This window comes from Mesorhizobium sp. LSHC412B00 (assembly GCF_000503035.1).
Taxonomy (GTDB): Bacteria; Pseudomonadota; Alphaproteobacteria; order Rhizobiales; family Rhizobiaceae; genus Mesorhizobium.
Genome location: NZ_AYWB01000001.1, coordinates 288358 through 343711 on the forward strand (window position 1 = coordinate 288358; position 55354 = coordinate 343711).

60 protein-coding genes and 1 pseudogene (1 of these 61 cut by a window edge) are annotated in these 55354 nt (G+C 63.2%); 34 read left to right on the forward strand and 27 right to left on the reverse strand.

Going from position 1 to position 55354, the window contains the following annotated elements; genetic code table 11:
* Window positions 1–162: 162 nt before the first annotated feature.
* Window positions 163–1185: a glycosyltransferase family 1 protein gene (locus X757_RS163130; RefSeq protein ID WP_023724951.1), complete on the forward strand. Its 1023-nt coding sequence runs from the start codon at window positions 163–165 to the stop codon at window positions 1183–1185.
* 10 nt (window positions 1186–1195) lie between these two features.
* Here X757_RS163130 and X757_RS163125 read toward each other — a convergent pair whose 3' ends face one another.
* From X757_RS163125 to X757_RS163115, 3 genes are all read right to left on the reverse strand, one after another.
* Window positions 1196–1555 carry a tRNA-binding protein gene (locus X757_RS163125; RefSeq protein WP_023672028.1) on the reverse strand — a complete coding sequence of 120 codons (360 nt, stop codon included), beginning with the start codon at window positions 1553–1555 and terminating at the stop codon, window positions 1196–1198.
* Between the two features lie 6 nt (window positions 1556–1561).
* Window positions 1562–2062: a YbjN domain-containing protein gene (locus X757_RS163120; RefSeq protein ID WP_006202532.1), complete on the reverse strand. Its 501-nt coding sequence runs from the start codon at window positions 2060–2062 to the stop codon at window positions 1562–1564.
* Between the two features lie 315 nt (window positions 2063–2377).
* The gene (locus tag X757_RS163115; RefSeq protein ID WP_023711152.1) at window positions 2378–2680 is read right to left on the reverse strand and encodes an accessory factor UbiK family protein; all 303 of its coding nucleotides are present in this window, start codon (window positions 2678–2680) and stop codon (window positions 2378–2380) included.
* 155 nt (window positions 2681–2835) lie between these two features.
* On the opposite strand from X757_RS163115, the gene X757_RS1000000167665 reads away from it, so the two are divergent.
* The 10 genes from X757_RS1000000167665 to X757_RS163075 all read left to right on the forward strand — a co-directional run bounded on the left by X757_RS1000000167665 (window position 2836) and on the right by X757_RS163075 (window position 10918).
* Window positions 2836–2994 (forward strand): hypothetical protein, encoded by a 159-nt coding sequence (locus X757_RS1000000167665; RefSeq protein WP_245259839.1) that lies wholly within the window; start codon window positions 2836–2838, stop codon window positions 2992–2994.
* 82 nt (window positions 2995–3076) lie between these two features.
* Window positions 3077–3316 (forward strand): BrnA antitoxin family protein, encoded by a 240-nt coding sequence (locus X757_RS163110; protein WP_023683720.1) that lies wholly within the window; start codon window positions 3077–3079, stop codon window positions 3314–3316.
* Between the two features lie 103 nt (window positions 3317–3419).
* Window positions 3420–4304, forward strand: coding sequence for a prolipoprotein diacylglyceryl transferase (gene lgt, locus X757_RS163105; protein WP_023713942.1), 885 nt, complete (start codon window positions 3420–3422; stop codon window positions 4302–4304).
* Entirely contained in the window at window positions 4301–5365 is a 1065-nt protein-coding gene (locus X757_RS0133055; RefSeq protein ID WP_031237653.1) for a class I SAM-dependent methyltransferase, read from the forward strand. The genes lgt and X757_RS0133055 overlap by 4 nt, the downstream gene beginning before the upstream one ends.
* A gap of 151 nt (window positions 5366–5516) precedes the next feature.
* Window positions 5517–6311: a peptidoglycan editing factor PgeF gene (pgeF, locus tag X757_RS163100; protein ID WP_023705898.1), complete on the forward strand. Its 795-nt coding sequence runs from the start codon at window positions 5517–5519 to the stop codon at window positions 6309–6311.
* Window positions 6311–7462: a Xaa-Pro peptidase family protein gene (locus tag X757_RS163095; protein ID WP_023724952.1), complete on the forward strand. Its 1152-nt coding sequence runs from the start codon at window positions 6311–6313 to the stop codon at window positions 7460–7462. The genes pgeF and X757_RS163095 overlap by 1 nt, the downstream gene beginning before the upstream one ends.
* 55 nt (window positions 7463–7517) lie before the next feature.
* Window positions 7518–8114: a hypothetical protein gene (locus X757_RS163090; protein ID WP_023724953.1), complete on the forward strand. Its 597-nt coding sequence runs from the start codon at window positions 7518–7520 to the stop codon at window positions 8112–8114.
* Window positions 8115–8255: 141 nt separating this feature from the next.
* The gene (locus X757_RS163085; RefSeq protein WP_023686119.1) at window positions 8256–9191 is read left to right on the forward strand and encodes a ribose-phosphate pyrophosphokinase; all 936 of its coding nucleotides are present in this window, start codon (window positions 8256–8258) and stop codon (window positions 9189–9191) included.
* 93 nt (window positions 9192–9284) lie between these two features.
* A complete protein-coding gene (locus tag X757_RS163080; RefSeq protein ID WP_023670049.1) occupies window positions 9285–9800 on the forward strand; it encodes a hypothetical protein in 516 nt (171 codons plus the stop codon).
* Window positions 9801–9946: 146 nt separating this feature from the next.
* Window positions 9947–10918 (forward strand): tripartite tricarboxylate transporter substrate binding protein, encoded by a 972-nt coding sequence (locus X757_RS163075; RefSeq protein ID WP_023691573.1) that lies wholly within the window; start codon window positions 9947–9949, stop codon window positions 10916–10918.
* Between the two features lie 36 nt (window positions 10919–10954).
* Here the strand turns inward: X757_RS163075 and X757_RS163070 are convergent, their stop codons facing one another.
* A complete protein-coding gene (locus X757_RS163070) occupies window positions 10955–11827 on the reverse strand; it encodes a helix-turn-helix domain-containing protein (RefSeq protein WP_023711149.1) in 873 nt (290 codons plus the stop codon).
* A gap of 203 nt (window positions 11828–12030) precedes the next feature.
* Here X757_RS163070 and X757_RS163065 point away from each other — a divergent pair, with 203 nt between their 5' ends.
* Both X757_RS163065 and X757_RS163060 read left to right on the forward strand, forming a co-directional pair.
* Window positions 12031–13275, forward strand: coding sequence for an MFS transporter (locus tag X757_RS163065; RefSeq protein ID WP_023670046.1), 1245 nt, complete (start codon window positions 12031–12033; stop codon window positions 13273–13275).
* A gap of 142 nt (window positions 13276–13417) precedes the next feature.
* Entirely contained in the window at window positions 13418–14332 is a 915-nt protein-coding gene (locus X757_RS163060; protein ID WP_023711148.1) for an alpha/beta fold hydrolase, read from the forward strand.
* Window positions 14333–14430: 98 nt separating this feature from the next.
* Here the strand turns inward: X757_RS163060 and X757_RS163055 are convergent, their stop codons facing one another.
* Complete coding sequence (locus tag X757_RS163055) at window positions 14431–15273, reverse strand: alpha/beta fold hydrolase (protein ID WP_156933371.1); 843 nt, start codon at window positions 15271–15273, stop codon at window positions 14431–14433.
* Between the two features lie 150 nt (window positions 15274–15423).
* On the opposite strand from X757_RS163055, the gene X757_RS163050 reads away from it, so the two are divergent.
* Window positions 15424–15855: a MarR family winged helix-turn-helix transcriptional regulator gene (locus X757_RS163050; protein WP_023670043.1), complete on the forward strand. Its 432-nt coding sequence runs from the start codon at window positions 15424–15426 to the stop codon at window positions 15853–15855.
* A gap of 22 nt (window positions 15856–15877) precedes the next feature.
* Here X757_RS163050 and X757_RS163045 read toward each other — a convergent pair whose 3' ends face one another.
* From X757_RS163045 to X757_RS1000000166105, 4 genes are all read right to left on the reverse strand, one after another.
* Window positions 15878–16639 carry a glutamine amidotransferase gene (locus X757_RS163045; RefSeq protein WP_023701577.1) on the reverse strand — a complete coding sequence of 254 codons (762 nt, stop codon included), beginning with the start codon at window positions 16637–16639 and terminating at the stop codon, window positions 15878–15880.
* A 178-nt stretch (window positions 16640–16817) separates the two neighbouring features.
* Entirely contained in the window at window positions 16818–17819 is a 1002-nt protein-coding gene (locus X757_RS163040) for a rhamnose ABC transporter substrate-binding protein (protein WP_023701576.1), read from the reverse strand.
* A 46-nt stretch (window positions 17820–17865) separates the two neighbouring features.
* Complete coding sequence (locus tag X757_RS163035) at window positions 17866–18855, reverse strand: ABC transporter permease (protein ID WP_023724955.1); 990 nt, start codon at window positions 18853–18855, stop codon at window positions 17866–17868.
* On the reverse strand, window positions 18852–21413 hold the full coding sequence (locus X757_RS1000000166105; RefSeq protein WP_023724956.1) for an ATP-binding cassette domain-containing protein: 2562 nt from the start codon (window positions 21411–21413) through the stop codon (window positions 18852–18854). The genes X757_RS163035 and X757_RS1000000166105 overlap by 4 nt, the downstream gene beginning before the upstream one ends.
* Window positions 21414–21599: 186 nt before the next feature.
* Between X757_RS1000000166105 and X757_RS163030 the strand changes: the two genes are divergently transcribed.
* The 7 genes from X757_RS163030 (at window position 21600) to X757_RS163000 (ending at window position 27931) form a co-directional block, all read left to right on the forward strand.
* On the forward strand, window positions 21600–22886 hold the full coding sequence (locus X757_RS163030; protein WP_023724957.1) for an ROK family transcriptional regulator: 1287 nt from the start codon (window positions 21600–21602) through the stop codon (window positions 22884–22886).
* 263 nt (window positions 22887–23149) lie between these two features.
* Complete coding sequence (locus X757_RS163025) at window positions 23150–23794, forward strand: 50S ribosomal protein L25/general stress protein Ctc (RefSeq protein ID WP_023686131.1); 645 nt, start codon at window positions 23150–23152, stop codon at window positions 23792–23794.
* Window positions 23795–23815: 21 nt separating this feature from the next.
* Window positions 23816–24556: an aminoacyl-tRNA hydrolase gene (gene pth, locus X757_RS163020; RefSeq protein WP_023724958.1), complete on the forward strand. Its 741-nt coding sequence runs from the start codon at window positions 23816–23818 to the stop codon at window positions 24554–24556.
* 95 nt (window positions 24557–24651) lie between these two features.
* Window positions 24652–25755, forward strand: a complete 1104-nt coding sequence (gene ychF / locus X757_RS163015; protein ID WP_023724959.1) for a redox-regulated ATPase YchF — start codon at window positions 24652–24654, stop codon at window positions 25753–25755.
* A 200-nt stretch (window positions 25756–25955) separates the two neighbouring features.
* Window positions 25956–26930: a magnesium/cobalt transporter CorA gene (corA, locus tag X757_RS163010; protein ID WP_023724960.1), complete on the forward strand. Its 975-nt coding sequence runs from the start codon at window positions 25956–25958 to the stop codon at window positions 26928–26930.
* A gap of 78 nt (window positions 26931–27008) precedes the next feature.
* A complete protein-coding gene (locus X757_RS163005) occupies window positions 27009–27470 on the forward strand; it encodes a MaoC family dehydratase (protein ID WP_023670033.1) in 462 nt (153 codons plus the stop codon).
* Window positions 27467–27931, forward strand: coding sequence for a MaoC family dehydratase (locus tag X757_RS163000; protein ID WP_023724961.1), 465 nt, complete (start codon window positions 27467–27469; stop codon window positions 27929–27931). The genes X757_RS163005 and X757_RS163000 overlap by 4 nt, the downstream gene beginning before the upstream one ends.
* A gap of 129 nt (window positions 27932–28060) precedes the next feature.
* On the opposite strand, the gene X757_RS162995 is transcribed toward X757_RS163000, so the two are convergent.
* From X757_RS162995 to petA, 5 genes are all read right to left on the reverse strand, one after another.
* A complete protein-coding gene (locus X757_RS162995) occupies window positions 28061–28606 on the reverse strand; it encodes an adenine phosphoribosyltransferase (protein ID WP_023724962.1) in 546 nt (181 codons plus the stop codon).
* Between the two features lie 9 nt (window positions 28607–28615).
* A complete protein-coding gene (locus X757_RS162990; protein WP_023691587.1) occupies window positions 28616–29761 on the reverse strand; it encodes an alpha-hydroxy acid oxidase in 1146 nt (381 codons plus the stop codon).
* Between the two features lie 186 nt (window positions 29762–29947).
* Window positions 29948–30820: a cytochrome c1 gene (locus tag X757_RS162985; RefSeq protein WP_023670029.1), complete on the reverse strand. Its 873-nt coding sequence runs from the start codon at window positions 30818–30820 to the stop codon at window positions 29948–29950.
* A 23-nt stretch (window positions 30821–30843) separates the two neighbouring features.
* Complete coding sequence (locus X757_RS162980; protein ID WP_023724963.1) at window positions 30844–32187, reverse strand: cytochrome b N-terminal domain-containing protein; 1344 nt, start codon at window positions 32185–32187, stop codon at window positions 30844–30846.
* Between the two features lie 16 nt (window positions 32188–32203).
* Window positions 32204–32764, reverse strand: a complete 561-nt coding sequence (gene petA / locus X757_RS162975; protein ID WP_023670027.1) for a ubiquinol-cytochrome c reductase iron-sulfur subunit — start codon at window positions 32762–32764, stop codon at window positions 32204–32206.
* A gap of 259 nt (window positions 32765–33023) precedes the next feature.
* Between petA and X757_RS162970 the strand changes: the two genes are divergently transcribed.
* The 3 genes from X757_RS162970 to X757_RS162960 are packed head-to-tail and all read left to right on the forward strand — an operon-like array spanning window position 33024 to window position 34071.
* Entirely contained in the window at window positions 33024–33299 is a 276-nt protein-coding gene (locus X757_RS162970; protein WP_023701566.1) for a type II toxin-antitoxin system Phd/YefM family antitoxin, read from the forward strand.
* Window positions 33299–33721 (forward strand): type II toxin-antitoxin system VapC family toxin, encoded by a 423-nt coding sequence (locus X757_RS162965; RefSeq protein WP_023724964.1) that lies wholly within the window; start codon window positions 33299–33301, stop codon window positions 33719–33721. Before X757_RS162970 ends, X757_RS162965 begins: the two co-directional genes overlap by 1 nt.
* A 5-nt stretch (window positions 33722–33726) precedes the next feature.
* Window positions 33727–34071, forward strand: a complete 345-nt coding sequence (locus X757_RS162960; RefSeq protein ID WP_023724965.1) for a cupin domain-containing protein — start codon at window positions 33727–33729, stop codon at window positions 34069–34071.
* A gap of 20 nt (window positions 34072–34091) precedes the next feature.
* On the opposite strand, the gene X757_RS162955 is transcribed toward X757_RS162960, so the two are convergent.
* Genes X757_RS162955 through X757_RS0133065 form a run of 5 tightly spaced genes read right to left on the reverse strand, consistent with a single transcriptional unit; the run spans window position 34092 to window position 39106 of the window.
* Window positions 34092–34400, reverse strand: a complete 309-nt coding sequence (locus X757_RS162955; protein WP_023724966.1) for a DUF6665 family protein — start codon at window positions 34398–34400, stop codon at window positions 34092–34094.
* Between the two features lies 1 nt (window position 34401).
* Window positions 34402–34878 (reverse strand): GNAT family N-acetyltransferase, encoded by a 477-nt coding sequence (locus X757_RS162950; RefSeq protein ID WP_023691590.1) that lies wholly within the window; start codon window positions 34876–34878, stop codon window positions 34402–34404.
* A 3-nt stretch (window positions 34879–34881) separates the two neighbouring features.
* Window positions 34882–36765 (reverse strand): ABC transporter ATP-binding protein, encoded by a 1884-nt coding sequence (locus X757_RS162945; protein ID WP_023705914.1) that lies wholly within the window; start codon window positions 36763–36765, stop codon window positions 34882–34884.
* Window positions 36766–36775: 10 nt separating this feature from the next.
* Entirely contained in the window at window positions 36776–38671 is a 1896-nt protein-coding gene (locus tag X757_RS162940; protein WP_023724967.1) for an ABC transporter ATP-binding protein, read from the reverse strand.
* A 27-nt stretch (window positions 38672–38698) separates the two neighbouring features.
* Complete coding sequence (locus X757_RS0133065; protein WP_023705916.1) at window positions 38699–39106, reverse strand: hypothetical protein; 408 nt, start codon at window positions 39104–39106, stop codon at window positions 38699–38701.
* 445 nt (window positions 39107–39551) lie between these two features.
* Here X757_RS0133065 and X757_RS162935 point away from each other — a divergent pair, with 445 nt between their 5' ends.
* Together X757_RS162935 and soxR are read left to right on the forward strand one after the other, a co-directional pair.
* Window positions 39552–40010 (forward strand): tRNA (cytidine(34)-2'-O)-methyltransferase, encoded by a 459-nt coding sequence (locus tag X757_RS162935; protein WP_023670018.1) that lies wholly within the window; start codon window positions 39552–39554, stop codon window positions 40008–40010.
* Window positions 40011–40156: 146 nt separating this feature from the next.
* Window positions 40157–40603 (forward strand): redox-sensitive transcriptional activator SoxR, encoded by a 447-nt coding sequence (soxR, locus tag X757_RS162930; RefSeq protein ID WP_023691595.1) that lies wholly within the window; start codon window positions 40157–40159, stop codon window positions 40601–40603.
* On the opposite strand, the gene X757_RS162925 is transcribed toward soxR, so the two are convergent.
* Window positions 40600–40857: a hypothetical protein gene (locus X757_RS162925; RefSeq protein ID WP_023724968.1), complete on the reverse strand. Its 258-nt coding sequence runs from the start codon at window positions 40855–40857 to the stop codon at window positions 40600–40602. The genes soxR and X757_RS162925 overlap by 4 nt on opposite strands.
* 275 nt (window positions 40858–41132) lie before the next feature.
* On the opposite strand from X757_RS162925, the gene hemF reads away from it, so the two are divergent.
* The 3 genes from hemF to X757_RS162910 all read left to right on the forward strand — a co-directional run bounded on the left by hemF (window position 41133) and on the right by X757_RS162910 (window position 42962).
* Window positions 41133–42047: an oxygen-dependent coproporphyrinogen oxidase gene (gene hemF, locus X757_RS162920; RefSeq protein WP_023724969.1), complete on the forward strand. Its 915-nt coding sequence runs from the start codon at window positions 41133–41135 to the stop codon at window positions 42045–42047.
* 238 nt (window positions 42048–42285) lie between these two features.
* A complete protein-coding gene (locus tag X757_RS162915) occupies window positions 42286–42546 on the forward strand; it encodes a DUF1344 domain-containing protein (RefSeq protein ID WP_023670014.1) in 261 nt (86 codons plus the stop codon).
* Window positions 42547–42776: 230 nt separating this feature from the next.
* Entirely contained in the window at window positions 42777–42962 is a 186-nt protein-coding gene (locus X757_RS162910) for a DUF1059 domain-containing protein (protein ID WP_023670013.1), read from the forward strand.
* 6 nt (window positions 42963–42968) lie between these two features.
* Here X757_RS162910 and X757_RS162905 read toward each other — a convergent pair whose 3' ends face one another.
* From X757_RS162905 to X757_RS162895, 3 genes are read right to left on the reverse strand one after another with little or no spacing between them, the layout of a single operon-like run.
* The gene (locus tag X757_RS162905; protein WP_031203840.1) at window positions 42969–44240 is read right to left on the reverse strand and encodes a CCA tRNA nucleotidyltransferase; all 1272 of its coding nucleotides are present in this window, start codon (window positions 44238–44240) and stop codon (window positions 42969–42971) included.
* Window positions 44237–44869, reverse strand: coding sequence for a CoA pyrophosphatase (locus X757_RS162900; RefSeq protein WP_023724971.1), 633 nt, complete (start codon window positions 44867–44869; stop codon window positions 44237–44239). Before X757_RS162900 ends, X757_RS162905 begins: the two co-directional genes overlap by 4 nt.
* Complete coding sequence (locus tag X757_RS162895; RefSeq protein ID WP_023670010.1) at window positions 44869–45498, reverse strand: DUF1285 domain-containing protein; 630 nt, start codon at window positions 45496–45498, stop codon at window positions 44869–44871. Before X757_RS162895 ends, X757_RS162900 begins: the two co-directional genes overlap by 1 nt.
* A 144-nt stretch (window positions 45499–45642) precedes the next feature.
* On the opposite strand from X757_RS162895, the gene X757_RS162890 reads away from it, so the two are divergent.
* The 4 genes and pseudogenes from X757_RS162890 to X757_RS01000000164410 all read left to right on the forward strand — a co-directional run bounded on the left by X757_RS162890 (window position 45643) and on the right by X757_RS01000000164410 (window position 52751).
* Entirely contained in the window at window positions 45643–46647 is a 1005-nt protein-coding gene (locus X757_RS162890) for a MoxR family ATPase (protein ID WP_023670009.1), read from the forward strand.
* On the forward strand, window positions 46647–47561 hold the full coding sequence (locus X757_RS162885) for a DUF58 domain-containing protein (RefSeq protein ID WP_023724972.1): 915 nt from the start codon (window positions 46647–46649) through the stop codon (window positions 47559–47561). The genes X757_RS162890 and X757_RS162885 overlap by 1 nt, the downstream gene beginning before the upstream one ends.
* Complete coding sequence (locus tag X757_RS162880; RefSeq protein WP_023724973.1) at window positions 47558–50383, forward strand: DUF4159 domain-containing protein; 2826 nt, start codon at window positions 47558–47560, stop codon at window positions 50381–50383. The genes X757_RS162885 and X757_RS162880 overlap by 4 nt, the downstream gene beginning before the upstream one ends.
* A gap of 207 nt (window positions 50384–50590) precedes the next feature.
* A pseudogene (locus X757_RS01000000164410) lies at window positions 50591–52751 on the forward strand (hypothetical protein).
* 121 nt (window positions 52752–52872) lie between these two features.
* On the opposite strand, the gene clpS reads toward X757_RS01000000164410, so the two are convergent.
* From clpS to X757_RS162860, 4 genes are all read right to left on the reverse strand, one after another.
* On the reverse strand, window positions 52873–53178 hold the full coding sequence (gene clpS, locus X757_RS162875) for an ATP-dependent Clp protease adapter ClpS (RefSeq protein ID WP_023670006.1): 306 nt from the start codon (window positions 53176–53178) through the stop codon (window positions 52873–52875).
* 133 nt (window positions 53179–53311) lie between these two features.
* A complete protein-coding gene (locus X757_RS162870; protein ID WP_023724974.1) occupies window positions 53312–53659 on the reverse strand; it encodes a hypothetical protein in 348 nt (115 codons plus the stop codon).
* Between the two features lie 154 nt (window positions 53660–53813).
* Window positions 53814–54044, reverse strand: coding sequence for a hypothetical protein (locus tag X757_RS162865; protein ID WP_023670004.1), 231 nt, complete (start codon window positions 54042–54044; stop codon window positions 53814–53816).
* Between the two features lie 39 nt (window positions 54045–54083).
* Window positions 54084–54386 (reverse strand): hypothetical protein, encoded by a 303-nt coding sequence (locus X757_RS162860; RefSeq protein WP_023705925.1) that lies wholly within the window; start codon window positions 54384–54386, stop codon window positions 54084–54086.
* A gap of 258 nt (window positions 54387–54644) precedes the next feature.
* Between X757_RS162860 and X757_RS162855 the strand changes: the two genes are divergently transcribed.
* Window positions 54645–55354: the 5' portion of a response regulator gene (locus X757_RS162855; RefSeq protein WP_023670002.1), read on the forward strand. 7 nt of this gene lie beyond the right edge of the window; 710 of the gene's 717 nt are visible here — the first part of the coding sequence; the start codon lies at window positions 54645–54647; the stop codon falls past the right edge of the window.

Here is a 55354-nt window from a genome sequence, read left to right on the forward strand (position 1 = left end):
ACCATGGTCAAGAGCGCGCATGAAGCGCGCGACCTCAGTTGATTCGGCTCAGCCGCCTTACTTCGACCTCGTGCCTGCCCGGGTGCGGTGGAGCGAAGCGAGGGCAGCCGGGCCGTACCGCTATCGCATCAAGGCAACCGTCGACCCGAGCAAAGGACCGCCATGCGCATCCTGATGGTCACCGACGCCTGGCGGCCGCAAGTCAACGGCGTCGTCCACACGCTGGAGCGGCTCACCGAAACGCTGAAAACCTTCGACGTTGCGGTCGACTTCCTGACCCCGAACATCTTTCGCACCTTGCCGTTGCCGACCTACCCCGACATCAGGCTGGCGCTGACCACGCCCGGCCATGTCGCGCGGCTGATCGAGGCTCGCAAGGCCGACCATATCCATATCGTCACCGAAGGCCCGCTCGGCATCATGGCGCGGCGCTATTGCCGCAATGCCGGCCGTCCCTTCACCACCAGCTATCACACCCGCTTTCCCGAATATCTCAGCGCCCGCCTGCCGGTGCCGGAGAGCTGGGCCTATCGCTGGCTGCGTGATTTCCACAATTCCGGACAAGGCACGCTGGTCGCCACCCAGTCGCTGGCGGAGGACCTTGCGTCGCGAGGCTTCACCAAGCTCAGGCCGTGGACGCGGGGCGTCGACACCGATCACTTCCGCCCCGACAAGAAGAAGGACCTCGGCTTCCCTGGCCCGGTATTCCTGTGCGTCGGCCGCGTCGCCATCGAGAAGAACCTGAGCGCCTTCCTCGATCTCGACTTGCCCGGCAGCAAGGTGATCGTCGGCGAAGGACCGGAACTGGCCAGGCTCAGGGCGAAGTACCCGCAGGCGCATTTCCTCGGCCATCGCCCGAACGATGAGCTGGCCGAGATCTACGCCTCGGCTGATGTTTTCGTCTTCCCCAGCCGCACCGACACGTTCGGCAACGTCATCATCGAGGCGCTGGCCAGCGGCACGCCGGTGGCCGCCCATCCGGTCACCGGACCGATCGACATTGTCGGCGACGGCATCGGCGGCGCGGTGTCGACCGATCTGCGCGAGGCCTCGCTCGCCGCGCTCAATGTCGACCGCGCCGAGGCGCGCGAACGCGCCATGCGCTACAGTTGGAAAGCCTGCGCCGAAATGTTCATGGACACGGTCGAAGAGGCGCTGAGCACAAGGCGCAAGCTGGCCGCCTGACGCAATCTTCCTAAAACAACCTGCCGCCGTCCGGCACCTTGCGCTCGATGGCGCCAAGGACCACGGCGCCTTCCTCATCAGGGAAGCCGAGCGTGAGCACTTCCGACATGAACGGACCGATCTGGCGCGGCGGGAAATTCACCACCGCAAACACCTGCCGTCCCACCAGCGTTTCCGGCGCATAGTATTTCGTGATCTGTGCCGAGGATTTCTTCACGCCGATCTCAGGGCCGAAATCGATCTTCAGCTTGAAGGCGGGTTTGCGCGCCTCGGGGAAAGGCTCGGCCTCGACGATCGTGCCGGCACGGATGTCGACACGATCAAAATCGGCAAAGCTGATCTCGGGCTTGCGCGCGCTGCTCGAACTCATGGAAGCTCAAGCGTTGCCATAGGTCTCGAACAGGACACCGGCCAGCGCATCCTTGGCCGAGGTTCCCGACCAGACAACGAACTGGAAGGCCTGGAAATAGCATTCGCAGGCTTCAAGCGCCGACGACAAAAGCACCTCGACCTGCTGGCTCGACGGTTCGACCCCGCCGGCAAGCAGCAGCGACTGGCGAAACATGATCGCGCCCTCCTGCTCCCAGAGATCGAAATGGCCAAACAGCATCTGCTCGTTGATCAGCGACAACAGCCGCATCACTTCCAGCGCGCGGGCTTCCGGCACCTTGATGTCGAAAGCACAGGCCAGATGCAGCGCCTCGAAATCCTCCATCCATGAGAAGGAGACGTGATAGTCGGTCCAGCTGCCGGCAACCGAGATCGAGATTTCGTCATCGCCGGCCCGTTCGAAGGACCAGTCATTGTTATGGGCGACCTGCTCGATGACATCCACCGGATGGATTTCGCGGGAGAATTCGAGTTCGAGAAGTTCCATGGAATGCTTCCTGTGTTCAGGGGAGCGCCACACGCTCCGCGGGGCACACACGACGAACAATTTGTCTTGAACTCGGACGGCCAGGACTTCACGACACAAAGACCCCGGACCGGACCCCACCGCCCGGCCGCATGACCCTGCTCCGAATCATGCAACAAATTCAGTCTATTGATCGGGAGTCGCGTGAACAGCCTAATTTTTCGCACTGCGTCATCAGCATGTGGAAAGGCGCTGTCACAAAGATTCATGCATTGCCGGTAAACGATTCACGGCAAAGCACTTTTTCGGATTGTGCTTTGTGGAAAAGTTTAAATTTTATTTTTTTGCTTTGGGCTTTGCCGCAGCCGCAGGTGCGGCCTGTCCGGTCAATTCGGCAAGCCTGGCCTCGAGCGCGTCGATGCGGGCGGCCAGCCTGGTGTTTTCTTCGCGGGCCTTGGCAGCCATGTCGCGGGCAGCCTCGAACTCCTCGCGCTGCACCACATCCATGGTGTTGAGGATGCGCTCGGCCTGCCCCTTGAAGGCAGTCTCCACCTCGCGGCGCACGCCTTGTGCGGCACCCGCAGCATCGGTCATCAGCTTGGCGAATTCATCGAGAATGCGGTTCGGTCCGGTTGACATGGCAAATCCTCGCTTGCTCGAATTGACGTAGTGGCACTGCCTGCGGAATGCAAGAACGTTGAAGCTGGTGCGGCTTCATGTCGGACGCGATTTGGCTCACGGTCCGGCCGACAGATTGCTATTATCGCAAATGGATTCTTGGAACGACGGTTGCCGTGACGGACAGTGCGGACTTGGAGAAGCGCTTTGCAGCACTCGATGCAGCACTCGCAAAGGGCATTTCGGATGCCGATGCGGGCCGGGTCAAGCCTGGCGACGAGGTGCTGGACAGGCTTGAAGCCAAATACAGGGCAATGGCAGAGAGAACCAAGTGAAGTTACTGGTCTTCGCAGACCAGCGGCCTAGTTTTCCTCACGACTTGCTCAGGCAAGAGTCACTCTCATTCAGGATCAACCAATGGCAACGCCCCCGCGCCGACCGACCAATCCGATGGAAGCCGCTGAAGCGGCCTTCAAGCCGGTCAAGAAACCCGCGCCTCCCATTCGCGAACCCTCCGCCGCACCAAACGTTCGCGAGCTTGTCTCGATCAGGATCGATCGCGCCGTGCTCGACCATTTCCAGGAAGATGGCCCCGGCTGGCAAGACAGGATCAACGATGCGCTCAGGCAATTGGTCGCCGGCAAGCCGCAGGGTTGAGCCCATTATCTCTGACGATCAGGCTGTCGTCACCTTGCCTTGACCCAGCCAAAACCCTGCCGCATGGTCCGCGCCCTAACGCGAGCCCTCCCAGGAGATCCTGTTGAACGACTATTTCCCGCTGCCGATGGCGTCGCTGTCCTTCCCCAACATCGACCCGATCCTGGTTCAGATCGGCCCGCTGGCTGTGCACTGGTACGGCATCGGCTATATCGTCGGCATCCTGTTCGCCTGGTGGTACGCCAAGCGGCTCGTCACCAACACAAGGCTGTGGCCTGATGGCGTCTTGCCGATGAAGCCGATCGACCTCGACGATTTCATCGTCTGGGCCGCCGTCGGCGTCGTGCTCGGCGGACGCACCGGCTATGTGCTTTTCTACGATTTAAAGCGCTATATCGACCACCCGCTCGACATCTTCGCCGTCTGGCAGGGCGGCATGTCGTTCCATGGCGGCCTGCTTGGCGTCATCCTCGCCATGACGCTGTTTTCCCTCAAGCGCGGCATCCGCACCTGGACGCTGTTCGACGTGGTGGCAGCCGGCGTGCCGGTCGGGCTCGGCCTCGTCCGCATCGCGAACTTCGTCAATGCCGAACTCTGGGGTCGCGTGACCGACGTGTCGTGGGGCGTCGTCTTCTGCAACGAGCGTCTCCAGCAGACCGTGGCGGGTTGTGTCGCGGGCCTGGAGCCTCGCCATCCGAGCCAGCTCTACGAAGCGCTGCTCGAGGGCGCGGTGCTGTTCCTGGTCCTGCGCTTCCTCACCCATTCGCGGCTGAAGCTGAAGACGTCGCGCTTTGTCGGCGGCGCCTTCATTTGCGGCTACGGCCTGTCACGCATCTTCGTCGAGTTCTTCCGCGAGCCCGACCAGCAGCTCGGCTACCTCCTCGGCGGCTGGCTCACCATGGGCATGGTGCTGTCGCTGCCGATGGTGCTGGCCGGCATCTGGGCGATGGCCACCGCCAAACCGGCGCCGCAACCACAGCCGGCATGACACGGCTGAAGACCCGCATCGTCGACCTGATCGGCGCGCTCGGGCCCCTCCCCGTCAACGAGTACATGGCGCTCTGCCTTTTCGATCCCAGCGACGGCTACTACACCACGCGCGAGCCGTTCGGCGCCGCCGGCGACTTCGTCACCGCACCCGAGATCAGCCAGATGTTCGGCGAACTCGTCGCCGTCTGGCTCTATCAGGCCTGGCTGGCGATCGGCCGACCGCTGCCGGTCACCATCGCGGAGATCGGGCCTGGCCGCGGCACGCTGATGAAGGACATGCTTCGCACCCTGACGCGGCTCGATCCGGCTATCGCCGCCGGAGCGTCCTTCGCTCTGGTCGAGACCAGCCCGCGGCTAACCGAAATCCAGAAGCAGACGCTTGCCGAAAGTTCGGTTGAGCTCGGCTGGCACGAAACCATCGCCACGCTACCGCAGGCGCCATTGCTGATCGTCGGCAACGAATTGTTCGATGCCGTGCCGATCCGCCAGTTCATCCGCGCCGGCGCCGGCTGGCGCGAACGGGTGATCGGCCTCGATGTCTCAGACGAGTTGAGCTTCTTCGCCGGCGCTGGCTCGGTCGAGGCGACGCTGCTGCCGGAAGACGCCACCGAGGCGCCACAAGGCTCTATTTTCGAAATAGCACCGGCCCGCGCGGCACTGATGGCGACCATTGCCGAACGCATAGCCGACCACGGCGGCGCCGGGCTGTTCCCCGATTACGGCCATCTCCAGCCCGGTTTCGGCGACACATTGCAGGCCGTGCGCAGGCACGCCCCCGAAGATGTGCTGGCCAATCCCGGCGAAGCCGATCTCACCGCCCATGTCGACTTCGCTGCACTGGCCGCCGTCGTGCGGGCGCATGGCCTCGATGTGGAATTGGCGACGCAGGGCGACTTTCTGCTTGGCATGGGATTGCTTGAGCGAGCTGGCCAGTTGGGCAGCCAGGCAAGCCAAGAGGCACGACAAACCATTGCCGATGCCGTCGAGCGCCTGGCCGGACCCGACGGCATGGGCACGCTGTTCAAAATCCTGAAAATCCTGCCGCATCAGCCAGTCTGACCCTCAGAGATCGTTACAAGCCGTCCCGCGACGCCGCCTATGGTCGCATGCCTGCTTTTGGCCAATGCAAAGTCGACGCAGCAGCACTGTCGCAATCACTCGGCCGAACTTCGCCTTGACGAAAACGCCGGCGCGGACAACAAACCCATCCATGCTGAATCAGACCAAACCGGATCCTGTTCGCTCGCCGCTGCTGGAAGCGGCCAAGCCGCGAGGTATCCGCCATGGCTATTTCACCCGTATCGGCGGCGTCTCCGGCGGCATCTATCAGGGACTTAACATCGGCACCGGGTCGGATGACGATCAGATGCTGGTCGCCGAGAACCGCCGCCGCGTCGCTGCCTGGATGGGTGTGCCGGCCAGCCATCTCCTGACCGCGCATCAGGTCCACTCGCCCGATGTCGTTATTGCCAGGGAACCCTTTCCCGGCCCGCGGCCCAAGGCCGACGCCATCGTCACCGACCGGCCGGGCATCGCCATCGGCGCCTCGACGGCCGATTGCGGCCCGGTGCTGTTCGCCGATGCGCAAGCGCGCATCATTGGCGCTGCACACGCCGGCTGGAAGGGCGCTTTCACCGGTGTGCTTGAAAACACCATTGCCGCGATGGAAAGCCTCGGCGCCCGCCGTGAGCGCATCATTGCGGTTCTCGGTCCTTCGATCGGCCCCGACAATTACGAGGTCGGGCCGGAATTCGTCGCCCGTTTCGTCGAAGCCGATGCCGAAAACATCGGCTATTTCGCGCCTTCGGCCAATCCGGCGCATGCAATGTTCGATCTCAACCTCTATACGGTCGACCGGCTGAAGAAGGCTGGCGTGACCGCCGAGGGGCTTGGCCGCTGCACCTATGCCGAGGAGGATCTCTTCTTTTCCTACCGGCGCGCGACGCATCGCAAGGAACCGGACTACGGTCGGCAGGTTTCGGCAATTGTTTTGGAGAACGGATAATGGCGCTGCATTTCGAACGGTCGGAATTTGACGCCCGGCGTGACCGGTTGATGATCGAGATGACGGAAAAGAAGCTCGATGCTGTACTGCTTTTCGCCCAGGAGAGCATGTACTGGCTAACCGGCTACGACACGTTCGGCTTCTGTTTCTTCCAGTGCCTGGTTGTGAAGGCTGACGGCTCGATGGTGCTGCTCACCCGCTCGGCCGATTTGCGCCAGGCGCGCCACACATCGATCATCGACAACATCGTGCTGTGGACCGACCGCGACGGCGCCAACCCGGCGGTCGACCTGCGCAACCTGCTCAACGACCTCAATCTCCTCGGCGCCCGCATCGGCGTCGAATACGACACCCATGGCCTGACCGCCTTCAATGGCCGCCGCGTCGACGAGCAGCTGCAGACCTTCGGCCAGATCGCCGACGCCTCCGGTATTGTCGGCCGTCTGCGCCTGTTCAAGAGCCCGGCTGAAATCGCCAAGGCCGAAAAGGCCGCCAACCTTTCCGACGACGCGCTCGACGCGGCCCTGCCGCTGATCAAGCAGGGCGGCGACGAAGCGCTGATCCTTGCCGCCATGCAGGGCGCGGTGTTTGCCGGCGGCGGCGACTATCCGGCCAATGAATTCATCATCGGCTCGGGCATCGACGCGCTGCTCTGCCGCTACAAGGCCGCGCGCCGCAAGCTGACCAAGAACGATCAGCTGACGCTCGAATGGGCCGGCGTGTTCCATCACTATCACGCGCCGATGATGCGCACCGTGCTGACCGGCAAGGCGTCGAAGCGCCATCAGGAGCTGTTCGACGCCGCCCGCGCGGCTCTTCTGGCGGTCGAGAAGGCGATGACGCCCGGCAACACCTTCGGCGACGTCTTCGACGCGCATGCCCGCACGCTGGAGGCGCACAGCCTGACCAAGCATCGGTTGAACGCCTGCGGCTATTCCGTCGGCGCCCGCTTCACCCCGTCCTGGATGGATATGCCGATGTTCTACCAGGGCAATCCCGAGCCGATCGCGCCCAACATGACATTGTTCGCGCACATGATCATCATGGACTCCGAAACCGAGACGGCGATGACGCTTGGCCGCACCTACCTGACCACCGAATCCCAGCCGAAGCCGCTTTCACGCCATGATCTCGACTTGATCGTACAGTGAATCCATAATGGTTGGTCCACGCGGGGGCGTTCGCGACTAAGGAGTTTTCGGGCAGATGAGACGATCGCATGTGACGACCGTGTCATTGCTCGCAGCGCTTGTGCTGGCCGCTTGCACCAATGCCAAGGACGTCCTTGAGCCGTCCGCCATCACGCCGCCGGCAGCCTCGGCCCAACCGGCTCAGCCCTTGGCTGCCCCGGGCATCGCGCCCGCCGCCACACCAGCGCCGGCCGTCGGCGCCACGATACCCGCCAACCCCGCGCAGAGCGCCGCCGCTTTGTCGAAGACCCGGCTGCAGATCGCGCCGATCGTCGGCGCCTCCGTGGAAGCGGCAACGCCGCTGACGGCCGAACTGCAGACACGCGCCAAGCAGCGCGGCATCACCCTTGCCGGCAGCGCCGACCAGGCCGCCACCCATGTGCTGAAGGGCTACTTCTCGACCATGACGGAAGGCAAGGATACCACCGTTATCTATGTCTGGGACGTCTATGACCCCGCTGGCAACCGGCTACACCGCATCAATGGCCAGCAGAAGGCGCCCTCGGTCAACGCCGCCGAAGGCTGGCCCGCGGTTGCACCCGCTACCATGCAGGCGATCGCCGACCAGACGATCGACCAGTTCGCGGCCTGGCTCGGCGGCAGCGCCGGCTGATCCGCCTGTTACCGGCTTCCGTTCACTATTGACGTTTTTGAGATTAGCCGGCGGATTCCCGTCAACGAGGCTTGCAATACCGGCACGGCTCGCTACAAGCCCGTTTAGGGGGACCTCCCCATCCTTCGCCAGGAACGGTGCATGAAGCTTTTCGCGGGCAATTCCAACCGGGTGCTGGCCGAAGCGGTCGCCCGCTATCTCAATGTCCCGCTGGGCAAGGCCAGCGTCAGACGCTTCGCCGATCAGGAAATCTTCGTCGAAATCCAGGAAAACGTGCGCGGCGAGGATGTCTTCATCCTGCAGTCGACCTCGTTCCCGACCAACGATCATCTGATGGAACTGCTCATCATGATCGATGCCTTCATGCGCTCCTCGGCCAAGCGCATCACCGCGGTCATCCCCTATTTCGGTTACGCCAGGCAGGATCGCCGGGCCTCGGGCCGCACACCGATCTCGGCGAAGCTGGTCGCCAACATGATCACCCGCGCCGGCGTGGACCGCGTCTTGACGCTCGACCTCCATGCCGGCCAGATCCAGGGTTTTTTCGACATTCCGACCGACAATCTGTTCTCGGTGCCGGTGATGGCCCGTGACGTGAAGGCAAAATACAAACAGCTTGCCAATGTCGTCGTCGTCTCGCCCGACATCGGCGGCGTGGTGCGCGCCCGCGCGCTCGCCAAACGCTTCGACGCACAACTGGCCATCGTCGACAAGCGCCGCGAACGTCCCGGTGAATCCGAAGTGATGAACATCATCGGCGCGGTCGCCGGCAAGGATTGCCTGCTGATCGACGACATCGTCGATTCCGGCGGCACGCTGTGCAATGCCGCCGATGCGCTGCTCGCCAACGGCGCTACCAGCGTCACCGCCTATATCACCCACGGCGTGCTGTCGGGCGGTGCGGTCGCCAGGATCAGCGGCTCGAAGCTGCAGGAACTGGTGATCACCGATTCCATCCAGCCGACGCAAGGCGTGCTCGACGCCCCGAATATCCGCGTCATCTCCATCGCCGACCTGATGGGCGAGGCGATTTCGCGCACAGCGACCGAAGAGTCCGTGTCGAGCCTGTTCGATTAATCCATGTTGCCCAAAAGCGTGCCCCCGGGCCTGGCTCGGGGGTAATCTCGTTTTTGGAATCTGCCCCAAACCGTCGTGAAAGGAGCGCAGCTGATGCGCAATCGAATCAAGGCTGCAGGCATCGCAGGAATGCTTCTCGCAATCGGCATCGCCAGCGCGGCCTATGCGCCGACAATCGCTCCGGTTTCGACCGCGCAGGCGCAGACGGAATATCTTCCCACCGAAAAGGATTTCATCGGCAAATGGAGCATCGCAGGGTCGGCAATCCGGCCACCACGTGATCTGAAAGAGCCGGCGAAGCCCGACCAGGAAGCGGCTGCGACCGAATTTCAGCAGACTGTGACCGCCTTTTATGGCGCCTTCGACTATCTGGAGATCACGGCGGACGGCCGCTACAATTTTCACCAACCGGGTGACCCGGCATCGGGGCCTTGCGTCTGGTGCGGGACATGGTCGTTCAAGAACGATTCCGTGTGGCTCGAACTGGACACGGCACCCAGGCTCGACATCTACACCGAGGGCGGCGACATGCAGATGACCTACACGGCCGAGCCTGAAGAGACGTCACGATACAAATGGCTTGTTTTCAGCTGGACCAAGGCTGATTGAACTGAGGGGTGAGGCGTTCTCGCGCACGCCAACCGAAGCATCGGTGTCAAGCCCGATCTCCTGAGGCGGGCAGTCAGTCCATGGTTGCATTGTGCGAGGAGTTCACCATGGCCATACTGCCCCTCCAATCAACGGAGGAGTAGCAGATGCGGCGTAGGACTTTGCTCGGGCTCGCGGTTTCCATCGCAGCCACCCTTTCAGCACCGGCGGCCTGGGCCGCCGATTTTCCGGACCGGACCATCACCATGGTTGTCCCCTTTTCCGCCGGTGGCTCGACGGATCTGGTCGCGCGCCTGGTCGCCAACAAGATGTCCGAAAAGCTGGGCCAGCAGATTGTCGTCGAAAATGTCGGCGGCGCCGGGGGCAGCATCGGCGCTGCCCAGGTCGCCCGAGCCGAACCGGACGGCTACACGATCCTGATGGGCACGGTCGCAACCCACGCGCTCAACCCGCTGATCCTGAAGACAAAGCCCTACGATGCGGAGAAGGATTTTGCGCCGATATCGTTGCTCGTGCTGGTGCCAAACGTCCTGGTCGTAAACCCTGAATTCCCCGCCAAGGACGTCAAGGAACTGATCGAGATGCTGAAGAAGGACCCGGACAAATATGCCTACGCCTCATCAGGCAATGGCACCCCGCTGCATCTCTCCGGCGAGCTTTTCAAGACGATGGCCGGCGTCAGTATGCAGCACATTCCCTACAAGGGCGCCGGACCGGCCTTGAACGACGTTATCGGCAATCAGGTGCCGATGATGTTCGACAACCTCCCCTCTTCATCGGGCCATATCAAGAGCGGGACGCTGAGAGCGCTTGGCGTCACCACCAAGGAGCGCGTTCCCTCCTTCCCCGACATACCGGCCATTGCCGAAACCATTCCCGGCTATGAAACCTACAGCTGGAACGCTCTGTTCGCGCCCGCAGGCACGCCGCCGGAGGTCGTCGCCGTTCTTCAGAAGGCGGCAGTTGAAGCCCTGAAAGACCCTGATGTGATCGCCCGCATGGCCCAGTTCAGCGCCTCGATAGTGGCCTCCACCCCGGAAGAGCTTGGAGCGCATGTGAAGGCCGAACTCGCCAAATGGGAACCGATCGTCAAGGCCAGCGGCGTTCAGCTGGACTAGGGCCTACGACAAAGTGCTGCGGGCTTTTTCCTGGCGCTACGGCGCCGGGGCCTCAAGTCGAGGCTGAGCCCGCCGCATGCCTTCGTCGCGGGCGCCGCGCATATAGCCGCGCGGCGAGGCCCCGAGCATGCGCTTGAACATGGTTATGAATGCCGGCACGCTGTCATAACCGAGGTCGAGCGCCACCCTGGTGATCGGCTCGCCATCGGCGAGCCTGGGAAGTGCCGCAAACAGGCAGGCCTGCTGGCGCCAAGTCGACAAGGACAGTCCGGTCTGGCGCTGGAAGGCGCGGGTGAAGGAGCGCCGGCTCATCCCCGCGGCATCGGCCCACTCGTCGATCGTGGCATGCGGCGACGGTGCCGCCACGAAGCGTCGGCAGAGCGCCGCCAGCCTGGGATCAGACGGGAACGGCAGGCCGAGCGGCCGTTCCGGCAAGGTCGGGATCTCGTGCAGCAACAGGTTCATGATCAACCCGCCGCGGCCTTCCAGTTCGCCACCTTGCGGCAGCTTTTCCGATTCGACGATCAGGCTGTGCATCAGCTCGGTGACGCCGACGACACGCAAGCCTTCCGGCAGGCCGGGGATAGCGCCCGGCATGACATAGACCGAGCGCATCGAGACGTCGCCCAGCATTTCGACGGAATGCTCGGTGCCGGCCGGTATCCACATTGCGTGGTCGGGCGGCACCATCCAGCGCCCGTACCTGGTCGTCACCAGCACGACACCGACCAGCGCATGCAGCAGTTGGCTGCGGCTGTGGCGGTGTTGCGGCACGAGGTAACCGTCCGGATATTCGGTCGGCAAAGCCACCGCCGGCCCGGAAACCTCCTCCAGCCACTGCCAGCGGCTTTCGTGCAATCGGCCGAGATCGGCATTGCCGGCGCGGAAGATGTCCCTGCCATGTGGCATCGGCTATGGCCCACTTGCGAAACTATTGGACCAAACCACGAAAGAAGTCGCCTCGCAAGCGGCTTATAAGGCAGCCATCCCCAAGGCGCTCCGCAGGGGCGTCGCCCAAGCGCTTCAGACGAGCGTCCTTAAGGCGGTCCGCGGGAGCGGCCGCCAAGCCTGCCCGCGGGCAAACACCCGCCAAAAAGACCTCGGAGCCTGCCTTGACCGATACGACAGCCACCAGCATTGCACCGCAGCCAAGCGCCAGCCTCCCTTCAGCCCAGGCGACCGCCTTCACCGTCATTCTGGCGGTGAGCTTTTGCCACGGCATCAACGACATCATGCAATCGCTGCTGCCGGCGATCTATCCGCTGCTGAAAGAGAATTACGGTCTCGATTTCTGGCAGATCGGTCTTCTGACCTTCACCTTCCAGGTCACGGCGTCGCTGCTGCAGCCGGTCATCGGCATGATCACCGACAAGCGGCCAATGCCCTATTCGCTGCCCTACGGCATGGCGTCCTCGCTGATTGGCCTGATCGTTCTGGCCTATGCCGGCCACTATGCGCTGCTTCTGGTCGGCGCCTCGCTGATCGGAATCGGCTCGGCGATCTTCCATCCGGAATCCTCGCGCATTGCCCGCTTTGCCTCCGGCGGCCGCTTTGGCCTGGCGCAATCTTTGTTCCAGGTCGGCGGCAATTTCGGCCAGTCGATGGGGCCGCTGCTCGCTGCCTTCATCGTTGTGCCCTTCGGCCAGACCAGCATTTCATGGTTCGCCGTCGGGTCTCTGATCGGCATCATCGTTTTGTCGCGGGTCGGCGGCTGGTACAGCCGGATGCGCGCCGCGCAGGGCAATCGCAAGGCGGCAAGCTTCGTCTCCCCCTTCCCGCGCAAGAAGGTGATGGGAGCGCTGGCGGTGCTGACGCTGCTGGTGCTGACCAAGAACGCCTACATCGCCTCGCTCTCCAGCTACTACACCTTTTATTCCATCCATAAGTTCGGCGTGTCGGTGCAGATGAGCCAGGTCATGCTGTTCCTGTTCCTCGGCGCCTCGGCGCTGGGCATCCTGCTCGGCGGACCGTTCGGCGACCGCTACGGCCAGAAGGCGATGATCTGGTTCTCGATCGTCGGCGTGCTGCCGTTCACGCTGGCGCTGCCCTACGCCAATTTCGAATGGACGATGGTGCTGACGGTGCTGATCGGCCTGATCCTGTCCTCGGCCTTCTCCAACATCGTCGTGTTTGCGCAGGAGTTGGTGCCGGGACGTGTCGGCACCATCGCCGGGATCTTCTTCGGCTTCGCCTTCGGCATGGGCGGCATTGCAGCCGCCGTGCTCGGCGTCGTCGCCGACATGAAGGGCATCGATTTCGTCTTCCAGATCTGCTCGTATCTGCCGCTGCTCGGCCTGCTGACGGTGTTCCTGCCCAACATGAAGGAAGCCAGGAAGGCGCAAGCGGCGGCCAGATAAAAACCGGTCGATTTTGCGGATTTGACGCAGGGCGCGGCATTGCTGCGCCCTCTGTGATTCTTTCACCATGCGCTGGTTGAAAAGCCTGCTAGAGATAGTCATCAACGAAGGCTTGGGGCCTTCGACGTCTCTGGGGGATGACATGCGCAAGATCGTATTGGCCGTATTGGGTGTGCTTCTTGTTACCTTGCCGGCGACGGCACGCATCGTTCCCTTTCCGCCGGGTTTCAAGACGCAGTCCGTCGGAACCAACGGCACCAAACTCTATGTGCGCGTTGGCGGCAAGGGTCCCGCCGTCGTGCTGCTGCACGGCTTTGCCGATACCGGAGACATGTGGGGCGCCGCGGCCATCGCCCTCGCAAAGGACCACACCGTCATCGTGCCGGACCTGCGCGGCATGGGTCTGTCGGCCCACCCGGAAGCGGGCTACGCCAAGAAGAACCAGGCCGTCGACATCGCCGGCGTGTTGGATGCCCTGAAGATCGACAAGGCAGATCTCGTCACCCACGACATCGGCAACATGGTCGGCTATGCGCTCGCCGCTCAGTATCCCAAGCGCATCACCAAATGGGTTATCATCGACGCGCCGCTGCCCGGCATAGGCGACTGGGAAAAGATCAAGCAAAGCCCGCTGCTTTGGCACTTCAACTTCCGCGGCCCGGATATGGAGCGGCTGGTCGCGGGGCGCGAGCGCATCTATCTCGACCGCTTCTACAACGAGTTGTCGGCTGACCCCAAGAAGATCGACGAGGCGACGCGCAGGCACTACGCCAAACTCTATGCCCGCCCGCATGCGATGCATGACGCCTTCGAGCAGTTCAAGGCGTTTGACCAGGACGCGATCGACAACCAGGCGATGCTTGCCGCCGGCGGCAAACTGACCATGCCGGTACTGGCTGTCGGCGGTGAAAAATCCGCTGGCACTACGCAGGCCGATCTCCTGCGGCTTGTTGCGACCGATGTCACGGGCGGCATCGTGCCCGCTTCCGGACACTGGATCATGGAGGAAAACCCCGACGACACCGTCAAACTGATCACTGGTTTTCTCGATAAATAGGCACTGTCCCGCTGACATTTCGACGAAAGCAAATGCACCCGCCCGGCGGCGGGTGCCTTGCCTATCCAACTGGACGATGTCTATTCAACTGAACGATTCTACGCCTTGAAGAACGCCAGCAGGTCGGCGTTGATCACATCGGCGTGGGTGGTCGCCATGCCGTGCGGAAAACCCTTGTAGACCTTGAGCTCGCCCTTCGTGAGGAGCTTGACAGCCAGCAGCGCGGAGTCGGTGATCGGAACGATCTGGTCGTCGTCGCCATGCATGACCAGCACCGGCACGTCGATGGCCTTCAGATCGTCGGTGAAGTCGGTTTCCGAGAACGCCTTGATGCAATCATAATGCGCCTTGGTGCCGCCCATCATGCCCTGGCGCCACCAATTCTCGACGACAGCCTGCGACACCTGGGCGCCGGGGCGATTGAAGCCGTAGAACGGGCCGGCCGCGACGTCGTGGAAAAACTGGGCGCGGTTGGCTGCCTGGGCGGAGCGGAAACCGTCGAACACCTCGATCGGCAGGCCGCCGGGATTGGACGCCGTCTTCAGCATGATCGGCGGCACCGCGCCGAGCAATGCGGCCTTGGCGACACGGCCGCCGGAGCCGTACTTCGCGACATAACGGGCCACTTCGCCGCCACCGGTGGAATGGCCGACATGGATGGCGTTCTTGAGGTCGAGATGCGCTGCAAGCTCCGCGACATCGGCGGCGTAGGTGTCCATCTCGTTGCCGGTATCGGTCTGGGTCGAGCGGCCATGGCCGCGCCGGTCATGGGCAATGACGCGGTAGCCCTTGGACAGGAAGAACAGCATCTGGGCGTCCCAGTCGTCGCTGCTCAGCGGCCAGCCGTGATGGAAGACGATGGGTTGTCCCGTTCCCCAATCCTTGTAGAAAATTTCGGTGCCATCCTTGGTGGTGATCGTGCTGCTGCCGGGCTTGGTCATCTCGCTCTCCATTGATTGCTTCCGCGATAATCAATATCGCGATAACCATACGACTAGCGCAGGTCCAAATCCTTGTCTACAGAAAATATGTATCGCGATATCATTTTTCGTGGTACATATTGATGTGCTCAGTCGGCAAAGGAATGCCTCGTGCCTCTCCCGTTGGACAACCAGCTCTGCTTCACGCTTTACGCCACCAGCATGGCAATCAATCGCACCTACAAGCCCATGCTGGACGAGATGGGCATCACCTATCCGCAATATCTCGTGCTGAACGCACTTGCCGAAGCCGGCGGGATGTCGGTCGGCTCGATTGCGCACAGGCTCGCTTTGGAATCGAGCACCATCACGCCGCTGGTGAAGCGCATGGAACAGGCCGGTCTCGTCACCCGCCAGCGCAGCCAGACGGACGAGCGCCAAGTGCAGGTCGACCTGACGCCTGCCGGCCGCGCGCTGCTCGTCCAGTGCAACTGCCTCAACGAAACCCTGATCGAACGCTCGGGCATGACGATGGCTGATCTCGATGCCTTGAATCGGCGGATCCAGGCGCTGCGCGAAGCGTTGAGCAGCAAGCCGGACTAGCTGCCCTACAAACACGCCAGGCTTAATCCTTGCCGGCCAGCCAGCGCACGACGTTGCCCATCAGCTTGCCGTAGAGCGGCCAGCCGAGAAAGTCCTGCGACAGCCAGTGCGGGCCGATATCCGTCGCCCAGGCGACAGTGCGGCCACGGCCATGCTCACGAACCGCAAGCAGCGGCCAGTCCGTGCCGCGATACTGGCAAGTCGCCAGAAGCTGGGACGAGCCGTCGCGCCTGAAATCGAGTTTGTTCATGCCGAGGATCGGCGGCAACGGACCCGCGACACCGGCAAGGATCGGATGCGACGCCTGAAGGATCGACGGCTGCAGGCCTTGCGGCACTTCCAGCCCGTCCGAGAATGGCAGGCAGCGCACGGGCAGCACGTCCTCGACCGGGGTGTCGTGGAAACGCGCCGTGCCGAACATGCCTTGGAACCCCATATAGCCGCCGGCCAGCATCAGCCCGCCGCCGCCTTCGACATAGGCCTTGAGGACGTCGAGGCGGTTGACGCCGATGCGCCCGGCGCGGGCCTCCGGCGTGACCAGCAAGGTCAGCGCGCCGACATCGGAGATCACCACCGCCTGGTATTCGGCCAGCGCGTCGAGGTCATACGGAAATTCGGCCGCACAGCGATCGCCACCGATCTGCGTCACCGCTATGCCCTCTGCGGCAAGGGCGGCATTGAAGGCCGTCGCGCCATTCACCCATGTCGCACTTGTCAGAACGTCGCCGCCGGCAGCGACCGACGTCGTCGCCGCGAAGGTCTCGCCTGCCAGCAAAAGTTTCATCGTCGCCCTCACGCTTTTCGACTGAGGATTGAAAGGCGAGCGCCGGCTCGAGCCGGCGCCCGCAAAGCCTTGGGAGGCTTAGAGCAATTCCAGGAAAAGTGTGACCGGTTTTCCGTCCGGAATTGCGTAAAACAAAGGGATAGAGCGGTTCGCCGTTTCCGTGAAACGGTGAAACGCTCTAGAACTTAAACTCGGCCAGATTTTCCGGCGTCACGATCTTGGCCGGGCCGAGGATCAGTTCGCCGCTGGCCCCGATCGTGTATTCGCCGAGCCTGCCCGCCGTGAACTTCTCACCTTCCTTGCCGGTGATCTTGCACTGCGCCAGCGCCTGGGCCGCCTGATAGGTCAGGTAGCCGAGATCGGTGACATTCCACCAGATGTCCTGGGCGGCGCCGTCCTTGATGTATTTCGAAATCAGAGTGGCCGGCGCAAGGCCGGTCAGCTTGACCTTGCCGATCATGCCGGCTTCCTCGAGTGCGCGCGCGGCCGCCGGAAGGCCTATGCCTGCCGGCACGATGATCACCTTGAGATCCGGAAACGCCTGCACCAGCGCCAAGGCCTGCTGCTGGTTGACCTGCTCGCTCTCCTCGCCATAGGCGACCTGCACCAGTTTCATCTTGGCGTATTTCGGCTCTGCCGCCATCTTCGCCTTCATGAAGTCGATCCAGGCGTTCTGGTTGGTCGCCGTCGGCGTCGACGACAGGATGGCGAACTCGCCTTCGCCGCCGCTGAGGTTGAATGCGCTTTCCAGCATCATTTCGGCCAGACTGTCGCCCTTCACCTGGTTCACGAACACCGCGCGCGCATCGGCCGCGACGTCGGAATCGTACGATATCACCCGGACGCCTTGCTGAACGGCGCGCTTCAGCGCAGGCGCAACCGCATTGGCGTCGTTGCCGGCAATAGCGATGACCCCGACCTTCTGCGACACAAGGCTGTTGATAAATTCGATCTGTGCCTCGGCCGTCGCCTGCGACGGGGCGACCTGGGTGGCGGTGCCGCCAATTTCCTTCGCAGCCTCCTCGGCGCCGCCGAAAGCCACCTTGAAGTAGGGATCGGTGTCGAGCTTGGGCAGGAAGCCGACCGTTACAGGTTCCTTGGCGCATTCCTGGCTGTATGCCAGCGAGGCCGGCGCAAGCAGAACCGCGGATGCGAGCAGGGCTATTCTAAACGCTTTCATTGTGTCTCCTCCGTCAGAATTCGGGCTTGAAGAAAGGGGCCCGAGATCACCCCTTGGTTTCGCGCAGGACGCGCGATCTTGACAGCCGCTCCTCCAGGGAGCGCCAGTAGTTGGAGACCAGCAGCGAGCCGATCAGGAGCAGGCCGATGATCATGCCTTGGGCGTCGCCGCCGATCTGGTTGAGCGCCAGCACGTTGCGGATGATGGCAATCAAGAGCAGCGCCAGCATGACGCCGGTGAGCCGCCCCTTGCCGCCAAAGACACTGACGCCGCCGAGCAGCACGATGGTGATGACGTCGAGCTCCATGCCGAGCGCATTGTTGGCGCGGGCATTGGAAAGGCGCGCGGTGTAGACGATGCCGGCGATGGCCGCGACGACACCGGAGACGACGAATAGCCTCAGCACCATCTTGCGCGTGTCGATGCCGGAATAGCGCGCCACTTCCGGACTGCCGCCGAGCGCGTAGATGCGCTTGCCGGTCGGCGTCTTCTGCAGCACCACCGCGAAGATCGGCGCCAGCAGCAGGAACGGCACGATGGTCCACGGGATTTGTGTGCCCGGCAGATTGCTGATGCCGAAATCGACAACCGCCGGCGGCAATATGTTGACCGAACCGGTGCCGAGCAGGATGTAGCCAATGCCCCGATACAGCGCCATGGTGCCGAGCGTCACCACCAGCGACTGCAACCCGAGGCCCGACACCAGATAGCCGTTGAAGGCGCCGAGCAGGCCGCCGAAGACGAGCGTCAGCGGAATGGCGGCCAGCGTCGGCACGCCAGCCTGGACAAGCAGGCCAAAAATCACGGATGTCAACGCCAGCACCGAGGCGATCGACAGGTCGATCTCGCGGGTGATGATGAGCAGCGTCATCGGCAGGATCAGCAACGCCTTTTCCGAGGCGCTTGCGGCCAATTGCGAGAGGTTGAAGCCGGAGACGAAATTCGGCACGAAGACCGCCGCATAGATAAAGACGGCGAGGCAGGCGGTCGCCAGCAGCAGATCCCAGAAGTCGATCGAGCGGATAAACTTTCTCATCTCGCCCTCGCCTGTCTTGCCTGTTCGGCACGCCGCACGATGAAGGTGTCGATGCCGATGGCAACCAGGATCACCAGGCCATAGACGCCCTGCAGCCAGAGCGGGTCGACACGCACCAGCGTCAGCCCGTTCTTGATGACCAAGAGAGTGAGCGCGCCAAGGATGATGCCGAGCAGCGTGCCCGAGCCGCCGCGGATGGCGACGCCGCCGACCACTGCCGAGGCGATCACCGTGAGTTCGAAGCCGAGCGCGACGCGGGCATCGATGGTGGCATAGCGCGATGCCCACAGCGCCCCGCACAGACCGCCGAGCAGGCCGGCCATGCCGAAGGCCAGCAGAATGCGCCGGTCGACCGGGATGCCGATCAGCCGTGCGCCGTCGGGGTTGGAGCCGGTGGCAAACAGCTCGCGCCCGGTTGCGGTGCGATAGAGCAGCACATAGCCGGCGCACAGGATGACAATAGCGATGATGACGATCAGCGGCACGCCTGCGATCTTCAGCCCGGTCATGTCGAGCCAGGCTTGCGTGACTTCGTCGGCGCTGACCTGGTCGCCCGCCGCCCAGATCGAGTTGAAACCGCGGAAGATCGACATCGAAGCCAGCGTAACGACGATGGCCGGGATCTTTCCCCAGGTAACGACAAGGCCGTTGAGCAGTCCGGCAAAGCCGCCGACCGCGCAGGCGGTGATCAGGCCGATGCCGATGTCCAATCCGGGATAGGCCTGAACCATGCTGGCCGCCATATAGGCGGAGAGGCCGATCACAGCTGCGATCGACAGGTCGATGTTGCGGGTGATCAGCACCAGCATCTGCGCCAGTGCGGCGACAATCAGCAAGGCCGCGTCCATCGACACAGCGGTGAGGTTCGCCGCGCTCACCATGCGCGGGTTGATGATGGTAACCGGGATGGCGACGGCGAGCATCGCGGCGAGCAGCCCGAACTCCCGCCGCTTCAGAAAATCGAACGGTCCTTTTGCCTTTTCCTCCCGGGCGGCGCGTTCTATCTGCGCTGCCTGGCCGGCGCGTTCATCGGTCCTGGTCGCCGCTTCCAGTACTTTTTCCTGCGTGGCTTGCCCGCGCGAAAACTCGGCAGTCTGGCGGCCTTCGCGCAGCACGACAATGCGGTCGCACATGCCGATCAGCTCGGGCATCTCTGACGAGATCAAAAGGATCGCCATGCCTTGCGCGGCAAGGTCCGCGATCATTGCATGCACTTCCGCCTTGGTGCCGACATCGATGCCTTGCGTCGGCTCGTCGAGGATGAGCACGCGCGGCTCGGTGCGCAGCCACTTGGCCAGCACCACCTTCTGCTGGTTGCCGCCGGATAACTCTTTCACCGGCTGCCCATAACCGGAAAAGCGCAGCTTCATGCGCTTCAGCCAGTCCGCCACCAGACCGATGGCGCGGTCGGTGCCGTAGAGACCGCGTTGTGCGGCCTTGTCGAGAACAGGTAGCACCGCATTGTCGAGGATGGAGAAATCCATCACCAGGCTCTGGCCCATGCGATCTTCCGACACATAGGCGATGCTCGCATCCATGGCGTCGCGCGCCGAGGCGAACTGCACGGGCTTGCCGTCGATCAGGATTTCGCCGGCGTCGGGCCGGTCGATACCGAACAGCACGCGCGCAATCTCGGTGCGTCCGCTGCCGACCAGGCCGCCAAGCCCCAGCACCTCGCCGGCGTGAAGCTTGAGGTCGATGCCGGTAAAGCCGCCGGCGCGCGAAAGTCCCTTCCCCTCCAGCACCAGCGCGCCTGAGGCATGGCGCCGTTCGGGATAGAGGTCGGTGACTTCGCGGCCGACCATCATGCTGATGGCGGCAGCGCGGCCAAGCTCGGCTTTCGGCTTGACGCCGATCAGGCGCCCGTCACGCAGCACCGCGATGCGGTCGGCGATGCGGAAGATTTCATCCATGCGGTGGCCGACGAACATCATCGCCACGCCGTGCAGCCTGAGATCGGCAACGACGGAAAACAGCCGCTCGACCTCGCGTTGCGACAATGCGGCCGTGGGTTCGTCCATGATCAGCACGCGGGCATCCAGCGACAGCGCGCGGGCGATCTCGACCAGTTGTTGTTCAGAGGTACGCAGTGTTCCCAGCCGCGTTGCCGCCGGCACATCGAGCCCGACGGTGGCCAGCACCTTGCGGGCGCCGGCCAGCATGGCGGCATTGTCGATGCCGCCAAAGCGGTCGCGCGGCATGAGGCCGAGATAGATGTTCTCCGCCACCGACAGATCGGGAAACAGGCCAGGATGCTGGTGCATGACCGCAATGCCGGCCGCCTGCGCGTCATGCGGCGAATGGAAGACGGCTGATTTGCCGTCAACCTCGACATGACCGCTGGTGGGAGAATGCACACCGGCCAGAAGCTTCACGCAGGTGCTCTTGCCGGCGCCGTTTTCGCCAAGCAGCGCCAGCACCTCGCCGGAGCGCAATTCGAAGGAGGCGTCCTTGAGCGCAATCGTGCCGCCGAAAGCCTTCGTCGCCTGAACCAGGGCAACAGGAACAGCCCGCACCACCGCAGCGTCGGCTTCGCTTTGTGTGCCCGAGTGCAGCACGTCTCCTCCCTGACCAGTTATTTTTTCAATTTGCTATATTAAATAGCGCAAAGGCGCAACGGCAAAATTGACTTCCATGGTTCTGACGCGCACTGTCGCCTCTCGCACAGGCATCGCAGGATGCTTCGGCCGAAGGTGGTTTCGGCCTCTTGCGGTAAGACGGCGACATTTGAGGAGACGAGGGTTTTGTCAGGGAAAGGCAGCAATTCTGTCAAAGTTCGCCACTACAACGAGCGTTTCGTGCTCGACGCCATCCGTCGCCTCAAGGAAGCCTCCAAGTCCGATCTGGCGCGCGCGGCAAGCCTGACGCCGGCGGCGGTCGCTGCGATCGTCGACGGCCTGGAATCCTCCGGTTTCGTGAAGCAAGTGGGAAAAAGGTTCGGGCAACGCGGATCGCCCTCCACGCTGTACCGGCTGACACCGGAACGAATCTACAGCGTCGGCATCAAGATCGGCCGGCGTGCGCTGGAAGCCGTTCTGGTCGACTTCGCCGGTGAAATCCGAGCAAGAGAGTCGCACGAATACCGCTTCCCCGATCCTGATCTGGTGCTGAAGGCCGGCAACATGGCGCTGGCCACCTTCGAAAAGCTGGTGGATGGGCTTGGCGATGCCAGCATCGTCGGCGTCGGCATTGCCTCACCCTATTTCCTCGGCGGCTGGAGCGAGGAACTCGGCTTTCCCGACGATCTCGGCAGCCGCTGGGAAGCGATCGACCTGACGACTTGCTTTGCCACGCCGGCGAAGACGCCGGTGTTCGTGGAAAACGACGCCACCTCGGCGGCGCTGGCCGAACTTGTCCAGGGCGCCGGCGCCCGCTTCCGCGATTTCATGCACATCTCGATCGACACTTTTGTCGGCGGCGGCCTGGTGCAAGGCGGCAGGGTCCACACCGGGCCGCATGGCAACAGCGCTGCCCTCGGACCCTTGCCGGTCTCGCCCTCAAGCCTCGATTCGGTGGCGGCGAAGCCTGCGCGCTACCAGAGCCTGCTGCATCGCGCCTCGATCTATGTGCTGGTCAATCACCTGAGGTCGCGCGGCGTGGTGATTAATCGTGTGCGGGAACTCGATCCGTTGCCAGCCGAAGCGCGCGTGCCGCTGTTCGAATGGATCGACGATTGTGCGAGCGCGCTGGTCGAGGCGATCATCGCCATCACCTCCATCATCGACATCGAGGCCATCGTTCTCGACTCGATCCTGCCCAGGCCGATCCATCTCGAACTGCTGGCAAGGGTGCAGGCGCAGTTCAACCAGGCCAGCGCAATCGGCATCGTCGCGCCGGAGATCGTGTCGGGGCAATTCGGCCCTGAGGCCTCCTCGATCGGCGCTGCCATGCTTCCGTTCTCGGCGCTGCTGGCGCCCGACAGCGGCGTGCTCATGATCGGCAAGGACCGGACGAAACTGCTGAGCGCGCTGTCCACGCTCGGTGGCGCCAAGGGAAACGGATCAAATCCGCCCACCGACCTGTCGGCCTGAGCGCAATGCGTCGCCCAACGCAGGCATCGGCCGCCCTTGCCCGCCATGGCTTGCACCCTTTCCCGCCTTCCGCTATAGAGCCGCCACCCGCGTAGACACCCTTGGAGGCAACGCGGCGGAAGGCTGCCTTCCCTTGTGATCCCGAACAAAGCTCCGCGTATGCGGTTTCTGGCATTCGGACATCCAGGCCTGGCGGCTTTCGACGTTTACGGTCCAGGCACACTGCCACCGCAAACGCTCCATAAAACGCGAAAGGAAATGCCATGAGCCACGATACATACGAGCTCAAGGCCGAAGCGCGCGAACAGGTCGGTAAGGGGTCCGCCCGTGCAGTTCGCCGCAACGGTAAAGTGCCTGCAGTTATCTACGGCGACAGACAGCCTCCCCTGGCGATTGCGCTGAACTACAAGGACGTCTTCTACAAAATCCATGGCGGCGGGTTTTTGACCACGATCGCCACGATCGATGTCGACGGCAAGAAAATCCAGGTTCTGCCCAAGGATTTCCAGCTCGACCCGGTCAAGGATTTCCCGGTCCATGTCGACTTCCTGCGCATCGGCAAGGACACCGAGGTCAACGTCGACGTGCCCGTCCACTTCATCAATGAAGACAAGTCGCCCGGCATCAAACGCGGCGGCGTGCTCAACATCGTGCGTCACGAAGTCGAGTTCCACTGCCCGGCCAATGCGATCCCGGAATTCATCACCGTCGATCTCACCGGCGCCGACATTGGCGATTCGATCCACATCTCGGCGGTTACCTTGCCGGCCGGCGTCAAGCCGGTGATCTCCGATCGCGATTTCACCATCGCGACCATTGCCGGCTCCTCGGCGATGAAGCCGGAGACGGAAGAGACGGCGGAAGCGGCAGCCCCCGAAGCGGCGGCTCCTGCTGCCGAAGAGAAGTAATTTTCGGGCCCGGAGTTCACGATGCTTGTCTTTGCAGGCCTCGGCAATCCGGGCGCGAAATACGCTGATAACCGGCACAATGTCGGCTTCATGGCGGCGGACGCAATTGCCCGCCGCCATTCGTTTTCGCCCTGGTCGAAGAAGTTCCAGGGCCTGATCGCCGAAGGCACGATTGCCGGCGAAAAGATTCTTCTGATCAAGCCGCAGACCTTCATGAACCTGTCGGGACAGCCGGTCGGCGAAGCCCTGCGCTTCTACAAGCTCGGCCCCGAGGCGCTGACCGTCTTTTACGACGAGATCGACCTGCCGGCCGGCAAATTGCGGGTCAAGGTCGGCGGTGGCGCCGGCGGACACAACGGCATCCGTTCGCTCGACCAGCATCTCGGCAAGAACTTTCGCCGCGTGCGCATCGGCGTCGGCCATCCCGGCGTCCGGGAAATGGTGCAGTCCCATGTGCTCGGCGATTTCGCCAAGGCCGACCGCGAATGGCTGGACGTGCTGCTCGACACCATCGCCGACGATGCCGGGCTGCTGGCCAAGGGCGACGACAGTTCTTTCATGAACCGGGTGACGCTGGCCTTGCGCGACAAACTAACGCCAACCGGCGACGACGACCGGCCGCCGCCAAAGGCGCCGAAGGCTGAGGGCCCGAAAGCTCAAAGCCACATCCGCCAGGCACGGCCACAGCAGGCGCCGGCCAAGCTGCCGGAAAGCGGCCCTATGGCCGCCATGCTGAAGAAACTGTTCGGCAAGAAGGACTGAGCGTCGATAGGATCGGGACCGCGGGGCTTGACGTTGCTCACTCCTATCGCCCATAGCCCTCATCAAATTTCTAGTTTCCCGATAGGACCGGACACATGGGTTTCAAATGCGGCATCGTTGGCTTGCCCAACGTCGGCAAGTCGACGCTTTTCAACGCGTTGACCAGGACGGCGGCGGCGCAGGCCGCCAACTATCCGTTCTGCACCATCGAACCGAACACCGGCGAGGTGGCGGTGCCTGATCCGCGGCTGCAGAAGATCGCCGCAATCGCCAAGTCTAAGGAGATCATCCCGACCCGCATCTCCTTCGTCGACATCGCCGGCCTGGTGCGCGGCGCCTCCAAGGGCGAAGGGCTGGGCAACCAGTTCCTCGCCAACATCCGTGAGGTCGACGCCATCGTGCATGTGCTGCGCTGCTTCGAGGATGACGACATCACCCATGTCGAGGGCAAGATCGACCCTGTCGCCGACGCCGATACAGTCGAGACCGAGCTGATGCTCGCCGACCTCGACAGCCTCGAGCGCCGCATCGTGCAGATCCGCAAGCGCGCCGGCAGCAAGGACAAGGAAGCAACCACCGTGCTGCCGATGATGGAGGCAGCACTCGAGCTGCTGCAAGCCGGCAAGCCGACCCGCATCCTGCTCAAGGGCATTTCAGCGGAAGACCTGCGCATCCTGCAGGGACTGAACCTCTTGACCTCACACCCCGTACTCTATGTCTGCAACGTCGCCGAAGCCGACGCCGCTACCGGCAACGAGCACACCAAGGCCGTGGAAAAGATGGCGACAGCGCAGGGCGCCGGCACCGTCGTAATCTCGGCCGCGATCGAGGCCGAAGTCGCCCAGCTCTCCGACGAAGAAGAGATGGAGTTCCTGTCGTCGCTCGGTCTCGACGAACCCGGCCTCAACAAGGTCATCCGCGCCGGCTATGATCTGTTGCATCTCATCACCTATTTCACCGCCGGGCCGAAAGAGACGCGCGCCTGGACCATCCACAAGGGCGACAAGGCCCCGCAGGCCGCCGGCGTCATCCACACCGACTTCGAGCGCGGCTTCATCCGCGCCCAGACCATCGCCTATAACGACTACGTCACGCTGGGCGGCGAAGTGGCGGCCAAGGAGGCCGGCAAGGCGCGCGACGAAGGCAAGGAATATGTCGTCCAGGATGGCGATGTCCTGCTGTTCAAGTTCAACACCTGAGGCGCCGCGGCTGGCGCGCTGACGGCGACCGATCACGGCTTCGTCAAGTGGAGGAGCCGGCATGCCGCTTCGCTTGACTGCCCTTGGCACCGGGTCTATGGCCGTTTGCATGCGACTTGGCCGTCCCCGTGGGAACGGCGGCGCGTGCAAGACCCATCGCTATTAAACGAAACCTTGGGCTCAACCAACGGAGACCGGCGATGATCAAGGCCTTCGTCGTCGACAATGATCGCCTGCGCCTCGCCGACGATCTCGTGGCCAATGGCGATCAGGTCGTCTGGGCCGACCTTCTCAACCCGACCAAGGAAGAGGAAGCAACGATCGAGACCTGGCTCGGCGTTGCCATCCCGACGCGCGAGGAGATGGAGGAGATCGAGATTTCGAGCCGCCTCTACATCGAGGACGGCGCCTATTTCATGACCGCCACCCTGCCGGCGCAGACCGAAATCGATGATCCCTTGATGTCGCCGGTTACCTTTGTGCTTGCCGGCCCGAGACTGGTCACCATCCGCTATCATGAACCGAAGGCGTTCAAGACCTTTCCGCTGCGCGCCGAGAAGGTGGCGACCGGCTGCACCACCGGCAACACCATCCTGATCGGCCTGCTGGAGGCGATCGTCGACCGGCTGGCCGACATTCTCGAACGCGCCGGCCGCGACATCGAGACGATCTCGCGCGATATCTTCGAAGCGCGCTCGACCAAGGTGAACAAGCGCAACCGCGATTTCCAGGAACTGCTCAAGGCCATCGGCCGCAAGGAGGACATCGCCTCCTCGATCCGCGACAGCCTGATCTCGCTGCAGCGCCTCACTGGCTTCCTCGCCCATGTCGCGACCCAGATCAAGATGAGCAAGGACATCCGCGCCCGCATCAAGACCGTGTCGCGCGACGTGCTGTCGCTCGCCGACCACGCCACCTTCCTGTCGCAGAAGATCTCGTTCCTGCTCGACGCCACGCTGGGCATGATCTCGATCGAGCAGAACGCCATCATCAAGATCTTCTCGGTCGCCGCCGTCATCTTCCTGCCGCCGACGCTGGTGGCTTCGATCTACGGCATGAATTTCGACATCATCCCGGAGCTGAAATGGGAGCTCGGCTATCCCTTCGCCATCGCCCTGATGATCCTGTCGGCGATCCTGCCGTTCTGGTATTTCCGCCGCCGCGGCTGGTTGTAGGCCCAATAGAATTCGCTTGACCAAACGCCGCCCGGACGGCATCCGGATGCCCGGTGATCGTACAACCGGATTGGGATCATGACCGCAAAAAGCTGGGCCTACGAGGATTTCACCGAGGGCGCATCGATCGACCTCGGCGCCAAGCAGGTGAGTGCGGCCGAAATCATCGAATTCGCCACCGAATTCGACCCGCAGCCGATGCATCTCGACGAAGCCGCCGGCAAGGCCAGCATCCTTGGCGGCTTGGCCGCCTCCGGCTGGCACACCTGCGCGATCTTCATGCGCATGCTGTGCGACGCCTTCCTGCTCGACTCGACCGCGCAAGGCGCGCCCGGCATCGACCAGGTCAAATGGAAGAAGCCGGTGCTGGCCGGCGACACACTGGCCGGCAGCACCAGCGTGCTTGCCAGGCGCCTGTCGAAATCCAGGCCTCAGCTCGGCCTCGTCACCTTGCGCAGCGAACTGTTCAACCAGCGCGGTGAAAGCGTCTTCGAACTTGAGAACACTGTCATGTTCTTGACCCGCGAGGCCGGCGCATGAGCCTCGACGCGTTCTTCCGCATCGGCGATACAATCAACCTCGGTTCGCACACATTTCAAGCCGAGGCGATCAAGGCGTTCGCCTGCAAATACGATCCACAGGTCTTTCATGTCGACGAGGAGGCGGCGAAGAAAAGCGTGTTCGGCCGCCTCTGCGCCTCAGGCTGGCACACCGCGGCCACCTGGATGAAGCTCAATCTCAAAAATCCTATGGACGCTTCTCAATGGACCGGACCCGGCCCGGTACCAGAATTCGGCCCCTCCCCCGGCTTCAGGAACCTGAAATGGCCAAAGCCGGTCTATGCCGGCGAAACCGTCACCTTCATGCGCACGGCCCTGTCCCACCGCCCGCTTGCCACCCGCCCCGGCTGGCGCCTGCTGGCGCTGCGCTCGGAAGGTTCCGATTCGGCAGGCGACAAGGTGCTGGAGTTCGACAGCGCCGTGCTGGTGAAGGCTGGGTAGGGCTAGGGTTTAGGCAGTAGGGATTAGGCAGCAGTGGGTGCTGCGCCTTGCACGGAATGCGGAGCTTCCCTCCCTACTCCCTACTCCCTACTCCCTACTCCCTACTCCCTACTCCCTACTCCCTACTCCCTAATGCCCCTCAAACCCGATCAACGTCCGCACCGGCACGCTCAGCGCTTCGAGCTTCGCCCGTCCGCCGAGATCCGGCAGGTCGATGACGAAGCACGCGGCAAGAATATCGGCGCCGATCTGCCTCAGCAGCTTGACCGCCGCCTCCGCCGTGCCGCCGGTCGCGATCAGGTCGTCCACCAGGATCACCTTCTCGCCCGGCGCAACGCCGTCCTTGTGCATCTCCATCTCGTCCAGCCCGTATTCCAGGCTGTAGGCGACGCGTACCGTCTCGTAAGGCAGCTTGCCCTTCTTGCGGATCGGCACGAAACCGGCCGAAAGCTGGTGCGCGACCGCACCGCCGAGGATGAAGCCGCGTGCCTCGATGCCGGCGATCTTGTCGATCTTCTGGCCGGCATAGGGATGCACAAGCTCGTCGATGGCGCGGCGGAAGGCGCGCGCATTGCCGAGCAAAGTGGTGATGTCGCGAAACAGGATGCCGGGCTTGGGGTAGTCCGGAATGGTGCGGATCGCGGCGAGCAGCGTGTCTTCGAGCGAGGATTTCATGGGTCGAGATTACCTGAAACGGAGGTTGTTGCGCGACAATTGTTCGATCGAACTGCAGCCCATCAGCTTCATGCCGCGCTCGATCTCGACCCGCATCTGCTCCAGCGCCCGCTCGACGCCCGGCTGTCCGGCCGCCGCCAAGGGGAACAGATAGTAGCGGCCGACGCCAACAGCCTTGGCGCCGAGCGACAGCGCCTTCAGCACATGGGTGCCGCGCTGCACGCCGCCATCCATGATGACGTCTATTCTGTCGCCGACGGCATCGACGATCTCGGCCAGTTGGTCGAACGCCGCCCGCGAGCCGTCCAGCTGCCGGCCGCCATGGTTGGACAGCACAATGCCGCTGCAGCCGATCTCGACGGCGCGCTTGGCATCCTCCACCGACATGACGCCCTTGAGACAGAACGGACCTCCCCACAGTCTGACCATCTCGGCAACATCGTCCCAGGTCATCGACGGATCGAGCATCTCGGTGAAGTAGCGGCTGATCGACATCGTGCCGCCGCCCATGTCGACATGCTCGTCGAGCTGCGGCAGCTTGAACCCCTCATGGGTGAAATAGTTGATCGCCCAGCCCGGCTTCAGCGCGAACTGCAGCATGCCGGCAAGGTTGAGCTTGAAGGGGATGGCAAAGCCGGTGCGCTTGTCGCGCTCGCGGTTGCCTCCGGTGATGCTGTCGACGGTCAGCATCATCACTTCGACTCCAACCGCTTTCGCCCGCTGCATCATCGCCCGGTTGAGGCCGCGATCCCGGTGGAAATAGAACTGGTAGACCTGCGGGCTGCTGCTGATCTTGCGCGCTTCCTCAAGACTGACGGTGCCGAGCGAGGACACGCCGAACATCGTGCCGAATTTGGCCGAAGCCTTGGCCACCGCGCGCTCGCCTTGATGATGGAACAGCCGCTGCAAGGCGGTCGGCGAGCAATAGACGGGCATGGCCAGCTTCTGGCCCATCACCGTCACCGACATGTCGATCTCGCTTACCCCGCGCAGCACGTTGGGAACGAGGTCGCAGCGCTCGAAGCTCTCGGTGTTGCGGCGATAGGTGACCTCATCGTCGGCCGCGCCATCGATGTAGTTGAAGATTGGCCCCGGCAACCGCTGCTGGGCCATGCGCCGGAAATCGGAAAAGTTGTGACAGTCGCGTAGCCGCATCATCGATCCCAAATGCCCCTTTAGCCGGCGATCCGCCGGGCGCGCGTGCAATACCAATCGCATGGCGGCGTGCCAACGGACTTCTTACTGGACGGCTGCTGCGCCAAGATGCGAACCATGTCCGGTTTGGCAAGCAAAAAGGGCGTCCGAAGACGCCCTTTCCATTTCCGAGGAATAAGATGCGGCTTAGTGCGCCACGCCTTCCCACACCTTGCGCTTGGTCAGATACATCAGCGCCCCGAACAGAAGCAGAAACACCAGCACGCGGAAGCCGGTCTTCTTGCGGTCTTCCATATGCGGCTCGGCCGCCCACATCAGGAACGCCGAGACGTCGCGCGAATACTGGTCGATCGTCTGCGGCGAACCGTCATCATAGGTGACCTGGCCGTCGGACAGCGGCTTGGGCATCTTCAGCGACACGCCGGACATGAAGTATGGATTGTAGTGGGTGCCTTCGGGGATCACCATGCCGGCAGGTGGCGTCTCGTCGTAGCCTGTCAGCAGCGAATGGATGTAGTCCGGGCCGCCCTGCGCATATTGCGTGAAGATGTCGAAGACGAAGCGCGGGAAGCCGCGCTCGACGCCGCGCGCCTTGGCCAGCAGCGACATATCCGGTGGGGCAGCGCCGCCGTTGGAAGCGGCAGCCGCCTCTTCATTGGCGAACGGCGCCGGGAAATGGTCTGACGGCTTGCCCGGCCGGTCGAACATGTCGCCGGCATCGTTGGGTCCATCATGGATGGTGTACTCGGCCGACAGCGACTTGATCTGCGCTTCCGAATAGCCGAGGTCCTCCAGCGTGCGGAACGCCACCAGATTCATCGAGTGGCAGGCCGAGCAGACTTCCTTGTAGACCTTCAAGCCACGCTGCAGCTGCGCCTTGTCGTAGGTGCCGAACGGACCGGCAAAAGTCCAGTCCATCTCCTTCGGCTCGTGGATCGGGAAATGCGTCGGTGCCGCCGCGTTGTGCGCCTCTTCAGCGGCGATCGCCACACTGCCGACGGCTCCGATGCCAGCGGCAAACACGCCTAGCAGGGCGAGCGAGGTGAGAATCTTTTTCATGCCAAATCCCCTTAGATTCTCACTCAGCCTTTGGTTTCCGGCGCCGCGGTCGCACCGGCCGGATGTCCCCCTCCGGCACCCTTGTTCTTCTCCAGCACCGCCTCGGTGATCGAATTCGGCAGTCTGCGTGGCGTCTCGATCAGGCCAAGCACCGGCAGGATGACGAGGAAGAAGGCGAAGTAGAACAGTGTCGCCGCTTGAGCGTAGCCAACGTAGTTGCCCGAGACCTCACCTATCAGGAGGGTCAACAGACCGCCGCCTTCCGCCGGCTGCGAGCCAAGCCAGCCAAGCAGGACAGCGTCTGCGACGAACAGCCAGAAGAACAGCTTGTACCAGGGCCGGTAGACCGCCGAGCGCACCTTGGAGGTGTCGAGCCACGGCACCAGGAACAGCATGACGATGGCGCCGAACATGCACAGCACGCCACCGAGCTTGGAGTTGATCGGCCCGATGTTGAAGGTGATCGCGCGCAGGATCGCGTAGAACGGCAGGAAGTACCATTCCGGCACGATGTGGGCCGGCGTCTTCAGCGGGTTGGCGATCGTGTAATTGTCCGGATGGCCGAGAAAGTTCGGCAGGTAGAAGACGAAATAGGCGAAGAAGAACAGGAACACGATCATGCCGAATGCATCCTTGATGGTCGCATAGGGCGTAAAGGCAACGGTGTCGGTCTTCGATTTCACCTCGATGCCGGTCGGGTTCGACTGGCCGACCACATGCAGCGCCCAGATGTGCAGCACGACAACGCCGGCAATCATGAACGGCAGCAAATAGTGCAGCGCAAAGAAGCGGTTGAGCGTCGGGTTGTCGACGGCGAAACCGCCGAGCAGCAGTTCCTGGATCCAGTTTCCGACCAGCGGAATGGCGCTGAAGAAGCCGGTGATGACGGTGGCGCCCCAGAAGCTCATCTGACCCCAAGGCAGCACATAGCCCATGAAGCCGGTCGCCATCATCAGCAGATAGATGATGCAGCCGAGGATCCACAGCAGCTCGCGCGGCGCCTTGTAGGAGCCGTAATAAAGCCCGCGGAAGATGTGGATGTAGACGGCGACGAAGAAGAACGAGGCGCCGTTGGAATGCATGTAGCGCAACAGCCAGCCCGAATTGACGTCGCGCATGATCTTCTCGACCGAATTGAAGGCGAGGTTGGTGTCGGCGGTATAGTGCATGGCCAGCACGATACCGGTCAGGATCTGCGCCACCAGCATGATCGTGAGGATGCCGCCGAAGGTCCACGCATAGTTAAGGTTGCGCGGCACCGGATAGGCGATGAAGCTGTCATAGACCATGCGCGGCAGCGGCATGCGGGCGTCGAACCAGCGTTCGATACCGGTCTTGGGCGTATAGGTCGAGTGTCCCTCGCTCATCGAATTATCCCCTGCCTCAACCGATAAGGATTTTGGTATCGGAAATGAACTTGAATACCGGCACGGCCATGTTTTCCGGCGCCGGGCCTTTGCGGATGCGGCCGGCGGTATCGTACACCGAACCGTGGCACGGGCAGAACCAGCCGCCGAAATCGCCTTCCTGGCCAAGCGGAATGCACCCCAGATGCGTGCAGACCTGCACCATCACCATCCAGGCTTCCTTGCCGGGCGTGGTGCGGTTGGCGTCGGTCGCCGGCGCATCGGCGGGCAGATTGGCGTTGCGGGCAATAGGATCCTTGAGATCGGCAAGGTTCACGGCTTCGCCGTCCTTCATCTCCTGCTCGGTGCGATTGCGCACCACGACCGGCTTGCCGCGCCATTTGACGATCAGCGACATGCCAGGCGTCAGCGAGGCGACATCGACCTCGACCGAGGCCAGCGCCAGCGTCGAGGCATCGGGGCGCATCTGGTCGATGAACGGCCAGGCGACGGCACCTGCGCCAACCACTGCGGCCATGCCGGTGGCGACGTAGAGAAAATCACGACGGTTGGGATCCTGGGTGTCGGTTGCGCTCACGGGTGCCTGATCCTTTCGCCTCTTCCGAGCCGGCCGCCGAGCTTTGTCCCCGCTCCATCGCGCCGGCCCGACAGCGCATGGCGAACAAGCTAGCGAATTCCTCCGGCATTTGGATTTCGGTTTATGCGTGAAGCCCGTTTTTGTCCAGCGGGCTGAGGCCACAAGGGCAGATTGTCGCGGGCGTTCCGCACGAAGAGAAATTTGACGAGCTTGGCCGAATGTAGCAATATGTCTACATCTTCCGGATGGAGGTGTTGATATGAATATCTCGACGAAGACGATAACCATCATGTCGAGCCGTGAATTCAACCAGGACACGGCGCATGCCAAACGGGCAGCCAAGAACGGGCCGGTCATCATTACCGACCGCGGCAAGCCCTCCCATGTGCTGATGTCGATGGAGGAATATCAGCGTTTAGAGAAGAAGCCGAGAAGCCTCGCGGACGCGATTGCCGATGATCGCCCCGAAGCAGATTTCGACTGGGAACCACCTCGCCTGGAAGGACCGTTTTTCAAGATTCCCGAACTCGACTGATGTTCATTCTTGACACCAATGTCGTTTCGAATCTGCGTCGTCGGGACAAGGCCGATCGCAACGTTTTGGCCTGGTCAGAGACCCACGACATCGCCAGCTTTTTCATGTCGGTCATTTCGATCCTGGAACTCGAAATCGGAACATTGCTCTTGTCGAGGAAGGATACTCGCCAGGCCACCATGTACCGTGAGTGGTTGGATCAGACACTCATTCCACAGTTTGACGACCGGATATTGAGCATAGACACGGCTGTTGTCCTGCGTTGCGCAAACCTCCACGTTCCCGATCCAAAGCCGGAGCGCGACGCCCTCATAGCCGCTACCGCGCTCGTCAAAAACTTGACAGTCGTGACCCGCAACACCAAGGATTTTGAAGGCACCGGCGTGAAGCTTTTCAACCCCTGGATACCGACGAAGGGTTAGAGGCTATGGCACACATCATCGACCGCGAGACCTGGACCAGGACGCCCGGCCGCTGGCAGGGCGAACTGCAATGCGGCGCCTACGGCTCCAACTCCTGCCTGATTTTCAACTATCAGGAAGAGATTGGCGGCGGCCCGCGCCTGCACACGCATCCCTATTGTGAGATATTCATCATCCGGCAAGGCACCGGCCTGTTCACGATCGGCGACCAGCAGATCGAGGCCACGGCCGGCCAGATCCTGATCGTGCCGCCCGATACGCCGCACAAATTCACCAATCTTGGCCCAGGCCCGCTCGAAACGACCGACATCCACGAAAACGGCAGCTTCATCACCGAATGGCTGGAATGAATGTTGCCGGCTGATGACCTCTAGCTTGCACCGAGCCTGACCAGCACGGCCCTTGGGATATCGTATTCGCGGATGACCGACTCATGCCGGCGCAGGCCGCAGAGTTCACGCTGGATGAAATAGGCGTGCACCGCTGCGGCAGCCTCCTTGAGCAGCCGCGGTCGCTGCTCCTTGTCGTCGTTGTTCTGACGGAGCTTGGCCAGCGTTTCCTCGACCCGTTGGCCGGCACGGCCGAGCGCTGCGGCCTTTTCAGCCAGTATCTCATGGCCGAGGGCGTCGAACGCGGCTTCGGCAGCCGAGGCGCCTAGGGATGGCGGACGCAGTGACATCTCAGCCTCCTTTTCTGTCTTGAGAGAGCATCATGCGGTGCGTGACGAATTCTTCGCCCACCACCGGCTGGAAGCCAAGCCGTTCATAGAACCCAAAGGCTTCTTGTGGCGCGCGGGTGTTCAGCACGGCAAAATGCTGACGTGCCCTGTCAATGACGGTCTCGACCAGCATGCGGCCAATGCCGCTGCGGCGATGACGCGCGCTGACGAACAGGTGCCTGACCCGGCCGTGGTCCCTGCCTTCGAAATAAGGATCGATGTTCAACCCGCACACACCAGCGAGTTCTCGGCCATGCCATGCACCAAACAGCGCCTCGCCTCGTTTCAGGAACTTGTTGCGGCCGCCCGCCCAGCCATCCGCCAGCCGCACCAGCATCCAGTAGCCTTCCAGCCGGCTCTCCTCCTTCAGCGCATCGAAGGCCGGCGCGGTTGGCCGTAGCCGCTTGAGGACGTAGCCGATATCAGGCGACGCTGCCATGCCCTACTCCGCCGGCCGTGTCTCTTCCAGCACGCTTTCCTCGTGGTAGAGGAAGCCGCCGGACTGCCGCTTCCACAGCCGCGCATAGAGCCCGTCGAGCGCCACCAGCTCGTCATGCGTGCCCTGTTCGACGATGCGGCCTCCGTCCAGCACCACAAGACGGTCGAGCGCGGCGATGGTCGACAGCCGGTGCGCTATGGCGATGACCGTCTTGTTCTCCATCAGCCTGGCCAGATTCTCCTGGATCGCCGCCTCGATGTCGGAATCGAGCGCCGAGGTCGCCTCGTCGAGGATCAGGATCGGCGCATCCTTGAGGAAGACGCGGGCGATCGCGACGCGCTGGCGCTGGCCGCCCGACAGTTTCACGCCGCGCTCGCCGACAAAAGCCTCGTAGCCGGTACGGTCCCGGTTGTCGCGCAGGCCCAATATGAACTCGTGCGCCTCGGCCTTCTTCGCCGCCGCGATCACCTCGGCCTCGGTCGCGTCCGGCATGCCGAGCTTGATGTTGTCGCGCAGCGAGCGGTGGAACAGCGCCGTGTCCTGGCTGACCACCCCGATATTGGCGCGCAGCGAGTTCTGCGTCACCTCGGCGACGTCTTGCCCGTCGATCAGGATTTTGCCGCTCTCGAGGTCGTAGAGGCGCAAGATGAGGTTGGCGAGCGTCGTCTTGCCCGCGCCCGACGGCCCGACCAGCCCGACCTTCTCGCCAGGCTTGACCACAAGGTCGATGCCATTCAGCACGCCAAAACCCTTGCCGTAGTGGAACTCGACATTCTTCACCTCGATGCGGCCGCCGGCGACGACAAGCTCTTTCGCATCCGGCGCATCGACAAGGCCAAGCGGCTGCGAGATCAGCGCCTTGGAGTTTTCCAGGACGCCGAGATTTCGCAATATGCCGTTGAGCTGCATCATCACGCGCCCGAGCAGCATGTTGAGCCGCAAGACCAGCGACAGCGTGAACGCGACGGCGCCGACGGTGATCGACCCTTCGACCCAGAGATAGACGGCAAAGCAGCCAATCGCGGTGATCATGATGCCCGACAGCGTCGTCAGCGCCATGCGCACGCCGGTCAGCCGGCGGGTGAAGGGCCGTAGTGCATCGAGATAGATGTCGAAGCCGTTCTTGATGTAGCGGTCGTCGCCGTCGGCCGAGAATAGCTTCAGCGTCTGCACGTTGGAATAGGAATCGATGATGCGCCCATTGATCATCGAGCCAGCTTCAGCCGTGGCCTCGGCATGCCTGCGGATCGAGGGCAGATAGAGCTTGGCCAGCCAGGCGAACGCGAGGATCCAGATCACCACCAGCACGGCCAGGCGCAGATCCAGCCCGGCGACCAGCGCCAAGGTCGTCACCGTATAGATGAGCATGAACCAGATGACCTCGATGAAGCTCTCCATCAGGTCGCCGGTCGCCTGCCCGGCCTGCCAGACTTTTGTCGCGATACGGCCGGCGAAATCGTTCTGGAAGAAGGTGTAGGACTGCCGCGACACATGCCGGTGCGCCTGCCAGCGCACCAGATTGTAGAAGCCCGGCGTGATCGTCTGTTCGTTGACCAGCGCCGACAGGCCGACGACGACGGTGCGGATGACCAGCACCACTGCGATCATGAAAACAAGCTCAGGCCCGGCGGCGGTCCACAGCGCGTCCCAGCTGCGTTCACCGGGAAGCTGGTCGAGAATATCGACCAGCCGCCCGACGAAGTAGAAAAGCCCGGCCTCGATCAGCGGCGCGATGCCGCCGATGACCAGCATGGCGAAGAAGGCGAACTTCGCCTGGCCGACATAGTGCCAGAGGAAGCCGCCGACGCTTGGCGGTGGCCGAAGGTCCGCCGGCTCCCTGAACGGATAGACCCAGTCCTCGAACCAGCGATAGACGGCTGTCATCATGCTGACGTCATCACTCTGCGGCTTCACCCTTCACGCCGATGTCGTTGGCAACGGCGTCATTGGCGGCATCGACCGGACCGTCGTCGAGCAGGAACCCGCCCGACTGGCGCTGCCAGAGCTGCGCGTAGAGCCCGCCGCTGGCAACGAGTTCCTCGTGCGACCCTTCCTCGATGACACGGCCCTTGTCGAGGACGACGAGCCTGTCCATCGCCGCGATGGTCGACAGCCGGTGCGCAATGGCGATGACGGTCTTGCCTTGCATGAGCTTGTAGAGATTCTCCTGGATGGCGGCCTCGGCTTCGGAATCCAGCGCCGACGTCGCTTCGTCAAGGATAAGTATCGGTGCGTCCTTCAACATAACGCGAGCAATGGCGATGCGTTGCCGCTGGCCGCCGGACAATTTGACGCCGCGGTCGCCGACATGAGCATCGAGCCCTTTACGTCCGGTGTGATCCGAAAGCCTGCCGATAAACTCCAGCGCCTCGGCCCGCCCGGCTGCCTCGACAAGCATTTCCTCCGTCGCATCGGGCCGCCCGTAAAGGATGTTGTCGCGCACCGAACGATGCAGCAGCGAAGTGTCCTGCGTCACCATGCCGATCTGCGCGCGCAGCGAATCCTGCGTCACCGAAGCGATCTCCTGGCCGTCGATCAGGATCCGGCCGTTCTCGAGGTCGTAGAACCGCAACAGGAGATTGACCAGCGTCGACTTGCCCGCACCCGAGCGCCCGACAATGCCGACTTTCTCGCCGGGCTTCACCGTCAGCGACAGGTTCTCGATGACGCCCTTCTGCTTGCCATAGTGGAAACGAATGTCGTCGAAGCGGATCTCGCCCTTGGTGACGGCAATGTCCTTCGCCCCCGGCCGGTCTTCGACCAGGCGCGGCAGCGAGATCGAGGCGATGCCGTCTTGCACCGTGCCGATGTTCTCGAACAGGCTCGACATTTCCCACATGATCCACTGCGACATGCCCCACATACGGAGCACGAGGCCGATGACCACGGCGACGGCGCCGATCGTCACCGCCTGGCCGAGCCACAGCCACAGCGCCGTCGCCGTCACCGAAAACAGGAGCAGCGCGTTGAGGATATAGAGCAGGCCGTAAAGCACCGTCACCAGCCGCATCGACCGGTAGACCGTGTCGAGGAAGCCTGCCATGCCTTCTTTGGCGAACGTTGCTTCGCGCCGTGCATGGGAAAACAACTTGACCGTCTGGATGTTGGTGTAGCTGTCAACGACGCGGCCGGTCATAGTCGAGCGCGCATTGGCCTGCGCCTCCCCGACCTTGCCCAGCTTCGGGATGATATAGCGCAACAACCCGATATAGCCGAGCAGCCAGACGCCGAGAGGTGCCGCCAGCCGCAAGTCGGCCGAGCCGACGATGAACAGCATGCCGAGGAAATAGACGATTACGTAATTGAGCACCTCGATCACCTTGATGACGCATTCGCGCACGGCGAGTGCCGTCTGCATCAGCTTGGTGGCGATGCGGCCGGCGAATTCGTCCTGGTAGAAGCTCATCGACTGCTTCAAGAGATAACGATGCACCTGCCATCGGATGCGCATGGGGTAGTTGCCCATCAGCGTCTGCTGGTTGAGCAAAGAATGCAGCCATACTGTACCTGGCAGCGCGAACAGCACGACGAAGGCCATGCCGGCGAGCTTCCAGCTCTCGGTCTGCAGGAAGGTTTCGCGGTTCTGCCCGGACAGCCAGTCGACGATGTGGCCCATGAAGCCGAACATCCACACTTCCGCGATGGCAATCGCCGTCACCAGCACCGCGTCGAGGATGATGTATGGCCAGGCGCCGCGCGTATAATGCACGCAGAAGGCAACCAGCGTCTTCGGCGGCTCGACCGGTTCCGCTGCGGGGAACGGATCGAGCCTTCTTTCAAACCAGCTAAACATAGTGATGCTCACAAAACTGTTGTCCGCTCATGCGGCGCGGGAAAAATCCCCGGGGCGCTCCGCGTCCCCAGACCGTACGTCGGCGGGGACTGACGGCCCGGAATCACCCGGGCCATCGGTCCTGCTTCGCGCAATATAGGGACTTGCGGGCTTTTCACCGACAGAAGCCTTCGACTGAGCTGACGGCACGCCGCCGCCAGTGCGGTTTTTCGCGCCCGGCCGGATCAGCCGGATGATCCGGCGCACCAGCGACGGCCGGCTGTGGTCGGGAACCGCACGCGAGAAATCGACATCCGGCAACATGCCGCGATGCGGACGCCGGCGCGTCTCGGCATGAACCGCCGACGAATAGGTCTCGCCGACTAGCAACGCCCAGGTCGCCGTCTTGCGTTCGTGCAGGCTTCTTGAACCAGGTATCTTATAGGGATCGAACATCGGTCCGTCCTCCGTGTGAAAATAGACATAAAAAGGCGAAGCAATGTCGTGCGCCGGCCTTCGGCCGGAGGCACGGATTGCATCCGTCGGGACACGAGGATAGGCCTCGGTCGCGACATGCTCAGCTGGGGCTCTAGGCCCCTTTAACCGGTTGAAAAACATCGCAGGATTCCTTCAAGAGCCGAAAATTGGGTTCGGCGGGAATCGGTGCGATCAGATCTAAGAAATCAGGTAAATCGTCGTACCGAAACCGCCGGCAGGCAGGTAAGCCCACGGGAGGGGCGCAGGATGTGCATGGTCAGCATGAAATACCCCTCCATCGGTTCGGGTTGACAATGCCTGCTGTATAATCGACTTCGCAGAAAATGGCCACCCGCAGGTCCAGCAATTTCCAAAACCAGCCACCCGCTGTGGCCGATCTGCCACTTATTAGAAAGACGCGGAAATGAACCACCGTCTCCGCATCGCCCTCTACCAGCCTGACATCGCCGGCAACACCGGAACAATCCTGCGCTTCGCCGCCTGCCTCGGCCTTGGCGTCGACATCATCGAACCAGCCGGCTTTCCGCTCTCCGACAAAGCGCTCAAGCGCGCCGGGATGGACTACCTCGAAATGGCTGCCCTGACCCGGCATGTCGACTGGAACGCCTTCGAGGATTGGCGCAAGGGCCAAGCCTGCCGGCTGGTGCTGCTCACCACCAAAGCCGCGACCCCCTATACGGGCTTCAGCTTCGCCCAAGGCGACATCCTGCTGTTCGGCCGCGAATCCGCCGGCGTGCCGGATCCTGTCCATCAGGCGGCGGATGCGCGGCTGACGATCCCGATGCAGCCGGGCACGCGCAGCATCAACGTCGCGCTGTCCGTCGCCATGGTCGCCGGTGAAGCCATCCGGCAACTCGGCTAGAACCTTCAACGCGTTGTCGTCATCGCCAACGGCCCTTGCGTCTTGCATCATTCTCACCCAGGCGCACATCGCCTTCTCCTCAATTGCCCTATCGACATTTCCTGGCTACAAGCTCAACTTAAGTTGAGGTCAAGCGGAAAATCGAGATGGCTCCGGTAAAGGAATTGACGGTCGGCCAGTTGGCCATGCGCAGCGGCGTGGCGGTGTCGGCGCTGCATTTCTACGAGGCGCGCGGGCTGATCCGCAGCCACCGCACGTCGGGCAACCAGCGGCGCTATGGCCGCGACGTGCTGCGGCGGGTGGCGATCATCCGGATCGCCCAGGAGGTCGGCATCTCGCTGGCCGAGATCGGCGCCGCACTTGAATCGCTGCCAGAAGGCCGTACCCCGACGCGCGAGGACTGGAACCTGTTGTCGACCGGCTGGCGCGACGACCTCGATCGCAAGATCACTCAGCTAAAGAAGCTGCGCGACGGCCTTACCGACTGCATCGGCTGCGGCTGCATGTCGATCGACAAATGCCCGCTGCGAAACAGGGAAGATCGCTTGAGTGCGCAAGGGCCGGGCGCAAGGCGACTGCTTGTGGAATCCTAATCCGCCGCGGGCAGCCGCCGTATGGTGAATTCGATTACGTCGCCCGGCCGCTCGAACCAGCTTTCGATCTCGGTCCAGTAGGCCTGCTTGGGAAAACGCTCGAACCATTCCTTGGCCTTGAGCCGCGCATCCGGGCGCGGCAGGACGAAGGTCTCGCGCAAAAACCCGTCACGCGGCACGCGCTCGCGCTCGGCGCGTGAACGATCGAGCCTTTTCTTCAGGCCATGCAGCGGCGGTCTTGCCGGCGTGCGCATGAAAGAACTCCTGGGCCGAACCAGATGACACTTGACCCTTGCCCCTAAGAGATTAGGGATCGCGCCCGGAAAAGGCTAGTGGTCCGATTCCAACATTCGCCTCCCTAATCCCCAGGCGCCGTTGCGAATGTTGGAATCACAAGGACCGCTAGCAAGTTTATGTTTCTGGTGGAGTTTTCGAATTTGACATTTGCATCGTGCCCTGCGCCACGCTGTGTGCAAATGTCAAATTCACTCCACTAGGTCCTTTGTCGGCCGCGACCGGAGACAGCATTTTGGAACGACCAGAAATACCGGCAGGCCTGCCACCCGACATCGAACAGAAGAAAATGAAGGCCAGGCTCTGGTTCGAGACGCTGCGCGAGCGCATCTGCACCACCTTCGAGCAGATCGAGCAGGACTTGACCGGTCCGCTGGCCGAATGGTCGCCCGGCCGCTTCGAAAAGACGCCGTGGGAACGAGACCATGGCAAGGGCGGCGGCGGCGCCATGTCGATGATGCGCGGCCGCGTCTTCGAGAAGGTCGGCGTCCATACTTCGACCGTCTATGGCGAATTCTCGCCCGAATTCAGGAAGCAGATGCCCGGCGCCGAGGAAGACCCGAGCTTCTGGGCATCAGGCATTTCGTTGATCGCGCATCCCTGGAACCCCAACGTGCCGGCCGTGCACATGAACACCCGCATGGTCGTGACGTCGCGCCACTGGTTTGGCGGCGGCGCCGATCTGACGCCGGTGCTCGACCGCAACCGCACGGAAGATCACCCCGACACGCTCGCCTTCCATCGAGCCATGCAGTTCGCCTGCGAGAAGAACGCTGCGATCGCCGACCACCCCAAATTCAAGGCCTGGTGCGACGAGTATTTCTATCTGCCGCACCGCCACGAGCCGCGCGGCGTCGGCGGCATCTTTTTCGACTGGCTGCATTCGGGGGAGGAGAAAGGCGGCTGGAATGCCGATTTGAACTTCGTCCAGGATGTCGGGCGTTCTTTCCTTGTCGTCTACGGACACCTGGTTCGCGCCCATTTCAACGAGAACTGGACCGACGACGACCGCGACGAGCAGCTCATTCGCCGCGGCCGTTACGTCGAATTCAACCTTCTTCACGATCGCGGCACCATCTTCGGCCTGAAGACCGGCGGCAATGTCGCTTCGATCCTGTCCAGCCTGCCGCCGGAGGTCAGGTGGCCGTAAAAAATCGGTGAGCGAAACGTGAGCCGCATTGACGTCCCATTCGCCGAATCTGGGCAGCCAATGTGGCATCGCCATTATCTTTTTCGTCTAATAGGCAATTGAAATAAAACGACTATTTGTCGTTTCGGGCCGGGAAGCGCCGGCGGTTCAGTCCCGAACCGCGACACGACGCTACCGGACGGCCCTGAACAAGGCGGAGCATTTTCCAAACGGATGCCCGCATTTCCAGGAGTATTACATGCGAAAGCTCATTGTTTCGGCAGCCGCCGCTGCCCTTCTCGCTTCCGGCTCGATTGCCTTTGCCGCGGTCAAGCACACCACGGGCACGGTCAAGACCTATGATGGCACGGCCATGAGCCTCGTTCTGGACGATGGATCGACCTTTACGCTGCCCAAGACCTTCAAGGATCCTGGCCTGAAGGCCGGCGAAAAGGTCCGCGTTTCCTGGGACATGAGCGGCAAGAACAAGGTTGCCGAGTCCGTCAAGATCGTGAAGTGACCGGGACAAGACCGAACGGTCTCGCCTTGGCTTAGCCTGACAAGAGGGGCGGAGCAGCGCTGCTCCGCCTTTTTCGCACCCACGGCAACCAAAATGGTCGAACCGTGTTATGCTAGCTCCCCCGTGCGTGCCCCCGAAACCGACTGCTGTGACAGGGCGCGGAACAGAGATGGCGGAGCTTCGTGTGCCCATGAGAGGCACAGGCTCCAAGGAGGAAAGGAGAAAATCCCATGAAGGAATTCCATTGCGGCTCGCTGGTTCCCGGCTGTGAGTGGCACACGCGTGCCGGTGAGGAAGCCGAGGTCATGCGCCGCGCCGTCGACCATATGCGCGAGACACATGGCGAAACGGTCATTCGCGAGACGATGATCGAGGCGATCCGCTCGCGCATCGAGAAAGTTCGCGACGCGGCCTGAGCAGTCCTATCTGGCCTTCAAGGCTTCCGCGGCGCGCTCCAGCAGCGCGTCGCGATCGAGCGCAAAGCCGGACCCGATCCATTCCTTTTCCAGGTTTTTCAGGATCGCACCGAGTATTGGCCCCGGCGACGCGCCAAGCGCCGTCAGATCGCCGCCCTTGACTGGGAACACCGGTTTTTCCCATTTCAGCGCAAAAGCGAGCAGGCGCGAAAACCCGCCGGCCTGAACCAGCGCGTCATTGTCCTCGAGAGCCCGCGCTCGCGCCGACGCCAGCGACAGCCGCAGGCGATCGAGAAAACCCTGGCGCTCGCCGGAATAGAGTTTCTTGGCCAGTTCCGCTTCGCTTGTCTTGGGCTCGACGGCAGCCGTCAGCGCCCAGTGGCGCAGGCGCTCCGCCTCAGTGGTCGAAAGTTTCAGCCGCTCGGCCAGTGTCTTCATCCTCGCCGCATCGGGCGGCACGATCGCCTCCAGCCTGAGCAGCGGGTCCGGCGCCCAGCCCAGATCCTTTTCTGTCTTGGTCAGCCCATGAATGGCATCGATGCCCCATTTCTCGCTTTCCGGCAGGGCGCTGGTGAGCACGCCGGCCTGGCGCATCCACAGCAAGGCGCGCGACGGATCTGGGGCCGATAACAACTTCTTCAGCTCGGACCAGATGCGTTCGGCCGAGAGATGGGCGAGACCGTCCTTGAGCCGGGCGCAGGCCTTCAATCCCTCGGCATCGGGCCGACCCTCGCCATACCAGGCGAAAAAGCGGAAGAAACGCAGGATGCGCAGATAGTCTTCGCGGATCCGCTGCTCGGCATCGCCAATGAAGCGCAGCCTTCGTGCCTCGATATCGCCGACGCCGCCGACCAGGTCGACCACCGTCCCGTCAGCCTCCGCATAGAGCGCGTTGATGGTGAAATCGCGCCGTTCGGCGTCGGCCTTCCAGTCGCGGCCGAACGACACTTTGGCGCGGCGGCCATCGGTCTCGATGTCGGCGCGCAGCGTGGTGACCTCATAGGGCGCGCCGCCGGCAATCACCGTGATCGTGCCGTGTTCGATGCCGGTCGGCACTGCCTTGAAGCCCGCCGCCTCGGCGCGGCGAACGGTTTCCTCGGGCAGGCAAGTGGTAGCAACGTCGATATCGGCGACCGGCTGCCCAATCAGCGCATTGCGCACCGCGCCGCCCGCGATGCGGGCTTCCTCGCCGCCCTGCGCCAGCACGGCAAGCAGCCGCTGGAGATGCTTTTCACCCAGCCAGTCGGCTCTGCCCGCCAGCGATATCGGATCACTCAAGCATAGAGCCTTTCATAGAGCGTGCGGATGATGCCGGCAGTGACGCCCCAGATGCGCTGGCCGCCATAGGGCATATCGTAGAAGAACCATTCCAGGTCGTTCCACATGCGGCTGTCCCTGGTGTGGTTGGCCGGATCCATCAGGAACGAAAGCGGCACTTCGAAGGCGGCGTCGACCTCGTCGGAATTGAGCGACAGCGTAAAACCGGGCTCGACGATCGCCAGCACCGGCGCGATGCGATAGCCGCTGCCGGCGACATAATCGGGCATGCGGCCGATGATCTCGATGCGGTCCTGGCCGAGCCCGATCTCCTCGAAGGTTTCGCGCAAGGCCGCTGCTTCCGGGGTCGCATCGGTGGGATCAATGGTGCCGCCGGGAAAAGCCACCTGCCCCGAATGGCTGCGCAGTTTTTCCGCCCGCTTGGTCAAAAGCACGGTCGCATCGCGTCCATGATCGACGACCGGGATCAGCACTGCGGCGTCGCGCAGCGCTTTGAGCTGCGTCAACCGTGGATGGCCGGGGTTGAAGCGATGATCGCCATAATCGTCGCCGGCATGGGCTTCAGCTTGCGCCGCGACCCGCGCGCGAAAATCCGCTGTGGAAAACGGCGGCGGCCTCACCTGATCCATCATGCGCTCAGCCGCTTCAGTTTTTCCGCCGGCATGATCGGATAGATTTCGCCTTTCGAGCGCACGGCAAACATCGTCTTGCCGCCGATATCGATCTCCTCGCCATGCTCGACCAGTTCGTACATCACCGGCCGCGCCACCAGCGCTTCCAGCCTCCCGCGCACCAGCACATAGGGCTTCAGGCCGCCGGTCTCGTTCTCGTCGACGAAGCGCAGCGGATGGCCAGGTCCGGCCTCGACGACATCGCCGACATTGGTGCGGAAAGTGATGGTCTGCTCGGCGCCGGCGCCGGAAACATCCATTTCAACCGCGATGAAAGGCGCGTCCACGACGCGGATGCCGACCCGTTCGACCGGCGTCACCAGATAGGTCCTGCCATCCTCGTCCTTGCGCAGCACGCTGGAAAACAGCTGCACCAGCGGCATGCGGCCGATCGGCGTGCCGAGATAGAACCACGTTCCGTCTTGTTTGATCTCCATGTCGAGATCGCCGCAAAAGTCGGGATTCCAGCGCTCCACCGGCGCCGCGCCCTTGCCGGCGCGAGCCGCACGCGAGATCAACGCTTCGAGACCGCGCGCCTCGGTTGCGGCAGCAAGGCTGTGTTCGCGATGTTCGGAGCGTTCCGTCATGGTCACGAAATAGTCACTGTTGTTCCGCTTGTCAGCCTAAGTCTGTGATTTAAATTCATTCGTAGGCGCCAGGCGAAGCCGAATCGCGGCATTCTAAGGCACTACAGTGCAAGCCGGTACTTCCAGCACAAGGATCGATGCGGCATGAGCGTAATGGTCAAGGAAAGCCCAATCAGCGAAAAGGACATGATCGCCCAGGCCGAGACGGCGCTGGCCGATATTTCCAGGGTGCGCGACGGCGTCGGCCGCGTCATTTTCGGCCAGGAAGTGGTGGTCGAGCGCACGCTGGTGGCGCTGCTTGCCGGCGGCCATGCGCTGCTGGTCGGCGTGCCCGGCCTTGCCAAGACCAAGCTGGTCGAAACGCTCGGTGTCGTGCTCGGCCTCGATTCGCGCCGCATCCAGTTCACACCCGACCTGATGCCGTCGGACATTCTCGGCTCAGAGGTGATGGAACAGGACGAGGCCGGCAAGCGCTCCTTCCGCTTCATCTCCGGCCCGATCTTCGCGCAATTGCTGATGGCCGACGAGATCAACCGCGCCTCGCCGCGCACCCAGTCGGCGCTGCTGCAGGCGATGCAGGAATATCACGTCACCATCGCCGGCATTCGCCACGACCTGCCCGCACCCTTCCATGTACTGGCGACGCAAAACCCGCTGGAGCAGGAAGGCACCTATCCCCTGCCCGAAGCGCAGCTCGACCGCTTCCTGATGCAGGTCGACATCCTTTATCCCGAAATCGAGGCCGAGCGGCGCATTCTGCTCGAAACCACCGGCATCGAGGACGCCAAGGCGCAAAACGTCCTGCAGCCGGCGCGGCTGAGGGAAATCCAGACGCTGATCCGCCGTATGCCGGTGCCCGAAAGCGTCGTCGACGCCATCCTCAAACTGGTGCGTTCGGCGCGTCCCGGCCAGGGCAATGCCGAGACCGACAAGCATGTCGCCTGGGGTCCCGGCCCGCGCGCCAGCCAGGCGCTGACGCTGTGCGCCCGTGCGCGCGCGCTTTATGACGGGCGGCTGGCGCCGTCGGTGGACGACATCCGCGCGCTGGCCGAACCGGTGCTGCAGCACCGCATGGCGCTGACCTTTGCCGCCCGCGCCGAGGGCACGACCGTGCGCGACGTGGTAGCGAAACTGGCCAAAGGAATCTGATGGCGCGTATCGGCGAAGTCCAGGCACCGGCAGCGACGCGCGACGCGCTCGCCAGGGGCCGGTTGCGGGCTTCGCTGGTGCCGGACCTGCTGGTCGAGGCGCGCCGTATCGTCAACACGGTAATTGCCGGCTGGCATGGCCGCCGCAAGCGCGGCATCGGCGAGAATTTCTGGCAGTTCCGCCCCTATGTCGAAGGCGATTCCTCGCGCATCGACTGGCGCCGTTCGGCCCGCGACGACCACACCTATGTGCGCGACCGCGAATGGGAAGCAGCCCACACGGTGTGGCTTTGGGCCGACCCATCGCCCTCCATGCTCTACAAATCGACTGGCGTCAGCGTTTCCAAGGAATCGCGCGCGCTGGTGCTGGCACTGGCCATGGCCGAATTGCTATCTCGCAGCGGCGAGCGCATCGCCTGGCCCGGCCTGACCGATCCGTTCACCGCCCGCAACGGCGCCGAGCGCATCGCGGCGCAATTGATGCACGCCGCCGACCCGCCGGCAAAGCCTGACCTGTCCGCCATCCGCCGCTTCTGCGACATCGTCGTCGTCAGCGATTTCCTCGACCCGGTCGAGGAGACCATGGAATGGCTCGATGTGCTGGCGCGGCATGGCGTGCGTGCGCATCTGATCGAGGTTGCCGATCCGGCGGAGGAGACCTTTCCCTATGCCGGCCGCACCGAATTCACCGATCCCGAGACCGGCGACAAGCTGACCGCCGGCCGCGCCGAAATGCTCGGCGACGAATACCGCTTGCTCTACACCGCCCGCCGCCAGGAGTTGGCCAGCTGGTGCAAGCGCCTCGGCTGGAGCTACACCGTCAACCACACCGACCGCCTCGCTTCCGAGGCGTTGGTGCGCATCCACATGGCGATGACCGCCGATGGCGCATTCGTGGGAAAGGCCGGCGCATGAGCTGGCTGCCGCTCTCCTTTGGCGCTCCCATGGTGTTGTGGGGCCTGCTGGCGCTGCCGGTGATCTGGTGGCTGCTCAGGCTCACACCGCCCAAGCCGCAGTCCGAAATCTTTCCGCCGCTGAAGATCCTCGCTCGCGTGCTGAAGCGCGAGGAAACGCCGCAGCAGAGCCCGTGGTGGCTGACGCTGCTGCGGCTGTTGATGGCAGCCCTTGTCGTCGCGGCATTAGCCGAACCCGTTTTCAATCCGCGCGAAAAATTGCCGGCCGAGGGCGCCGCCCTGGCGCTCGTCATCGACAATGACTGGGCGAGTGCTGCCGACTGGGGCAAGCGCGTCGCCACCGCCCAGCGGCTGATCGCCGATGCCGGTTCGAACGGCGTACCGGTCGTCATCGCCTTCACCGCCGAAAAGCCGAACGCCGAGATCGGCCCCTTCGATGCGGCGGCTGCCCTCGACCGGCTGCGCGCCGCCAAGCCGAGGCCGATCCCGACCGACCGACCCGCTGTCTATGCCCGCGTCGCCGGCGTGCTGGAAACCTTGCCCGGCGCCAGCGTTGCCGTTCTCGCCGACGGCCTTGCGGCAAAGGGCGACGAGGCCGCCTTCAACACACTGCTGTCGAAAAACGCCGCCCGTGTCGTCTGGGCCAATTCCGACCGGCTGGCGCTGACTGGGCTCACTGGCGCCGAAAATCAGGTCGACGGCTTCGCCCTGACCGCCATCCGCGCGCCCGGCGATCCGGCGCCGGCACAAGTCACCGCCGGCGCCTTCGACGATAAGGGCCGCCGCATCGCCGACGCGACGCTGACCTTCGCGCCGGGTGAGACTACCGCCACCGGCACGATGGCGGTGCCGTTCGAACTGCGCAACGACTTCGCCTCGATCGCGCTCGACGGCGAACGCCAGGCAGGTGCGGTGCGCGTGCTCGACGAAAGCTCCAAGCGCCGCCGCGTCGGACTTTTATCGCAGGCCGAGGCCGACCAGGCGCAGCCGCTTCTGTCGCCGCTCTATTACATCAGGCGCGCGCTGCAGCCTTTCGCCGATCTGGTCGAACCGTCGAGCGTCGATCTCGCCGACGCCATCCCGCAGCTTCTCGACCAGAAGCCGGCGATGATCGTCATGGCCGATATCGGTACCATTCCGCCGCAGGTCCATCAGCGGCTGGGCGACTGGGTCGACAATGGCGGCACGCTGGTGCGCTTTGCCGGTTCGCGGCTGGCCGCCGCCGGCAATGACGATGATCTGTTGCCGGTCAGGCTGCGCACCGGCGAGCGCTCGCTTGGCGGCGCGCTGTCATGGACGACGCCGCAAGCGGTGACCGAATTCCCGAAGAACGGCCCGTTCGCCGACCTCGCACCGCCGGCCGAGGTCACGGTGAGCCGGCAGGTGTTGGCCGAACCGACGCCGGACATCGTCGAACGCACCTGGGCAACCCTTGCCGATGGCACCCCGCTGGTGACCGGGTTGAAGAAGGGCAAGGGCACGCTGGTTCTGTTCCACATCACCCCGGAAGCGACATGGTCGACGCTGCCGATCTCCGGCAGCTTCGTCGAGATGCTGCGGCGCATCGTGCAGTTGTCGCGCAACCAGGGTGCGGCGGTTGCCAACGCCGAAGCCGCTGCTACGTCGCTGGCGCCTTATCGCATGATAGCCGCCGACGGCACTTTGGTGCCGCCGACGCCGGATGCGCGACCGCTGGTCCCCGGCGCCGGCACGCTGCCGGTGACGTTCGAGAACCCGCCCGGCCTCTACGGCTCGGAAACCGGCGTTTTCGCCCACAATCTGCTCGACCCGGCCACCGCCTTCGCGCCGCTGGTGCGCCCGCAATTCACAGTGCCGGTGACCAATATCCAGTACGCTTTCGATGAATCGCGCGACCTCAAGGGATCGCTGGTCACAGGGGCCCTTGTGCTTATGCTGCTCGACACGCTGGCGGTGTTCTGGATGGGCGGGCTGATGTCGCGCCGACCGCGCCGCGCCCGATCGGCCGCGGCAACGACGGCTGCGCTGCTGCTTGGCCTCGGCATGCTGTTTGGCCATGCCGACCTCGCCCGCGCCGACGACGCCAAGCCCGGCGATGCCGCCGCTATCGAGGACATTGCCAAGACCCGCATCGCCTATGTGCTGACCGGTGTGCCCGGTGACGATTCGATCAGCCGCGCAGGGCTCGAAGGCTTGACCCGCTTCCTGATCGAGAAGACCGCGCTCGAGCCGGGCGCGCCGGCGGGCGTCGATATCTCGAAGGACGAGCTTTCCTTTTATCCGCTGATCTACTGGCCGATCGATCCCTCCGCGCCGATGCCGAGCCAAGCCGCGATCGCCCGCATCGACGCCTATATGCAGCAGGGCGGCACGGTGCTGTTCGACACGCGCGACCAGTTCGCCAACGGCATCGGTGCGGATTCGGCGAGCCCGGCGACGGAACGGTTGCGCGACATTCTCGGCAATCTCAACGTGCCGCCGCTGGAGCCGGTGCCCGCCGACCATGTGCTGACCAAATCCTTCTTCATCCTGCCCGAATTTCCCGGCCGCTTCTCCGGCAGCCCGCTCTGGGTGGAAGCCTCGCTCGAGGCCAGCAATGCCGAGAATCGGCCGGTACGCGTCGGCGACGGCGTCTCGCCGATCCTGATCACCGCCAATGATTTTGCCGGCGCCTGGGCCGTCGACGAGAATGGTGACCCGCTTTTGCCGACCGTGCCATCGGATCCGATGCAGCGCATCTATGCGCTGCGCGCCGGCGTCAACATCATGATGTACATGCTGACCGGCAACTACAAATCCGACCAGGTGCACGTGCCGATCCTGCTCGAACGGCTGGGGCAGTAGAATGGCGGTATTGGCTAATTTCGTCTCGATCCTGTCTGGCGCCGGCGGCGCAGCCTCACCCTCCTCCTTGTGGGGAGGGTCGGCTCGCTGCCGCAGCGAAGCGAAGACAGTGAGCCGGGGTGGGGGTGCAGCGCTAGCGCTCTGTCGCCTACCCCCACCCCGCTCCGCTACGCGGATCGACCCTCCCCACAAGGGGGAGGGTAAACGATGAACTGGTCGATTTCCTTCGAACCGCTGCTGTCCTGGCCCTTGCTGGCTTTGGTGCTCGCACCGCTGCTGGTGCTGGCGGCTGTCGGCTTGTGGTTTCGCCAGCGCGGCGCGATCTTCCGCATCGCGGCGCTGATTGCGCTGGGCGCAGCACTCCTCAATCCGGTTTTCCTGGATGAGGAGCGCGAGGCGCTGAAGAGCGTCGTTGCCGTCATCGTCGACCGCAGCCAGAGCCAGGATATCGGCGACCGGACCAAACAGACCGACGAAGCGCTTGCCGGTTTGCAGCAGCGCCTTGGCCGCTTCAAGCAGTTCGACGTCCGCGTCGTCGCGGCCGGCAAGTCGGAAGCCGCCGACGAGCGCACCGAGACCAAGCTTTTTGCAGCGCTTGAAGGCGCCTTCCGCGACGTGCCGCCCTCGCGCATCGGTGGCGCCATCATNCGAGACCAAGCTTTTTGCAGCGCTTGAAGGCGCCTTCCGCGACGTGCCGCCCTCGCGCATCGGTGGCGCCATCATGATCACCGATGGCGAGGTGCATGACGCGCCGGCCGCCCCCGACTTCAATGCGCCGCTGCACGCGCTGATCACCGGCAACGAGCACGAGAAGGACCGCCGCATCCGCTTCGAGAACGCGCCGCGCTTCGGCCTCGTCGGCAAGCCGCTCGACATGACCTACCGCGTCATCGCCACCGACGGCGAAACCGGCCCGGTCGATGTCCGCGTCTCGGTCAATGGCGAGCAGGTCGCGGTCGAAGAGGCGACCATCGGCCAGGCGATGCCGCTGCAGGTGACCATCCCCGGCGCCGGCCGCAACATCGTCGAACTCTCCATCGACCGCGAGCCGGGCGAACTGACCGACGCCAACAACCGCGCCATCGCGCTGATCGACGGCATCCGCGAGAACTTGCGCGTGCTTTTGGTTTCCGGCGAACCGCATGCCGGCGAGCGCACGTGGCGCAATCTGCTGAAATCCGACGCCTCGGTCGATCTCGTCCATTTCACCATTTTGCGGCCGCCGGAAAAGCAGGACGGCACGCCGATCAACGAACTGTCGCTGATCGCCTTCCCGACCCGCGAGTTGTTCGTCGAGAAGATCAAGGATTTCGATCTCATCATCTTCGACCGCTACCAGCACCGCGACGTGCTGCCGATCCTCTATTACGACTACATCTCCGAATATGTCGAAAAGGGCGGCGCGCTGCTGATCGCCGCCGGGCCGGAATATGCCGGCGACGCCTCGATCGCCCGCACCCCGCTAATGTCGTCGCTGCCGGCAATGCCGACCGGCGAAGTCATCGACAAGGCCTTCTATCCGCGCCTCACCGATCTCGGCCAGCGCCATCCGGTGACGCGCGGCCTCGACGGCTCGGCGACCGAGCCGCCGCGCTGGAGCCGCTGGTTCCGCACCATCGGCGTGCAGAACCCCGAAGGCGAAGTGGTGATGAAGGGCGCCGACAACCGCCCGCTGCTTCTGCTCGATCATAAGGGCGAAGGCCGCGTCGGCATGCTTCTGTCCGATCAGGGCTGGCTATGGGCGCGCGGCTTCGAGGGTGGCGGCCCGCATGTCCAGCTTTACCGCCGCATCGCCCACTGGCTGATGAAGGAACCTGAACTCGAGGAAGAGCGGCTGACTGCCGACGGCCGCGGCATGATGCTGGAAATCCGCCGCCAGACGATGAGCGACGATCCCGGCCCGGCGCAGGTGATCACCCCTTCGGGCAAGGCGCTGATCGTCAAGCTGGAGAAGTCCGAACCCGGCGTTTTCCTGGGCAGCATCGAGACCAAGGAGATCGGCCTCTACCAGATCGGCAATGGTGACCTGACCGCACTCGCCCATGTCGGCCCGGTCAACGCGCCGGAATTCTCCGACGTCGTCTCTACCGAGGACCGGTTGAAGGCTCCGACTGAGGCCACCGGCGGCAGCGTGCGCCGGCTGGCGGCCTCCTCCACCCTTGGCCAGCTCACCGGCAGTGTCGCCCTGCCCTCCATCGTCCCGGTCCGCGCCTCCGGTGCGGCCTCGGGCGCAGACTGGATCGGCCTGCGCAGCACCGACGACAGCGTGCTCAAAGCCGTCTCGCGCGTACCCCTGTTCGGCGGCTTCCTCGGCCTTTGCCTGCTGCTGCTGGCCATGGGCGCGATGTGGTACCGGGAGGGAAGGTAAGGAATCCCTTCTCCCCGTCACTATACGGGGAGANCTGCTGGCCATGGGCGCGATGTGGTACCGGGAGGGAAGGTAAGGAATCCCTTCTCCCCGTCACTATACGGGGAGAAAGACGCTCAACTTACTCCTCCGGCTCCGTCGTAAACAGCAGCGGGTACCCCTTGGCCTTGGCCGCGTCGACGGCCCGTGTCGCCTTGGTCTCGGCGACATCCCTCGTGAAGACGGCAACGACGCAAACGCCGAGCCGGTGCGCGGTGATCATCACCCGGTTAGCCTGGTCTTCGCTGAGCTTGAACTCGCCCTTCAGCACCGTCACCACGAATTCGCGCGGCGTAAAATCGTCATTGATGAGGATGACCTTGTAGAGCTTCGGCCGCTCGGTCCGCGGCTTGGTCTTGGTGCGGGGTTTGGAACTGATTTCAGGCATCGGGAACCGGTATCGCGCGAGGGGTCGCTCTCACTTTGTCATGGGGGAAAGCCGTCGTCCATTTTGATCGGCGCGCCAAACCGGCTTCCCGGAAGTGCTGCCGTTCACAAATTTAGGAAGTGTACGCTGCGGTTCAACGGCCCTGGCGATCGGCGACGCGACGAGCCTGGAATTGCCGTGCGCTGGATGCCGCATCCGGCCTTGATCCGGCCGCCTTGTATTCGACCCAGGCGACCGCGAGCCAGCCGAAGAAGCAGGCCAGCGCCGCGCCGGTGATCACGGTCAGCAGCAGGCTTTGCCATGGTGTGATGTATTGCCAGCTGCTGGAGATTGCCGGTGCAAACAGCGACGGCTCCGTGCGCCCGCTCACCGGATCGGGCACCGGGCTGGCGGTGAACTGGACCAGCACCCTGACCATGGCCGAGGCCACAAGGCCGCCGATGGCCATCGAGCGCAGAATGGATGAAAGCCGCTTCTTCATGCGGGCTATCCTACCGGACCGGCATTGCAAACGGGTTAAAGTCCTGGGTGGCCGGCACCCATCAACGGGTAATCATGCTCTCACACGACAAGGCCGCTCCAGCCGGGGGGTGCTGGAGCGGCCTTGTTACAGACAAACCTGTTGGCTGTCTGGATCAGGCCTTCGGGGCGTCCGTCTTGACGACCTTCTTCGCCTTCTTGTGCTTCTTGACGGGCTTCTTGGCGACGACCTTCTTCACCGGGGGCTTGGCGGTCGTGGTCGCCGGAGCGGTGGTCGTGGAAGCAGCCGGAGCAGCGGTCGTGGTGGCAGCGGCATTGCCCAGAGCCGGCATTGCGAAAGCGAGAGCGACGGCGAGACCGGTGGCGGAGAGGATGGACTTTTTCATGGCTTCATTTCCTTCTTTGTGCGGGTCGAGTTTCGAGTGTCACTGAACCGGGTCGATCGGTGTCACTCCAAGCAGCTTCAAAGCGTTCGCGAGCATCCGGATACCCTGTGCCTGTTTCTTGTTGGCGCAGAACCGGTTTCCCTTTCTTTGCAGTGCTTTCGCCGCGGTGACCTGCGTTGCCGCGGCATGGGTTTCGAGGGCTTCGTCTACCTGGCGATTGAGATCGATGCAGCGCTCGCTCCTTGTGATCGGCGTCACCTTTGCGGTTGTGGCTCCGATCGCGGCTGTGACGAGCGGAATGCTGAGCAGCGCACCCATCAAGCTGATCGTGAACCTGTGCATCGGTAATGTCCGTTACTCCGGAGACTTAGCGTCGCAGCCGATGTCCTGACCGCCACGGCACCCTTTATGCCCTTGATTCTTTTCGGGAGTTTTTCCGGACTATAGAATTTTGTTTCTGGACTGTTTCTGGCAAATCGGCTTTGCGGGCGATCATCGCCGCTCGCCAACATGTGGCCAGAATTCTATCGTGTGGGTGACGCCACAGAAGCAGACTCAGAAGGCAGCCGCCGACGGGCCGCCAGCAATGACAGGATCGCCGTGAAATCCGATGCGCACATACTGATCGTCGACGACGACAAGGGCATTCGCGACCTGCTTCAGGAATTCTTCCAGAAGCGCGGCCTGCGCACCACGGTTGCCGCCGACGGCGTCGAGATGGAAGACATACTGCGCCGCACGCAGGTAGACCTGATCGTGCTTGATGTGATGCTGCCAGGAAAGAGCGGGCTGGAGCTCTGCCGCGACCTGCGCGCCAGCTACTCGACGCCGATCATCATGCTGACGGCGGTGACCGAGACCACCGACCGCGTCGTCGGCCTGGAAATGGGCGCCGACGACTATGTGCCCAAACCCTTCGATCCGCGCGAGCTGCTGGCCCGTATCCGCGCCGTTTTGAGGCGCAATGGTGCTGCCGAGCCGAAGCGGGCCACCACCAAGCAGATCTATCATTTTGCCGGCTGGACGATGGACTGCTCGCGCCGCCGGCTGATGGCGCCGGGCGACGTCAGGGTCGAACTGACGATGGCGGAGTTCAACCTGTTGCAGACCTTCGTCAAAAGCGCGCAGCGCGTCCTCACCCGTGACCAGCTCATCGAGCTTTCCGGCGGTGACAGCGACTATTCCTTCGACCGCAGCATCGACATCCTGGTCAGCCGTCTCAGGCGCAAGATGGAAGACGACCCCAAGACGCCGAAACTGATCCTGACTGTGCGCAGCGGCGGCTACCAGTTCCTGCCCGAGACCACCTC

Excerpts from the sequence above, each read along its gene's own strand:
- X757_RS163035 (WP_023724955.1), bottom strand. The coding sequence starts at position 18,855 with ATGAGAAAGTTTATCCGCTCGATCGACTTCTGGGATCTGCTGCTGGCG.
- X757_RS163045 (WP_023701577.1), bottom strand. The coding sequence starts at position 16,639 with ATGAAACTTTTGCTGGCAGGCGAGACCTTCGCGGCGACGACGTCGGTC.
- X757_RS0133065 (WP_023705916.1), bottom strand. The coding sequence starts at position 39,106 with ATGTTCGATCCCTATAAGATACCTGGTTCAAGAAGCCTGCACGAACGC.
- X757_RS163075 (WP_023691573.1), top strand. The coding sequence starts at position 9,947 with ATGCGGCGTAGGACTTTGCTCGGGCTCGCGGTTTCCATCGCAGCCACC.
- corA (WP_023724960.1), top strand. The coding sequence starts at position 25,956 with ATGATCAAGGCCTTCGTCGTCGACAATGATCGCCTGCGCCTCGCCGAC.
- X757_RS162945 (WP_023705914.1), bottom strand. The coding sequence starts at position 36,765 with ATGATGACAGCCGTCTATCGCTGGTTCGAGGACTGGGTCTATCCGTTC.
- X757_RS162900 (WP_023724971.1), bottom strand. The coding sequence starts at position 44,869 with ATGGATCAGGTGAGGCCGCCGCCGTTTTCCACAGCGGATTTTCGCGCG.
- pth (WP_023724958.1), top strand. The coding sequence starts at position 23,816 with ATGCTTGTCTTTGCAGGCCTCGGCAATCCGGGCGCGAAATACGCTGAT.
- X757_RS162910 (WP_023670013.1), top strand. The coding sequence starts at position 42,777 with ATGAAGGAATTCCATTGCGGCTCGCTGGTTCCCGGCTGTGAGTGGCAC.
- X757_RS162995 (WP_023724962.1), bottom strand. The coding sequence starts at position 28,606 with ATGAAATCCTCGCTCGAAGACACGCTGCTCGCCGCGATCCGCACCATT.
- X757_RS162860 (WP_023705925.1), bottom strand. The coding sequence starts at position 54,386 with ATGCACAGGTTCACGATCAGCTTGATGGGTGCGCTGCTCAGCATTCCG.
- X757_RS163115 (WP_023711152.1), bottom strand. The coding sequence starts at position 2,680 with ATGTCAACCGGACCGAACCGCATTCTCGATGAATTCGCCAAGCTGATG.
- X757_RS162865 (WP_023670004.1), bottom strand. The coding sequence starts at position 54,044 with ATGAAAAAGTCCATCCTCTCCGCCACCGGTCTCGCCGTCGCTCTCGCT.
- X757_RS163095 (WP_023724952.1), top strand. The coding sequence starts at position 6,311 with ATGGCGCTGCATTTCGAACGGTCGGAATTTGACGCCCGGCGTGACCGG.
- X757_RS162895 (WP_023670010.1), bottom strand. The coding sequence starts at position 45,498 with ATGACGGAACGCTCCGAACATCGCGAACACAGCCTTGCTGCCGCAACC.
- X757_RS162925 (WP_023724968.1), bottom strand. The coding sequence starts at position 40,857 with ATGCGCACGCCGGCAAGACCGCCGCTGCATGGCCTGAAGAAAAGGCTC.
- X757_RS0133055 (WP_031237653.1), top strand. The coding sequence starts at position 4,301 with ATGACACGGCTGAAGACCCGCATCGTCGACCTGATCGGCGCGCTCGGG.
- X757_RS162940 (WP_023724967.1), bottom strand. The coding sequence starts at position 38,671 with ATGTTTAGCTGGTTTGAAAGAAGGCTCGATCCGTTCCCCGCAGCGGAA.
- X757_RS162980 (WP_023724963.1), bottom strand. The coding sequence starts at position 32,187 with ATGAGCGAGGGACACTCGACCTATACGCCCAAGACCGGTATCGAACGC.
- X757_RS163070 (WP_023711149.1), bottom strand. The coding sequence starts at position 11,827 with ATGCCACATGGCAGGGACATCTTCCGCGCCGGCAATGCCGATCTCGGC.
- X757_RS163025 (WP_023686131.1), top strand. The coding sequence starts at position 23,150 with ATGAGCCACGATACATACGAGCTCAAGGCCGAAGCGCGCGAACAGGTC.
- X757_RS162915 (WP_023670014.1), top strand. The coding sequence starts at position 42,286 with ATGCGAAAGCTCATTGTTTCGGCAGCCGCCGCTGCCCTTCTCGCTTCC.
- X757_RS162885 (WP_023724972.1), top strand. The coding sequence starts at position 46,647 with ATGGCGCGTATCGGCGAAGTCCAGGCACCGGCAGCGACGCGCGACGCG.
- X757_RS163130 (WP_023724951.1), top strand. The coding sequence starts at position 163 with ATGCGCATCCTGATGGTCACCGACGCCTGGCGGCCGCAAGTCAACGGC.
- X757_RS163085 (WP_023686119.1), top strand. The coding sequence starts at position 8,256 with ATGAAGCTTTTCGCGGGCAATTCCAACCGGGTGCTGGCCGAAGCGGTC.
- X757_RS163080 (WP_023670049.1), top strand. The coding sequence starts at position 9,285 with ATGCGCAATCGAATCAAGGCTGCAGGCATCGCAGGAATGCTTCTCGCA.
- X757_RS163110 (WP_023683720.1), top strand. The coding sequence starts at position 3,077 with ATGGCAACGCCCCCGCGCCGACCGACCAATCCGATGGAAGCCGCTGAA.
- X757_RS162935 (WP_023670018.1), top strand. The coding sequence starts at position 39,552 with ATGAACCACCGTCTCCGCATCGCCCTCTACCAGCCTGACATCGCCGGC.
- X757_RS162870 (WP_023724974.1), bottom strand. The coding sequence starts at position 53,659 with ATGAAGAAGCGGCTTTCATCCATTCTGCGCTCGATGGCCATCGGCGGC.
- X757_RS162965 (WP_023724964.1), top strand. The coding sequence starts at position 33,299 with ATGTTCATTCTTGACACCAATGTCGTTTCGAATCTGCGTCGTCGGGAC.
- X757_RS162955 (WP_023724966.1), bottom strand. The coding sequence starts at position 34,400 with ATGTCACTGCGTCCGCCATCCCTAGGCGCCTCGGCTGCCGAAGCCGCG.
- X757_RS162890 (WP_023670009.1), top strand. The coding sequence starts at position 45,643 with ATGAGCGTAATGGTCAAGGAAAGCCCAATCAGCGAAAAGGACATGATC.
- ychF (WP_023724959.1), top strand. The coding sequence starts at position 24,652 with ATGGGTTTCAAATGCGGCATCGTTGGCTTGCCCAACGTCGGCAAGTCG.
- X757_RS163060 (WP_023711148.1), top strand. The coding sequence starts at position 13,418 with ATGCGCAAGATCGTATTGGCCGTATTGGGTGTGCTTCTTGTTACCTTG.
- pgeF (WP_023705898.1), top strand. The coding sequence starts at position 5,517 with ATGCTGAATCAGACCAAACCGGATCCTGTTCGCTCGCCGCTGCTGGAA.
- X757_RS162960 (WP_023724965.1), top strand. The coding sequence starts at position 33,727 with ATGGCACACATCATCGACCGCGAGACCTGGACCAGGACGCCCGGCCGC.
- X757_RS163000 (WP_023724961.1), top strand. The coding sequence starts at position 27,467 with ATGAGCCTCGACGCGTTCTTCCGCATCGGCGATACAATCAACCTCGGT.
- soxR (WP_023691595.1), top strand. The coding sequence starts at position 40,157 with ATGGCTCCGGTAAAGGAATTGACGGTCGGCCAGTTGGCCATGCGCAGC.
- X757_RS163005 (WP_023670033.1), top strand. The coding sequence starts at position 27,009 with ATGACCGCAAAAAGCTGGGCCTACGAGGATTTCACCGAGGGCGCATCG.
- X757_RS162950 (WP_023691590.1), bottom strand. The coding sequence starts at position 34,878 with ATGGCAGCGTCGCCTGATATCGGCTACGTCCTCAAGCGGCTACGGCCA.
- X757_RS162985 (WP_023670029.1), bottom strand. The coding sequence starts at position 30,820 with ATGAAAAAGATTCTCACCTCGCTCGCCCTGCTAGGCGTGTTTGCCGCT.
- X757_RS163125 (WP_023672028.1), bottom strand. The coding sequence starts at position 1,555 with ATGAGTTCGAGCAGCGCGCGCAAGCCCGAGATCAGCTTTGCCGATTTT.
- X757_RS162990 (WP_023691587.1), bottom strand. The coding sequence starts at position 29,761 with ATGCGGCTACGCGACTGTCACAACTTTTCCGATTTCCGGCGCATGGCC.
- X757_RS162880 (WP_023724973.1), top strand. The coding sequence starts at position 47,558 with ATGAGCTGGCTGCCGCTCTCCTTTGGCGCTCCCATGGTGTTGTGGGGC.
- X757_RS163055 (WP_156933371.1), bottom strand. The coding sequence starts at position 15,273 with ATGACCAAGCCCGGCAGCAGCACGATCACCACCAAGGATGGCACCGAA.
- X757_RS163090 (WP_023724953.1), top strand. The coding sequence starts at position 7,518 with ATGAGACGATCGCATGTGACGACCGTGTCATTGCTCGCAGCGCTTGTG.
- clpS (WP_023670006.1), bottom strand. The coding sequence starts at position 53,178 with ATGCCTGAAATCAGTTCCAAACCCCGCACCAAGACCAAGCCGCGGACC.
- X757_RS163120 (WP_006202532.1), bottom strand. The coding sequence starts at position 2,062 with ATGGAACTTCTCGAACTCGAATTCTCCCGCGAAATCCATCCGGTGGAT.
- X757_RS163040 (WP_023701576.1), bottom strand. The coding sequence starts at position 17,819 with ATGAAAGCGTTTAGAATAGCCCTGCTCGCATCCGCGGTTCTGCTTGCG.
- X757_RS162970 (WP_023701566.1), top strand. The coding sequence starts at position 33,024 with ATGAATATCTCGACGAAGACGATAACCATCATGTCGAGCCGTGAATTC.